The following is a 57671-nucleotide window of genomic DNA, read 5'->3' as shown; positions in this document are numbered from 1 at the left end:
TACACGCAGGACACCGGGTTCTGCCTGATCGGTTCGGCGAAATCGAACATCGGCCACTGCGAGTCCGCGGCGGGCATCGCGGGCTTGACGAAGGTGATCCTGCAGATGCGACACCGGCAGATCGTGCCGTCGCTGCATTCGCAGCGCTTGAACCCGAACATCGATTTCGAGACCACGCCGTTCGAGGTGAACCAGCGCCTGCGCGATTGGGATGCGCCGGTCATCGACGGCAGGCCGCTGCCGCGGATCGCGGGACTGTCGTCGTTCGGCGCCGGCGGCTCGAACGCCCATTTCGTGATCGAGGAGTATGCGGGCGGCGAGTCGATCGCTCATGCGGGCGCGGGCATCGGGCCGGGCGTGCAGGCGATCGTACCGCTGTCGGCGCGCACGCCCGAGCAACTGCTGCACAAGGCGCGCGACCTGCTGGCCTTCCTGCAGGACGCATCGGACGCCGGTCGCCAGATCGATCATGCCGCGCTCGCCTACACCCTGCAGGTCGGTCGCGAAGCGATGGAGGAGCGTCTGGCGTTCGTCGTCGATTCCGCCGCGAGGCTGCAGGCCGTCCTGCGGGGATTCCTCGAGCGTTCCGCCGTCGACGGCGATGCGGACAGCGGCTATCGCGGGCAGGTCAAGGCGCACAAGGAGATGCTGGGCCTGTTCGCCGCCGATCCCGATTACGAGGAAGCGCTGGACAAGTGGATCGCGCAGCGCAAGCTGGCGAAGCTGGCGGAACTGTGGAGCAAAGGCTTCGACCTGGACTGGCGCAAGTTTCACGGCAAGCACCTGCCGAAGCGGCTGCACCTGCCGACCTATCCGTTCGCCAAAGACAGGTACTGGATCGATCCGATCAAGGGCCTGTTTCCCCAGGTCGTCCACCCGGATGTTTCCGGATCGCATGCCGGCGGCGGCGTGGTCGCGAATGCGCCGCATGCGCTGCTGCACGAAAACACCTCCGACCTCGATCAGCTGCGCTTTTCGTCGCTGTTCGGCGGCCATGAATCGTTCGTCGTCGGCGCTGCCGATGGCGCCGGCCCCCGCCTGTCTTCGTCGGTATTGCTGGAAATGGCGCGCGCGGCCGTCGCCTGCGCCAGGCGCACGGCGCCGAGCGGCACCGCGGTCGAACTGCGCGAGTTGCAGTTCGCCGCACCGTTCGTGGTCGACGGCAAGACCGCGCTGCATGTCGCGCTGTCTGCTTCCGCGCTGCACGGCGATGTCGATTTCGACATCTACAGCGGCGAGGCCGACGACGCCTGCGTGCATGCGCAGGGCACCGGCCGGATCGTCTCCGCACAGGCCGCCGGACCGCTCGACACCGATGCGGCCATGCTGCGCCTGCGCGAAGTGCCGTCGTCGGCCGATCACGCGCCTGACGCCTGGCGTGTGTGGCGCGGGGCAGGGGAACTGCTGATCGCTGTCGATGATCAGCATCTTTCGCCATCCGCGGGGACGATGATCTCTCCGACGCTTGCCAACGCAGTGTTCGATCGCCTCAGCGCCGTATTGGCGCTCGGCAGTCCGGAACCGGCGGATATCGCATCGCTCGACGCGCTGTCGCCCTGCGGATCGAAGATGTGGATCTGGGTGCGCTGGAGCGGCGGCGACATGCCGACTGCCGGCACTAGCGCTCTCGACATGGACTGGTGCGATGGCGACGGCCATCCCTGTCTGCGCTGGCGCGGATGGGTGCCCGCCGGGGCGATGAGCGCCGACGCTGCGTCGATGGCTTCGGGAAGCGGAATCGCGCTTGCTGCCATCGTTGCGGCCCCTGTCCTGAGCAAACCCGACGCCATCGCATTGAACGAACCGGCAGCGGTGCCGGCCATCACCGCCGCTCACCTGCCCAAGCCGAACGCAGCGCGTCTGCCGATGCTCGATGCGGCGGCACACGTGTCTTACACGCCGATGCCCGATGCGTCCGCATCGAAGTGGCAACCGGTCGCGGCGGCGCCATCCGCTGCGGCCGTGGAGCGCACGGACGAAGCGCCGCAGCCTCACCGCGATGTCCGCGGCTTCCTGAAGCGTTCGCTGGCGCAGGCGCTGTACCTGGACGAGGCGAACATCGACGACGACCGCCCGTTCGTCGATCTCGGCCTGGATTCGATCGTCGGCGTGGAATGGGTTAAGAACATCAACAAGGGCCTGGGCCTGGAGATCGGTGCCACGCGCGTCTACGACTACGCGAATCTGGCGGCGCTGGGGGCTTACGTCGAAAGCCAGTTGCCCGCGCCTTCGGCGATGCCTGCAAAGCAAGCGCATATGCAGGCCATCGCACGCATCGCGAGCGTGGCCAAAAATCTGCCGGCCGTCGATGCGGTCGCGCACCCCGCACCTGCGTCTTCTTCGGCCCCGGCCGCGCGGGCTGAACGCCCCGGTATCGACGCGCTGCAGTCGGGATTGCGCAAAAGCCTGGCGCAGGCGCTGTATCTCGACGAAGCCGCGATCGACAGTGACAGGTCGTTCGTCGATCTGGGCCTGGATTCGATCGTCGGCGTCGAATGGGTCAAGGCGATCAACAAGGGCTACGGCCTGGAGATCTCCGCGACCCGCGTCTACGACTATTCGAACCTTCACGCGCTCGCGCGGTTCCTCCACGCCGAGCTTGAGAAAATTCCGCTGGATCAAATCCCGCAGACGGCCGCTGCCGCCGAGCCGGTGTCTGTGCTCCCGCCGGAAGCTTCGGTGTTCGCCCCGGCGCCCACCGCGCCGCTGTCCTTCGTGCGGACGATCGCTGGCGAACGCCCCGTCCTGCAGCGGCGTGCGCGCGCCACCCAGCCGATGGCGGAAGAGCGGCGCTTCGCGGACAGGTCTGGAAACGCAGAGAAGATCGCCATCGTCGGCATGTCGGGGCGTTATCCCGGCGCCGAGAATCTCGACCAGCTCTGGCGCAACCTCGCCGACGGCCGCAACGCGATCCGCGAAATTCCGCCGGAGCGCTGGGACGTCGATGCGTACTACGACCCGACCCCGGGCAAACCCGGCAAGGTTTATTGCAAATGGCTCGGCATGCTCGATGGCGCCGAGCACTTCGATCCGATGTTCTTCCAGATCTCGCCGTCCGAGGCAGAAGTGATGGATCCGCAGCATCGGCTGTTCATGCAGGAAAGCTATCGCGCTTTCCAGGATGCCGGCTATTCCAGCGCGGCGCTCAGCGAGCGCAAGTGCGGCGTCTACATGGGCATCATGAGCAGCGAGTATTCGTTCCTGCTCGCCAAAGGCAATCGGCAGACCGTCGAAACGACCGGCAACAGTTTCGCCATCGGCGCGGCCCGCATCGCCTACCACCTCAATCTGAAGGGGCCGGCGATCCCCATCGATACCGCGTGTTCCTCCTCGCTCGTGGCGATCCATCTCGCCTGTCAGGCGCTGATCAACCACGAAATCGACATGGGCCTGGCCGGCGGCGTCAGCCTGTACCTGGTTCCCGAATCCTATCTGGGCATGTGTCGCGCGGGCATGCTGGCGCACGACGGCCAGTGCAAGACCTTCGACAACAGCGCGGACGGTTTCGTCCCGGGCGAAGGCGTGGGCACCGTCGTGCTCAAGCGCCTCAGCGACGCCGAGCGCGATGGCGACAACATCCTCGGCGTGATCATCGGCTCGGGCATCAACCAGGACGGCAAGACCAACGGCATTACCGCGCCCAGCGTCAACAGTCAGATCGACCTGCTGCGCGATACCTATCGCAGATACGGTATCGATGCGTCTTCGATCGACTACGTGGAAACCCACGGCACCGGCACGAAACTCGGTGATCCGATCGAGTTGGAAGCGCTCTCGACGGTGTTCAAGGAACACGGCGTCGGCAGGAACGCCTGCGCGCTGGGCGCGGTCAAGACCAACCTGGGGCATACCTCCGGTGCGGCCGGCGTCGCCGGCGTGCACAAGGTGCTGCTGAGCCTGCGCAACAAGGCCTTGGCCCCGAACGTGAATCTCAGGCACGAGAACGCGCTGTTCGATTTCGCCGCCTCGCCGTTCTACGTCAGCCGGACGCGTCACGACTGGCGTTCGGCGGCGGGCCGCAAGCGGCGCGCGGCGGTCAGCGCGTTCGGCTTCAGCGGCACCAACGCCCATGTGGTCATCGAAGAGTACCAGCCGCTCATCCATGCGCAGCCGGCGCAGCCGCAGCCCTGCATCGTGCCGCTGTCCGCGCGCACCGGCGAGCAACTGGCCGCGATGGCGCAGGATCTGCTCGCATTCCTGGATCGCAATACGCTCGATAGCGATGCGTTCGAGCGCGGCGGCGCGGACATCGCGCTGCGCGACCTCGCGTACACGCTGCAGACCGGGCGCGACCCGATGCGCGAGCGTTGCGCATGGGTCGTCGATTCCGTATCGGCATTGCAAGCGCGGCTGCGCGCGTTCGTGTCCGCGCCCGGCAGCGACGCCGCTTGTCATCGGGGCACGCTGTCGCGCACGCAGGATGCGGTGATACCGACGGAAGAGGCCGAAGCGCTGTTGCGCGAGGGCAGCGACCAGTCCGCCGCGCTCGCGGCGCTGTGGGCGCAGGGCGCCAGGGTCGAATGGCCGTCGCTGTATGCGGACGGCCTGCCGCGGCGCCTGCATCGTCTTCCGGGTTATCCCTTCGCCAAGGAGCGGTATTGGCCGGAGCCGGTCGCGACCGGCGGCGTTGCGACCGCGGCAACGGCACCGGCCGAGCCGGCGCGCGTGGCGGAAGTTTCCGAAGCGAAGTCGCCGCTGTGCTATGCGCCGGTCTGGCGGGCGGCGGCGCTGCCCGCACAGCGGATGGCATTCGGTCCGGACGACGTGCTGTTGATCGTCGATACCGACGATCGTCTGTTCGAACAGATCCAGGCGCGTCTGCACACCGGATCGCCGCTGAAGGCCATCGTCCTGGTCCGCCTGGACGATGCATATCGCCAGGAAGCCGCCGATCGCTTCAGCGTCGATGCCGCCAATCCGCAGCATTTCGAATCGCTGCTGGAGACGTTGAGAAACCAGGGCCGCACGCCGACCCGCGTGATCCATAACGCGAACGCCGCGCGCCTGTTGCCGGACGATGGCGCACCGCCGGTTCAAGCTATCGAGGCCGCGCTGCGGGCCGGCATCGACGCGCTGTTCGGCCTATGCAAGGCGCTGGTCGGCGCTGGCGCGAAGCAGGCGCCGTGCGCGTTCGTGTCGTTCTTCCACGCCACGGTCGGTGCGAATATCGCGCTCTGCGAGGCGCTGGGCGCGTTCTACCGCTCGCTGGCGCTGGAAAACAACCGTTACCACGGCCGCGTGCTGGCGTTCGAGAACGACGCTGTCGATCCGGCGACCAACCTCATCGACACCGTCACCGGCATCATCGACGAACTGCAGGCCGCGCAGCAGCGCGAGACCGAGATCCGCTACCGGACGGACGGCTCGGCCACGGCGCAGCGGTTCGTGCGCGTGCTGGCGCAGCAGTCGCCCGAACGCAGGCTCATCGACGGGATGCCGTTGAAACACGGGGGCGTATATCTCATCACCGGCGGACTCGGCGGACTGGGCTACCTGTTCGCGTGTCATCTCGCCGAGCGCTATCGCGCCCGGCTGGTGCTGAGCGGGCGTTCCGCGCTCGACGCGGACGGCGAGCGCAAGCTCGAACAACTCCATGCGCTCGGCGCCGAAGCGGTTTATCTGCAGGCCGATATCGCCGATGCGGACAGGGCGCGCGAACTGATCGCAGGCGCCAGGGCGCGCTTCGGCGCGCTGAACGGTGTGCTCCACAGCGCCGGCGTCAATGACGATGCCCTGTTGATCCGCAAGGACCGCGAGCAGTTCCGGCGGGTGCTGGCGCCGAAAGTGCAGGGCACCGTGCACCTGGACCGGTTCACCGCCGACGAACCGCTCGACTTGTTCATAGCGTTTTCTTCCGGCGCCGGCAGCTTCGGCAACGTCGGCCAGACCGACTATGCCTACGCCAATGCGTTCATGGACGCGTTCGCCGAACATCGCGAGCGCGCCCGCGCCCGCGGCGAGCGTTTCGGCAAGACGCTGTCGATCGGCTGGCCGTACTGGCAGGACGGCGGCATGCAGGTGTCGGCCGCCGATCTGCAGCGCACCGAGGCGCGGACCGGCCTGTGCGCGCTGCCGACGCAGATCGGTATCGGCTATTGGGACATGCTGCTGCGTTCGGATCTGTCGCGGGCGCTCGCGCTCTACGGCCGTCCCTCGAAGATCGCCTCGCATTGCGATCCGTCCATCGCGACCTCGGTGGCCGCGCCCGCCGGGCAGACGCCGCTCGACCGCGCCGCGCTGCTGAGGCTGGCCCAGGATTATCTGTGCGCACTGGTCCATGCCGAAACCAGAATCCCGGTCGCCAGGATCGACATCGACGAGCGTTTCGAAGCGTTCGGCTTCGACTCGATCATGATCGGTCGCTTCAATGCGGCGCTGGAGCAAGCCTTCGGCGACCTGCCCAAGACCTTGATGTACGAGTACGAAACGGTCGCCGAACTCGCCGCTTATCTCACCGAGCACGCAACGGCGGCGTTGACCGCAAGACTGGCCGCAGACGGTGAGATGCAGGCGGCCAATGACGCGATCGATGCGCTGGCCGATGCGCCGGTGCGGAGCGTCGTCCCGCTGTCGGCGCCGATGCACGAAGCGACCGCGGCACCGTCGCATCCGCACGCCGAGCCCATCGCCATCATCGGCGTGCACGCGTCCTTCCCGCAGGCCGACGACATGGATGCGCTGTGGGAGCACTTGCGCGCCGGCACGGATCTCATCGAGCTGGTGCCCGCAAACCGCTGGGACTACGCCGCCTTCCACGACGCCGATCCGGCGCAGTCAGAACACGGCAAGATCTACTGCAAGCGCGGCGGTTTCGTCGAGGACTTCGACAAGTTCGACGCCGGCTTCTTCAACATCGCCGCTGCCGAAGCGGACATCATCGACCCGCAGGAGCGCCGTTTCCTGCAGTCCGCTTGGTCGGCGATCGAAGATGCCGGATATACGCGCGAACGCCTGAAGCAGCGCTACCCGAAAGGCAAGAGCGCCGATGTCGGCGTGTTCGTGGGCGTGACGACCAACTCCTACCAACTGCTGGCCCCCGAGGCCTGGCAACGCGGACGAATGATAACGCCCAGTGCGATGCCCTGGTCGATCGCCAACCGCGTGTCGTACACGCTGGACCTGCAGGGACCGAGCATTCCCGTCGACACCGCGTGTTCCTCGTCGCTGGTCGCGGTGCATCTGGCTTGCGAGAGCCTGCGTCGCAGCGAGTGCCAGCTCGCGCTCGCCGGCGGCGTCAATCTGTATCTGCACCCGGCCAAATACCAGTCGTTCTGCCATCGCCGGATGCTCGCGGTAGGCGACGCGTGCCGCAGCTACGGGGCCGGCGACGACGGTTTCATCCCGGGCGAGGGTATCGGTACGCTCGTGCTCAAGCCGCTGCGTCTGGCCGAACGCGACGGCGATCGGATCTACGGCGTGATCCGCGGCAGCGCCTACGACCACAGCGGCCGTTCCAGCGGCTACGCCGCGCCGAATCCGAACGCGCAGGCGCAGGTGATCGCGCAGGCGCTGGCCCAGGCCGACGTGCCGGCGCGCTCGATCGGCTTCATCGAAGGCCACGGCACCGGCACGCAGATGGGCGACAGCCTCGAAGTCGCCGCGATCACCCAGGCGTTCGCGCAGCAGACCGCCGACACCGGGTTCTGCGCGTTGGCTTCGCTGAAGGCCAACATCGGCCACGCCGAATCGGCGACCAGCATCGCCGGCATCGCCAAGATCCTGATGCAGTTCAAGCATCGGCAGATCGCGCCGAGCATCCATTCGCAGGTCGTGAACCCGGACATCGATTTCGCGCGCGCACCGTGTTTCCTGCAGACGGGCCTGAGCGCATGGGAATCGCCCGCGGGCGTGCCGCGGCGGGCGCTGATCAACGCCTTCGGCGCCGGTGGCGTCAACGCCTGCGCTGTGCTGGAAGAGTACCTGCCTTCACAAGCGGTCGCGTCCGCTGCCGCTGCCGGCGAACCGCCGGCGCAATCGCTGTTCGTGCTGTCGGCGATGAATGTCGAACGCCTGCGCGAATACGCTTATCGCCATGTCGATTTCCTGACGCTCAATCCCGATTGCGACCTCGCGGCGCTGTGCCGGACCGTACAGATCGGGCGCGAGGCCATGCCTGAGCGGCTGGCGCTGGTCGCAGGCAGCGCGCTGCAACTGCGGCAAGCGCTGCAGTGCTGGCTCGACGCCGATCCCGGCATCGCTTCCGGTGCGCTGCGCGTGTGGCACGGCCGGCTCGATTCGCAGATCGGCGCCGGCTACGCCTCGCGCGAACAGCGCGAAGCGATGCAGGCGCTGTGCGCTTCGCGCGACCTCGCCGGATTGGCGGCGTTGTGGACGCAGGGCGGCAAGGTCGAATGGACGCGCCTGCACGATGCGCTGCCGATGCGACCGCCGGTCGCGGGCGCACCGGTATATCCGTTCGCGCGCGACAGGCACTGGGCGGTCGACTTTCAGGCGATGCAAGCCGCAGCGCCGCCGGCCGCGACGCTGTCGCGTCTGCATCCGCTCATTTCGCACAATGCCTCGACCTTGGAGCGGGTGTGCTTCGATGCCGCGCTCGATGCGAACCAGTACTACGCCCGCGATCACAGGATCCAGGGCCAGGCGGTGTTCCCGGGTGCGGGTTTCATCGAAATGGCCTGCGTCGCGGCGACCGTCGCCGGACAGCGGCGCGTGCGCCGGCTCCGGGACATCTACTGGGTGCAGCCGCTGTCGCTGACCGATCCGCAGCTCGGTCTGAGCATGGGATTGCGGAATGCGAGCGGCGACAGCGTTGAATTCGCGGTGACCAGCGTAGACGCCGAGGGCGAGACCGTCATGCACTGCGAAGGCCGCGCATCGTTCGACGAGCGCCAGGTGTTCGAATCTCCGCCGCGTCCGTCGCTGCCGCAATGGCGGCAGCGCTGCGGGGAGCGCCACGATGGCGATCGTTACTACAAGCTGTTTCAGCGCATGGGCTTCGACTACGGCCCGACGTTCCGGGTCATCAAGGAAGTGGCGATCGGCGATGGCTGCGCCCTGGCCAGACTCGCGCTGGATCCTTCGCTCGCAGGAGATTTCGAGCAGTACCTGCTGCATCCGTGCCTGATCGACGGTGCGCTGCAGACCGTGGTGGCGCTGTTGGCCGCCGATGAAGGCGGCGTGCCGCATCTGCCGTTCGCGATCGACGAGATCGAGATCCTCGGCAGCCTCACCCCGCGCTGTCATGTGCTGGTGGAGCGGTCCGGCGATAGCTTCGGCGCCGACACCGGGATCGCGCAGTTCAACCTCCACATCCTCAGCGAAACCGGCGAAACGCTCGTGAAGATCAGCAATTTCTACTTGCGCGCCCTGGTGCCGCCGGCACCAGTGGCGAGCGATGCGACGAGCGGACGGGCGCAGCGCTCGCTGGCGGTGAATCCATGAAGACCTCGGCAGCGATGGACGCGAACCGCGACTACCCCATCGGCGAATTCCGTTCGGTCTTCGACGGCAGCGAAGCTTTTCTCGCCGACCACATCATCCAGGGGCAGAAGATCCTCCCGGGCATGGCCTATCTCGAGATCGCGCGCGCGGCGGTCGCCGCTTCGGCGCCGCCGGGCGACGACGCCATGCTCGTGCTGAGCGACAGCGTGTTCGTGAATGCGCTGACGGTGAAGGACAAGCGCACGGTCACGGTGCGCGTGTATCCGGGCGGCGCCGGCCAGTTCGGCGTCGAAGTCGCCACCGAGCAGGGCGTGCATTTCCAGACCCGGGTGTCGCTGCACAAGACGTCCGAGACCCTGGCGGCCAAGGGCTATGCGCCGATGCTGGATATCGCCGCGCTGCGCGCCGCGATCACGCGTCCCGGCCCGACGAAATCGGCGTTCTACCAGACCTTCCGGAATCGCGGTGTCGAGCTGGGCCCGTCCCATCGTGGCGTCGAGGAGATTTTCCTCGACGGCAAGGGCGAGGGGCTGGCCACGATCCGCCTGCCGGGTTCGTCCGCGCGCGGCATGGTGATGGACGCCGGCGCGCTCGACAGCATCATCCAGAGCGGTCTGGCGCTGGTCGATGATCCGGAAGCCGACGTCGTGCCGTTCGCGGTGGTCAATACATTGGTCGTCGGTGCGCTGACGGACACCATGATCGTCCATATCCGTCAGCGCCCCGACGGTATGCACTATGTCGCCGCCGATGAGCACGGCAACGTCCGGGTGATCATCGAAGGGTTCCAGACCCGCGAGATCGATCTGAACGCCAAGCAGGACCGATTGAGCTTCCATCGGCCGATCTGGAAAAACGTAACGCCGCCGCACGCGGATGATGTGTCGGTGCACGTGGTGGAAGCGAGCGGCGACTATGTCGCCACGGCCAAAGCGTTGCTGGCGGCGGCGCAGTCGCTCGCAACGGACAAGCACACCCGCTCAGCGCTTGAACTGCACGTGGTGGAGAACAACCACACCGCGCGCGGGCTCTGGGCGGCGTTGAAGACGGTGTCGATCGAACATTCGCAGATCGATGTCCGCCTCAAGTCCGGTGATGCGTATGTGGCGCTGTCGTATCAGGATGCGGACGCCGACATCGGTAGCGAGTTCGCCTGGCGCAACGGCACCACCGCGCTGATCAGCGGCGGACTGGGTGCGCTGGGCCTGCTGGTCGCGCGCGACATCGCCGAACGCACGACGGGCAGCATCCTGATCCTGCTGGGCCGGCGCACGCCGAACGAGGCGGAGACTGCGCGCATCGAAGCGCTGCGGGCATTGGGCGCGAACGTGATTCATCGCCGCTGCGACATTGCGCGGCTCGATGAGGTCGAAAAGATCGTCGCCGAGCATCCCGGAATCGATGTCGTGGTGCACGCCGCGGGGCTCATCGACGACGCCTTGGTGATCCACAAGACCGCCGACGCCATCGACGCAGTGCTCGCGCCGAAGGTGCAGGGTATCGAGAACCTGGATCGCGCCACGGCCGGCTGCCCGCTCGAATTGTTCATCGCCTTCTCGTCCGTCGCCGGCGCGCTCGGCAACGCCGGGCAGTTCGACTACGCGGCCGCGAACGGCTACATGGACGCGTACATCGAAGCGCGCTCGGCGCGCGTGCGCGCACAGCAGGCGCACGGCCTTTGTCTCGGCATCAACTGGCCGCTCTGGGAAGACGGGGCGATGCGGATCGACGAGGCCAGCCGCGAGACGCTCGCCCGGACGTATGCGATCAAACCGTTGCCGAGTGCGGAAGGCCTGAAGGCGCTGCGTCTGGCCATTGCCTCGCCGCACGCCAATCTGCTGCCGCTTTACGGTCAGAAGAATGCTCATGCGGCCCTGTTCGCGCCCCCGAAGGCCGTAGCGGTGGACGCGCGGCCGCAGCAATCGTCGGCCGAACTCGACAAGCTGCAGCGCGAGATCCTGCAGGAGATGCGCCTGCAAGCCGCGCAGCATCTGAAGATGAAGCCGAACCAGATCAACGAGACTGAAGACTGGACCAACTTCGGCTTCGATTCGATCCTCATCTCGAGCTTCGTCTCGCATCTGAACAACGCCTACGACCTGAATCTCATGCCGACGGCGATGTTCGAGGCTTCGAACTTGCTGCGCTTCAGCCAGTTCCTCGCGCAGAACCATGCGGCGGAAATGACCAGGAAGTTCGCCGTGAACGGGGCCAGAGCCGCCGCCCCCGCAGCGAAGACTCCCGCGAATGCCTCGTCACAGCCGGCAGCGCACGCGCCGGCGGTTGCGGGCGGCGCCACTGTGTCGCAGTTCGCACGGCGGTTTCGCGAAGCCTACCGGAACCGGTCCAGCTATCGCGATGAAGACATCGCCGTGGTCGGCATGAGTTGCCGTATCGCCGGTGCGAACAACCCTGCCGAATTCTGGCGGATGCTCGATGAGGGGCGCGACATGATCAGCGAGATCCCGTCGGACCGCTGGGACTGGCGCGATTACCCGGGTGTCAGCCGCTGGGGTTCCTTCATCCCCGGCATCAAGGAATTCGATCCGCTGTTCTTCGGCATTTCGCCGGCGGAAGCGATGTACATGAGCCCGGAACAGAGGCTGATGATGCAAGCGGTCTGGGAATGCATCGAGGATGCGGGCTACGGCGGCGACAGCCTCAAGGGTACCAACACCGGCATCTATGTCGGCGCCGGCCCGAGCAGCTACACCACGATGATGAGCCACCTTCCCATCGAAGCCTATTCGGTCACCGGCACCTTGTCTTCGGTGGGGCCGAACCGGATCAGTTACAACATGGACTGGCACGGCCCCAGCAATCCCATCGACACCGCCTGCAGCAGTTCGCTCGTGGCGGTGCATCGCGCCATCGAAGCCATTCGTGGAGGGCATTGCGAGGTGGCTATCGTCGGTGGCGTGAACGCGTTGCTCTCGCCGGACGTGTACATCAGTTTCACGAAGTCGGGCATGTTGTGCGAAGACGGTCGCTGCAAGACGTTCTCCGACAAGGCGAACGGGTATGTGCGCGGTGAAGGCGTCGGCATGCTGATGCTCAAGTCGCTCAGGGCCGCCCAGCGCGATGGCGACGACATTTACGCGGTAATCAAGGGTGCGGCCGAGAATCACGGCGGGCGAACGACGTCGCTTACCGCGCCGAATCCCAATGCGCAGGCCGCCGTGATCAAGCGCGCCATCGAGGATGCCGGGATCGACTTCCATCGTGTCGGCTACATCGAATGCCACGGCACCGGCACCGAGCTCGGCGATCCGGTCGAGATCAGCGGATTGAAGACCGTCGCCAAGGACCTCCTCGACGCCGATGCCGCCGCCGAGAAACAGATCGCGGCGCCCTGTTACCTCGGCAGCATCAAATCCAACATCGGCCACCTGGAGTACGGCGCGGGCGTGGTCGGCATGATCAAGGTCATCCTGCAGATCCGTCACAGGAAGATCGCCAAGAGCCTGCACTGCGACACGGTCAGTCCGTTGATCGACCTCAAACGCACGCCGTACAAGATCGCGCAGCAAGCGGTCGAGTGGGAGGTTCCGGCCGGGCAGACACGCATTGGCGGGGTCAGCAGCTTCGGGTTCGGCGGCGTGAACGCGCACGTGGTCATCGAGGAATACGTCGGCCTTACGTCCGGTCATGGCCCGGAGCACGACGACAACGAACAGCTGCTGGTGTTCTCGGCGCGCAACGCCGAGGCCCTGCACGCGACCTTGCAGGCCTATCCCGAATTCCTCGCCAGAACCGACCGCAGCGCGGACACGCTGCGGCGCATCGCCCACACCCTGCAGACCGGCAGGTCCGGCATGCAGGAGCGGGTGGCCTTCGTCGCTCGTTCGATCGACGAGTTCGACGAGCTGCTGAAGGGTTTCCTGGAGGAGAAGGACGATTTCTACCATCGCAAGGTCTACCGCGGATCCAGCAAGGCCGGCACGGGCGACAAGCTCGATATCGGCGATACCCAGGCAGGTCAGGAGTTCATGCGCCGGCTGGTCGAGACCGGCGAGATCGGGAAGATCGCCGAACTCTGGGTCACGGGCGCGAAGCTGGACTGGCGGATCCTGCGCCCGTAGCGGCGGCCGGCATCGGACGCGGCGGCAAACGACAACTTTTGGTTTTTGGAGAAGAACCGCATGAAAGCAGTTGGTATTGAAGCAATGAACGTGTTCGCCGGTACCGCATTCCTGGATGTCAGGAAGCTGTCCGAGCATCGCGGGCTCGACACCACCCGGTTCGAGAACCTGCTGATGAAAGAGAAGACGGTCGCACTGCCTTACGAAGACCCGATCACGTTTGCGGTCAATGCCGCCAAGCCCATCGTCGATGCGCTGAGTCCTGAGGAGCGGGACCGCATCGAGATGGTGATCACCTGTACCGAATCGGCCTTCGATTTCGGCAAATCGATGAGCACCTACTGCCACTCGCTGCTGGGGCTGAACCGCAACTGCCGCTTGTTCGAGATCAAGAACGCCTGCTATTCCGGTGCGGCCGGCATCCAGATGGCGGTGAACTTCGTGCTGTCGCAGGCCTCGCCGGGCGCGAAGGCGCTGGTGCTCGCCACCGACATCTCACGCTTCATGGTCGAGGAGGGCGGCGACGCATTGACCGCCGACTGGTCGTTCGCCGAGCCCAGCAACGGCTCCGGCGCGGTCGCGATGCTGATCAGCGACCAGCCGCACATCTTCCAGGTCGACGTCGGCGCGAACGGTTATTACGGCTACGAAGTCATGGACACCTGCCGGCCCACCGTCGATGGCGACGCCGGCGATTCGGACCTGTCGCTGCTCTCCTATCTCGACTGCTGCGAGAACGCCTTCCTGGAATACAAAAAACGCGTGCCGGACGCGGATTTCGCCGCCACCTTCACCTATCTGGCCTATCACTGCCCGTTCGGCGGCATGATCAAGGGCGCGCACCGCAACATGATGCGCAAGATGGTGCGGGCCAAGCCGCAGGAGATCGAAGAGGATTTCCAGCGCCGCGTCACTCCCGGCATGATCCACTGCCAGCGCGTCGCCAACATCATGGGCGCGACCACGGCGCTGGCGATCGCCAGCACCATCGACCACGGCGATTTCGAAACCCCGAAGCGCATCGGCGCCTTCTCCTACGGCTCGGGCTGTTGCTCCGAATTCTTCAGCGGCGTGGTGCGCAAGGAAGGCCAGCAGCGCCTGCGCGCGATGGGCATCCAGGCGCATCTCGACCGCCGCACGGAACTGACGATGGAGGAATACGACCGCCTGCTGGTCGGCAGCAATGCGGTCCGGTTCGGTACGCGCAACGTCGTGCTCGATACAGGCTTCATCGCCCGGGCCCGTAGCGCGATGGACAAGCCGGTGCTGTTCCTCAAGGAGATCAAGGAATTCCACCGCGAATACGAGTGGGTCGGCTGATGGACGGCCGCTCGATTGGCACCGCCGACTTCACCGCGCTGCGCATGCGTTTCGACGATGACATCGCGTATCTGCAGATCCACCGGCCAGAAGCGAACAACGCGATCAACGACCGCCTGATCGCCGAGTTCGCATTGGCCCTGGACGCATGCGAGACGCGCGCGAAGATCGTCGTGGTCGAAGGCCTGCCCGAGGTCTTCTGCTTCGGCGCGGATTTCGCCGATCTGCAGAAGAGCTTCGACGGCGGCGGCGTACCGCAGCAGGATCCCAAGCCGCTGTACGACATCTGGCGGCGCCTGGCGACCGGGCCGTACGTGTCTGTCGCGCATGTCCGCGGCAAGGCCAACGCCGGCGGCATCGGTTTTGTCGCCGCCTGCGACATCGTGCTCGCCGATTCGGCGGCGGTGTTCAGTCTCTCGGAGTTGCTGTTCGGGCTGATGCCGGCCTGCGTGCTGCCGTTCCTGGTGCGTCGGATCGGTTTCGCGAAGGCCAACGCCATGACCTTGTCGACCCAGCCGGTTGCGGTGCAGGTCGCGCGCGAATGGGGGTTGGTCGACGCCTTCGAGGACAACAGCGACAACCTGCTGCGCAAGCATCTGCTGCGGCTGCGCAGACTCAACAAGACCAGCGTCGCGCGCTACAAGCGCTACATGAGCGCGATCGAGACGTCCATCGCCACGGCCGAGCCGATGGCGCTGGCCGCCAATCGCGAAGTGTTTTCGGATGTCGAGAACCTGCAAAGGATCTCGCGCTACGTGAAGACCGGCCAGTTTCCATGGGAGGGCGCGGCGTGAGCGAGAAAGTCGTCGACCTGCAGTTCGTGGCTCCGCAGATCGTTCAGATCGCGATGCAGGACCGCGTGAGCAAGAACACGTTTTCCGAGGCGCTCACCGAGGGGCTGATGAACGCGTTCGCGGAGGTCGAGCGTCTTCCGGACTGCAAGGTCGTGGTGCTGACCGGCTACGACAATTATTTCGCGAGCGGTGGCACCCAGGAACAGCTGATGAATCTGTCCGAGGGCCGTGGCGCATTCACCGACCGCGCGCTCTACGGCCTGCCGCTGCACTGTCCGGTGCCGGTGATCTCCGCGATGCAGGGGCACGGCATCGGCGGCGGATTCGTTCTGGGCATGTTCGCCGATCTGGTGGTGCTGGGGCGAGAAAATATCTACACCGCCAATTTCATGCGCTACGGCTTCACTCCGGGCATGGGCGCGACCTTCATCCTTCCGCAGAAACTGGGCTTGGGCCTGGCCACGGAAATGATGCTATCGGCGAACAATTACCGCGGCGAAGAGCTGCAGCAGCGCGGGATTCCGTTTCCGGTAGTCCCGCGCGAGAGGGTCGTGGCGCACGCGCTGGAACTCGCGCAGACGTTGGCCGAGAAGCCGCGCGTCTCGCTGGTCGCGTTCAAAGACCATCTGAGCGCGCCGCTGCGGCAGGCGCTGCCCGCCACGATCGCGCAGGAGGTCGCAATGCATGCGGTGACCTTCGCCCAGCCCGAGGTGAAGGCGAAGATCGCCACGCTGTTCGGTGCATGAGCGCACTAGATCAATCCACAAACGCCTACTCCACAACCGAGATCGCCATGACTCTTGAAGATGTCTTCGCCACCATCGTCGGCCATACCCGGGAAGTCGTGCCCGGGCTCGACGATCATGCATTCCAGTTCACCGACTCCCTGCGCGAACTCGGCGCGAATTCGATCGACCGCTCCGAAGTCGTGATGCTGGCGCTCGAATCGCTGTCGCTGAAGGCGCCGATGATCGAATTCGCCAAGGCCGAGAACATGGGCGAGCTGGCGACGCTGCTGCACGCCCGGCTCTGAATCTGCGCTCCGTGAATGTGAACCGCTCCCAGGATCGACTGCTCTGAACATGCGCACCGCTGAGCCCACACCCATCGTCGTCTCCGGAATCGGCGTTACCGCGTCGATCGGCCAAGGCCGTCGCGATTTCACCGATGCGCTGCTGGCAGGCGAGCACCGGTTCGCGGCGATGCAGCGTCCCGGCCGGCAGAAGCCGTTCGCGGCCGACGACGTCGCCGCTGCGTTCATCGGTGCGGAGATCGCCGATCTGCGCATGCCTGCGGCCATAGCCGAAGCCAAGCTGCGCAACCTGTCCTGGTCCGCGCAGGTGGCGCTGGCGACTTTGCACGAAGCCTGGGAAGACGCCGGGCTCGATGCCGTCGATCCGCGCCGGATCGGCCTGATCGTCGGCGGGTCCAACATCCAGCAGCGCGAACTGGCGCTGAGCCAGGCCAAGTATCAGAACCAGGTGGAATTCCTGCGTCCGACGCATGCGATGACGTTCATGGATACCGATCTGTGCGGCGTGTGCAGCGAAGTCTTCGGCATCCGCGGCCTCGCCATCACCGTCGGCGGCGCGTCCGCGAGCGGGCAGCTGGCCGCGATACAGGCGATCGAAGCGGTTCGCTCCGGGCAAGTCGATGTCTGCATCGCGCTCGGCGCGCTGATGGATCTTTCGTTCTTCGAGTGCCAGGCGTTCCGTTCGCTGGGCGCGATGGGCTCGGATCGCTACGCGCGTGAGCCCGAGCTTGCCTGCAGGCCGTTCGACCGCGACCGCGACGGTTTCATCTTCGGCGAAGCCTGCGGAGCGATCGTGGTACGCCGGGCGTCCGACGCGACGCGCACGCCGTATGCCGAACTCAAGGGCTGGGCGATGGCCTGGGACGCCAACCGCAATCCCAATCCGTCGCTCGAAGGCGAAACCGCCGTGATCCGCGGCGCGCTGGCGATGGCCGGGCTGCCCGCGGATGCGATCGACTATGTCAATCCGCACGGCACCGCATCGGTGGTCGGCGACGAGACCGAGCTGGCCGCGCTGCGTGCCTGCGGGCTGGATCGCGCCTACCTCAACGCGACCAAATCGCTGGTGGGTCATGCGCTCAGCGCCGCAGGCATGGTCGAACTCATCGCGGTGATGCTGCAGATGCAGGCCGGGCGCCTGCATCCATCGCGCAATCTGGACAACCCCATCGATCCGGAATTGCGCTGGGTGGGCGCGACCGCCATCGATCACCTCGTCGAGCGCGCGCTCAACATGAGCATGGGCTTCGGCGGCATCAATACCGCGATCTGCCTGCAACGCGGCTGATCGAGAACACTTTCGCACGTACGTTTTTTCCAGGAGGATTCGATGAAAACCTACATGTTCCCGGGGCAGGGCTCGCAGGCGCGCGGCATGGGCGGCGACCTGTTCGATGCGTATCCGGAGCTGACCGCGAAGGCCGACGCGGTACTCGGCTACTCCATCAAGGAACTGTGTCTCGAGGATCCGCGGCGCGAACTGGGCAAGACCCAGTTCACCCAGCCGGCGCTGTACGTCGTCAATGCGCTGTCGTACTACAAGAGAATCCAGGACACGGGCGAGACGCCCGATTACCTCGCCGGTCACAGCTTGGGCGAGTTCAATGCGCTGCTGGCGGCCGAATGCTTCGACTTCGAGACCGGCCTGAAGCTGGTCAAGAAGCGCGGCGAGTTGATGAGCCAGGCGACCCAGGGCGCGATGGCCGCCATCGTCAACGCCACCCGCGAACAGATCGAGGCGGTGCTCAAGGAGAAAGGGCTGGGCGAGGTCGATATCGCCAACTGCAACACGCCGCTGCAGATCGTCATCTCCGGGCCTTCCGCCGACATCGCCGCATGCCAGGAGATCTTCCAGTTCGACCGGGTGATGTACGTGCCGCTCAATACCAGCGGCGCGTTCCATTCGCGGCTGATGATCCCGGCGAAGCAGAAATTCGAGACCTTCCTCAAGAAGCGCAAATTCTCGCAGCCGAAGATACCGGTGATCGCGAACCTGACCGCGAAGCCGTATCCGAACGGCGCCGTCGTCGAGTACCTGTCGAAGCAGATCTCCAGCACGGTGCTGTGGAGCGACACGATCCACCATCTCATGTCGCTGTCGGATGCGATGGAATTCGTCGAGATCGGCCACGGAGACGTGCTCGCGAAAATGATCCTCAAGATCAGGCAGATCGCCGCGAAAGCCGCCGCCGAGCAGGCGCCGCCGCCGGCGCAAGCCGAGCAAAAATCGGAGGTTCCGAGCGTCGATGCCGTTGTTGCGGCGTCGGCTGGCGCCGCGGAGGATGCCGGCGGCGCGCGCGAGGATCGTTTCGCGCTCGCGGAGCGGAAGGTCGCTGCCTGGAACAGCCGCCATCGCGTCGGCTCCGGCGTGAAGTCGCTGGTGGCCGAGCACGGCGCGCTGATCACGCGCACTCCGGCCGTGGTGCTGTTCGGCCATCGCGCGGCCGTCTACATGGAGGGATTCAACGGCTACTTCGATCTCGACGAACTCTCGCTCGACGAACATTCGGCGGCCTGACTGTCCATGCGCCTTCCTCTCGTCTTCATGTTTTCCGGCCAAGGCTCGCAATACCATCAGATGGGACGCGAGCTTTACGACCGGCATCCCAGGTTCCGCCTGTGGATGGACCACTGCGACGAAATCGCCGGACCGCTGATCGGCGGTTCGCTCTGCGACGCGCTGTACCGCGACGGCGACAAAAGCCAGCCGTTCGATCGTCTGCTGCATACCAATCCGGCGCTGATCGCGTTCGAATTCAGCTTGGCGCGGGTGCTGATCGAAGCGGGCGCCAGGCCGGACTATCTGCTCGGCTACAGCCTGGGCGAACTTACCGCCGCGATCGTCGGCGAAGCGCTGACGATCGAGCAAGGCATCGGCCTGGCCGTCGATTACGCCCGGCTGATCGAAGCCGAAAGTCCGCCGGCGACGATGCTGGCGGTGGTGAACGTGCCCGACATCGAAACGCGCTATGCCGACCGGATGGCGGGTTGCTGGGTGACCGCGCGTAATTTCGACCAGCATCTGGTCGTGACCGGACCGGCCGACGCGATCGCACCGCTGCGCGAAGCGCTGGCGCGCGACGGTGTGGTGCATCAGACGCTGGCCGTCAAGTACGGGTTCCACACCGAAATGCAGCAGGCGCTCGAAGCGCCGTTCATGGCGCTGGCGGACAAGCTGGACTTCGCACCGCTGCGCACGCCGATGGTGTCGTGTCTGGACGGCCGCGTGTACGACGGCGACAGCGATCCGAGGGACTGGCTGCGACGCATGTGGGCCACCTTCCGCCAGCCGGTCGAATTCGGCGCCACGGTGCGCAGCCTGCTCGCCAAGGGCGACTTCCATTTCCTGGACGTTGGCCCCAGCGGAACCCTTGCCACATTCGTCAAGTATCTGCTTCCGGCCGACAGCGCATCGAGATTCAGCGATGTGATCAATCCCTTCGGCATGGACGAGCGGAAATACCTCGGCGCGCTGGAGCGGATCGGCCTGAACACCGCGTATAGACCGGGCAGCGCCTCATATTCCGCAGTGAGGGCGTCGAGTTGAACGGATTCTTCGAAATGGGCCAGCAGGTGCTGGTGTCGCAGCCCTTCAGCAGGCTGCTGGGCACGGAGCTGTGCGAGCTGTCTGAGGGCTATGCCGAACTGTCGCTGCGGATTCGCGAGGATTTCAAGCAGAGCTACGGGTTCGTGCATGGCGGCGTCGTCAGTTACCTGGCGGACAACTGCCTGACCTTCGCCGGCGCGACCGTACTCGGCAAATGCGTGACCTCGGAATTCAAGATCAATTACGTGATGCCGACCATCGGCGATCTGCTGGTCGCCAAATCCACCGTGCTGTCCTTCGCATTGAGGCAGGCGGTGTGCGAATGCAAGGTCTACGTCATCCGCAATCAGGAATCCATGCTGGTCGCGGTGGCACAGGGCACGATCGTCAAGATCGAGACCGATATCAGGACGGCCCCATGAAGGCCGTCGTCTACCACGAGTACGGGTCACCCGATGTTCTGCAGTTGCGCGACGTGGCGCTGCCGCAGCCGCGCCCGAATGAGCTGCGCATCCGCATGCGCGCCGCTTCGGTCAACCCGGTCGATCTGTATCTGCTGCGCGGAAGCCCTTACATGCTGCGGCTTCAGACCGGCCTGAAACGTCCGAAAAACAACGGTATCGGCCTCGATTTCGCCGGGGTCGTCGACGCCGTCGGCGACGATGCCACCGCTTTCCGTGTCGGCGAGGAAGTCTTCGGCCAGATCGCGCACAATTCCACCGGGCGTACCCGCGCACTCGCCGAATATCTGTGCGTCGACGCAGCGGTCGCGGTGAAAAAGCCGGATGGTATCGGCTTCGCCGAAGCCGCCACGGTTCCGTTGGCGGGATGCACCGCGCTCTACGCAGTGCGCGACTACGGCCAGGTGACTTCCGGACAGCATGTGCTGATCAACGGCGCGGGCGGCGGGGTGGGCGTGCATGCCGTGCAGCTCGCGAAGCATTTCGGCGCCACGGTCACAGCCGTGTGCAGCGAGGCCAAGCGATCGCTGATGCACGACATCGGCGCCGATCATGTCATCGATTACCAAAAGCACGATTTCACCGCCGGTTCCAGCCGTTACGACGTGATCGTCGACACGATCAGCAGCCAGACCATGCGTCGCTGCCGGCGTGTGCTCGCGCCGCGGGGTCGGTTCGTCTGGGTGGGAGGACCCAGCACGAACCGCTGGATCGGCCCGCTGCGCCTTGCGCTGAACGTGTTTGCGATGCCGCTGGTCGCCCGCGGATATCGTTGGATGGTGGTGTCGAAAAATTCCACGGCCGAGGATCTGGCGACGCTCGCCGGATTGCTCGAGCAAAGGGCGCTTCGCCCGGTCATCGATCGGCGCTACCCGCTCGGGAACGCTGTCGATGCCATCCGTCATCTGGAGAAAGGTCATGCGTGCGGAAAGATCGTTATCGAGATCTGATCTGTGTCCAAGAAGCATCGTGGACGGACGCGGCGACGCGGCCGCGCTGCTGCGTGGCGCAGGCTCTGACTCGCAAGAAAACAGCGAAATTCCAGGCTTTTTTTGCCAATTTCAGTTGTTGCCAGATTTTCTAATGACTATGATTCGACGTCGCGCCAGAACGACTCGGCGCTGGGGACGCAACGCAAGGGATGCTGACTTATGATGGACTCCGATACCCTGCATGAGCGCACCGAGAGCTATCTGAAATCGCTGATCTGCGAAGCGGCGGATGCGGCGCTGGTCTTCGATGCAGAAACGCCGTTCGGCGAACTCGGCGTCAACTCGTTTCTGGTCCTGAAGATACTCAAACGCCTGGAACAGGACTTCGGCACCTTGCCGAAGACGCTTCTGTTCGAGAACTTCAACGTTCGCGATCTCGCCCGGTATTTCGTCAAGGCGCATGTGGTCGTTCTGATGTGCAAATTCGCGGACGCCTCGTCGCCCGCACCCGCACCCGCGCCCGCGCAGCTGGCGGAGCCGCGCCCGTCGAACGCCAATGACGCGCATGGCGCTCCGGCGCAAGCCGCATCCGCGCGGGCGGTAACGAGCCCCGCGGGCGAAACGCGGCTGCCGGCGATGGTCGCGCTCAAGCATCTGCATCGCTACCCGCAGCTCCAGCAGCGCCGGCTCGAGATCTTCGATCGATACAAGAACGAATCCTCGGTGTCGCGCGGCACCGCGATGATCGCGCCGCTGCTGTTCTTCGGCGACGCGCAGCGCGGCTACTTCAACTGCGGCAAAGGCAGGGGCATTCTGCTGGCCTACGGCTATACCGGCCCGGAAGAGCACTTCCCGCCGCTCGCCGAGCAGTTGTACCGGTACTGCGAGGCGCACGGTCTGCAGTTCAATCTGTTCGTTGAAGACCGGCTGCCCGAGCTGTGCGGCAAGCGCTTTTCCGCGACGCCGTTCGGCGTGATGCAGCGTGTGACCGATCTGGCGTCGTTCACGCTGGAAGGCCAGAAGATGAAGCGCCTGCGCTATCTGGTGTCCAAGTTCGCGAACGCCGGCGCCTGCCGTACCGAAGAATACGTCTGCGGCAGTGATGCGAAGACCGCCGAGGCGGTCGCCGGCATCATCGATCGGTGGTGTGCGACGCGCACGATGGTCAATCCGCTGATCCACATCGTCAAGGCCGAGATCCTCGCGGGCACGCTGGACCGCGAGCACCGGCTGTTCCTGACCTACCTCGACGATGTCCTGCAGAACGCGATCCTGGTGTCGCCGATGGCGGCCGGCGCCGGCTATCTGATGGACCTGGAATTCTATGGGCCGGACATGCCGCTCGGCGGGCTGGAATTCGCGATCGTCAACATCATCCGGACGCTGCGCGAGGAAGGCTGCAACGTCTTCAGCCTCGGCGGCACCTACGGCTGCAAACTCGCCGATTCCCCCGACGCGGACCCGGCGATCGAGAGCGTCCTCGAGGCGCTGCGCCGCCAGGACATTTTCAACGACGCGGGCAATCTCCAATTCAAGAACAAGTTCCGCCCCGAGAGCAAGGACATCTTCCTGTGCCGGGCCGTGGATGCGGGCAAGGCGGACAACATCCTCGACATCATCCTGATGATCGCCGACCCGTCGATCGCGGACAGCGACGAACCGTCGATCGACGACGCGTCGCTTGCGCCGGTATCCGCCGCACAAGCGGATGCGGCGCCAGCCTCGACCGCCGCCGCGACAGTCGCTGTCGACATCGCATCCAGCCCGCGTTGGAAGGCGCTGGAAGCGGCCGGGTTCAATCCGCAGAACATCCCCGCCGAGCAGGTCGAGTTCGATCTGAAAACCGACTCCTGGGCGCAGCTGCGTCTGCCCGCCATCGATAAACAGATGGCGGCCCTGTTCGCGCAGATCCAGCGGCCGGCCGACGTGAACGCCGTCCTGCGCCGGGTATTTCCGTTCAAGCACTTCACGCTGGCCGAATCCGGACGCGCTGCCGAAGCGCTGTTCTGTCAGGCGTGGGAGAAGAAGGGCAGGGTGCCGCAGAACATCCTGTTCCCCAGCACGATCTTCCATCAGATCGACAACGGCTTCTCTCCGGTAGAAATTCCTGTTGCCGATGTGTTCGATCTGCAGTCCGACGCGGCATTCAAGGGCGGCGTCGATCTATCCGCGCTGCGTGCGCAGATCGACGCTCACGCGGCGGACATCGCCTATGTCTGCATCGAACTGAGCGACAACGCCGCCGGCGGCGGCGCGGTGTCGCTGGCGCATCTGCGGGAGGTGAAGGCGTTGCTGCAGACGCAGCGGATCCCGCTGGTGCTCGATGCAACGCGCGTGCTGGAAAACGCGCTGACGGTGAGCGAACACGATCCCGAATGGCGCGACGCGTCGTTGTGGCAGGTCGCCGAGGCGCTGCTGTCGCAGGCCGACGCGATCGTGGTCAGCCTGGCGAAGGATTTCTGCGTCAACAAGGGCGGGCTGATCGCCACCAACGATCAGGTGCTGCACGACCGGCTGCAGGCCTTGCAACAGCGCGGCGGCAAAGCGCTGGACGTCACCGAGAAGAAATGCATCGCGGCATCGCTGCAGAACCGCGGCTACATCGAGACCCAGGTCCGCCGCCGCGTCGATGCCGTGCGTGCGCTGGCAACGCATCTGGCGCAGCGGCAATTGCCCGTCGTGCGTCCGGCGTCGGCCCACTGCGTGTTGGTCGACGTCAAGCGGATTCCGCAGTTTCGCGATCTTGTCGCACCGGTAGCCTCGTTCGCGGCATGGCTCTATCTGGCGACGGGCATCCGTGCCGGTGCGCACAGCGTGGGCATGCAACAGAACACCTCGCTCAATCAGCTGGTCAGACTGGCCATTCCCGTAGGCCTCAAGGCCGACGAGGTAAAGCGGCTGGGCGACCGGCTGGCGGATGCGTTCGCGGACATCGTCAATATTCCCGATCTCGGCGCCGCCGAAGGCGTGGGCGATATCAACGTCCGGCTCACGCTTCAGCGACTGCTGTCGCCGCGCAGCGTCGCATCGGCGCCCACAAGCGACGCGTTGGGTGCGGCCGCGCAACACCCGCAGACTGCGGTGACGCATGCTTCACAGCCGCATGCGGCGGACAGCGTGCGTGCCGTCGAGGCCGCCGCACCGCGCGCATCCGACATGCCGATGCAGACCGATATGGACATCGCGATCGTAGGCATGGCCGCGCGTTTGCCGAAGGCCCGGAATGCCGACGAGCTCTGGGAGAATCTGACCCAGGGCCGCGACTGCATCAGCGAGATTCCGCAGTCGCGGTTCGACCGCCGGCGCAACCGCGATGCGCTGGGCCGGTACCGCGGCGGTTTTCTCGACGACCTCGACCGCTTCGATTCGCTGTTCTTCAACATCTCGCCGCGCGAAGCCGAGACCTTGGACCCGCAGGAACGCCTGTTCCTGGAAGTCAGCTGGGAAGCTTTGGAGGACGCCGGCTACTATCCCGACGCCTTCCAGAGCGATGAGCTGGGCGCGGGCCGGATCGGCGTGTACGTCGGCGCGGTGTGGGCGATGTACCAGATGGTCGGCGCGGAAGAGCGGCTGGCCGGCAACAAAGTGATCGCCAACTCGTTCCTGTGGAGCGTCGCCAACCGCGTTTCGTATTTCATGAATTTCACCGGCCCCAGCATCGCGGTGGACACCGCGTGCTCGGCCAGCCTGACCGCGATCCACCTCGCCTGCGATGCCATCCGGCAGGGCGAATGCGCCGCCGCGCTGGTCGGCGGCGTCAACCTGGATGTGCACCAGTGCAAGCAGGAAATCACTGTCGCTGGCGGTCTGTTGTCGGAAGAGGGTCTGTGTCGCGCCTTCGGCCGCGATGCCGGCGGCTACGTGCCGGGCGAGGGCGTCGGCGCGTTGCTGCTCAAGCCGCTGTCGCAGGCGCGGCGCGACCGCGACAACATCTATGCGGTGATCAAGGGCTCGGCGATCAGCCATGGCGGACGCAACAGCGGCTATGCGGTGCCGAACTCGAAGGCGCAGTGCGAGGTCATCACCACGGCGCTGAAAAAGGCCAACGTGGACGCGCGCAGCATCGGCTACATCGAAGCCCACGGCACCGGCACCGAACTGGGCGATCCCATCGAGATCGCCGGCCTCAACCAGGCGTTCGAGAAAGACCAGGTCGCGCTGCGCAGCTGCGCGATCGGTTCGATCAAGACCAACATCGGCCATCTGGAAGCGGCCGCGGGCATTGCCGGGGTGTGCAAGACCATCCTGCAGATGCGTCACCGCACCCTGGTGCCGTCGCTACATTCGGCGCAGCTCAACGAGTTCATCGATTTCGCGCATTCGCCGTTCGTGGTCCAGCAGGCGCTGGCACCGTGGCATCCGCAACAGGTCGACGGCGTACTGCAGCCGCTGCGCGCGGGCATCAGCTCCTTTGGCGCGGGCGGTTCCAACGCGCACGTGATTCTCGAAGCGGTCGGCGACACCGCGCTGTCCGCCGACGGCGCGCCGGTGGAGCGCGGACTGCGGATTTTCCCGCTGTCCGCGCGCAACGAAGAGCAGCTGCGGCAGGTCGCGATGCGGCTGAAATCCTTCGTCGGAAAACACCTCAGCGATGCGTCCGCGCCCAGCCTCGACGAGATCGCCTTCACCCTGCAGTTCGGCCGCAAATCCTTCGATCACCGGGTCGCCATCCTTGCGGACAGCCACGAGCGGTTGATCGACAGGCTGCAGTGCTTCCTGGACGGTACGCGCGACGAGCATATTTTCATCGGCCACGTGAGGAATGCGGACGGCATCACCAAGATGCTCAGCCGCAAGGAAAAGGAAGCCTTTGTCGATCTGCTCGCGAAATCGCGCGATCCGATGAAGCTGGCGCAGCTGTGGATCGACGGCCTGGTGTCGGAATGGCAGGGCATGCAGACCGGCGGGCACGGCAGGCGCATTTCGCTGCCGACCTATCCGTTCGCCGACAAGCGCCATTGGCTCGAACCCGTCGAAGGCAATGCGATCGGCCCGATGACCGCCGTACACCTCGCCGGCCTGCATCCGCTGATCGACAGCAACGAATCCACGTTCGAGCGCCAGGTATTCCGCAAGGTCTTCACCGACCGCGAATTCTTCATCTACGACCATCTGGTTTCCGACATCCCGACGCTTCCGGGCGTGGCCTATCTCGACCTGGCGCGCAAGGCCGGCGAGATCGCCGCGGGGCGCAAGGTCCGCAGGATCAGGAACATCCTCTGGGTCAGCCCGCTGACGGTGCAGGGCGCGGTTCCCAACGATGTGCTGATCGAACTCAAGCCCGCTGGCGACTCGGTGGTGTTCGAGGTCTTCAGCGAACGCGAGGATGGAAAGAAGCAACTCTATTGCCAGGGAAAACTCTTTTACGCCACGGCCCAGGACGACGCGGCGGAAGACGAATACGTGGATCTGTCCGCGATCCGCGGCCGCTGCGAAAAGGTCATGGACGGCGAACGCGCCTATCCGCTGTTCAAGAATCTCGGCCTGGGCCTGGGGCCCACCTTCCAGGCGCTGACCGAAGTCCGCCGCAATCCGCAGGTCGCCTTCGAAGTGCTGGGCGCGCTGAAGATGCCGGCGCTGGACGGCACGCGCTTCGACGAGTTCGTGCTGCATCCCTCGCTGGTCGATTCCTCGTTCCAGGCGGCGATGGCCGCGCGGCTCGCGGACGCGGGCGGCGAGATGTTCGTGCCGTATTCGCTGGGCGAAGTGGAGATCCTGCATCCGCTCACGCAGGTCTGCTACAGCTACGTGACCGAGGCGAAGGACGAGAAGAAGTCGTCCAACCTGTCGAAGATGAATGTGCTCATCGTCGACGAGCAAGGCAAGGTGCTGGTCAAGGTGCGCGATTCGGTCGGCGTGCCGCTGCTCGACGTGCACGAGAAGCCGGGCGCCGCGTCCAAGGCGCCGCCACCGGGCGATGCCGACGCTGCGTTCTCGACCCTGTACTTCGGGACCGATTGGCAGCCATCGCCGCTCTCTGCCCCCGCGGGCGATCCCTCGCGACAGACCATCGTGATCTTCGCGCCCGATGAAGCCAGCCACGACGCTTACCGAGCCGCGCTGGTCGCATCCGGAAGCGATCCCGACACGCTGATCGCGGTGTTGCCAGGCGATAGTTTCGCCCGCGTCGACGCCCATCGCTATCGCATCGATGCCGGCAAGCGCGAGGATTACGACACACTGCTTTCGGCGCTGCGCAATCAGTCCGATGCCACGCTGCACGTGTGCTTCGCATGGTCGGCGCTGCCCGGCGCGGACGCCGACGGTCTGTCGGCCGAAGACGCCACGATGCGGGCGCTCGATCGTGGCGTGTACGCCTTCCTGTACCTGGTCCAGGCGGTCATCGCGCAAAAATGCGAGGCCGATGTCCGCCTGCAGTATCTGTACTTCAGCACGCCGCCCGTGGCGCAACCGCATAACGAGGCGATCCAGGGCTTCGCGACGATCCTGCGCGCGGAGAGCCCGAAACTCGCATGCAAGGTCGTCGAAATCGTCGGCGCGGATTCTGGCGTCGAAGCTGGCTTCGACCGGGTGTCGGTGGCCGCGATCGCAGCGGAATTCCGCGACGACACCAAGGCCCTCGCGGTGCGCTACCGCGAAGGCATGCGCTATGTGCGCCGTATCCACGACTGCCCCGAACCCACCGCGCAGACGCAGGACGCGGCCCCGATCCGGCACCGCGGCGTCTACCTCATTACCGGCGGCGCGGGCGGTCTGGGCCTGATCTTCGCCGAACATCTGGCCAAAAATTTCCAGGCGCGGATGGTGCTGAGCGGTCGCGGTGCGCTCAAGCCCGAAACCGAAGCGGCGCTGGAATCCATGCGCGCGGCCGGCGGCGAAGTGGTGTACGTACCGGCCGACGTGTCCAGGCGCGAGGATGTCGAAAGACTCGTGCGTGTGTGCAAGGACAGCTATGGCGGGCTGCACGGCATCATCCACAGCGCTGGCGTGCTGCGCGATGCGTATCTGCGCAACAAGACACGCGAGGAAATGGCGGCCGTGTTCGCGCCCAAGATCCGCGGCTCGGTGCTGCTGGACGATGCCACGCGCGAGGAACCGCTGGATTTCTTCGTGATGTTTTCGTCGCTGGCGGCGCTGGCGGGCAATGCCGGCCAGAGCGATTACTCGTTCGCGAACCATTTCATGGATGCCTTCGCCGCGCAGCGCAATGCGCGCGCGCGCGCCGGACAGCGGCAGGGCAAGGCGCTCAGCCTCAACTGGTCGATCTGGGCCGAGGGCGGCATGCGGCTGGACGAGCAGACCGCGCTGTTCTTCGAGCGCAATCTCGGTATCCGCCCGCTGCAGCGCGAGGTCGGCATCCAGGCTTTGATGCTGGGCCTGCACAGCGATCTGCCGCATCTGGCGGTGCTGCAAGGCGTGAAGGACAAGGTCGAGCGCGCGTGGGGCATCGGCGTGGCCGAGGCGCCCAAGGCCGCCGTGGCGGTGTCCGCGACTGCGCCGGCAGCGGCGACCAGCGAGGACGGCGATCTGGCGATCCTGGTCCAGGACGCGCTGTCGCAGATCGTCATGGATTTCCTCAAGATCGATGCCGACGATGTCGATCTCGACACGATCCTGCTGGACCTGGGCTTCGATTCGATCGGGCTCACCTCGTTCAGCAACATGGTCAACGACAAGTACGGCCTGGACATCACGCCGGTCCTGTTCTTCGAATATCCGAACATCCGCGAAATCGCCAAGCATCTCGCCCAGGATCACCGCGAGAACATGCTTCGCGTGCATGCGCGGGCGGGCACACCGTCGCCGGCCGTCGACGCCGCATCGACCGGCACAGCCCAGGTGGTCCCGACTCAGCCGGTATTCGCGTCCAAGAACACCCTCGCGGTGGCGGACGCGCCGGCGCCCGCAGGCACGGGGCGCTTCTCGCCTGGGCGCCGCTTCATCGAGCGGCCGATCGCTATCGTCGGCATGAGCGGCGTGATGCCGCAGGCCGACACGCTGGACGAATACTGGGACAAGCTGAGCAAGGCCGAGAACAACATGGTCACGCTCATCCCGCCGGACCGCTGGGACTGGGAAGCGTATTACGGCAATCCGATGGCGGAGAAGAACAAGACGCTGTCGAAGTGGGGCGGCTTCATGCGCGAGGTCGACAAGTTCGATCCGCTGTTCTGGGGCATCTCGCCGCGCGAAGCGGAAATGATGGATCCGCAGCAGAGGATTTTCCTGGAGAGCGTCTGGGGCGCGATCGAGGATTCCGGCCACCGCGTATCCGATCTGGCCGGCACCAAGACCGGTCTGTTCGTCGGCGCGGCGACCCGCGACTACATCGACCTGATGGCGATGAACCAGGCCGAACTCGACGGCTATTCCGCCTCGGGCACCTCGCACGCCATTTTGGTCAACCGCGTGTCCTTCCTGCTCAACCTTCACGGGCCCAGCGCGCCGCTGGACACCGCGTGTTCGAGTTCGCTGATCGCCCTGCATCGCGCGATCGAGTCGATCCACACCGGCAGCTGCGACATGGCCATCGTCGGCGGCGTGCAGGTCATGCTCACGCCCGCGGGCCACATCTCCTTCGGCGCGGCGGGCATGCTGGCCGACGACGGCAAGTGCAAGACCTTCGACTCGCGCGCGAACGGCTACGTCCGTGGCGAAGGTTCCGGCGCGATCCTGATCAAGCCGCTGGAAAACGCCATCGCCGACGGCGACCACATCTACGCGGTGGTCAAATCCACGGCCGAGAACCACGGCGGCAAGGTGACGATGCTGACCGCGCCGAACCCGAACGCGCAGGCCGATCTGCTGGTCGAAGCCTACGAAAAGGCCGAGATCGATCCCCGCAGCGTCGGTTATCTCGAATGCCACGGCACCGGCACCAGCCTGGGCGATCCGATCGAGATCCAGGCCATGAAGAAGGCGTTCTCGGAGCTGTACCGCAAGCATCAACTCCCGCCGGCCGTAAAGCCGCACATCGGGCTCACCTCCGCCAAGACCAACATCGGCCATCTGGAAACCGCGGCCGGCATCGCCGGCATCCTGAAGGTATTGCTGTCCATCAAGCACAAGCAGATTCCCGCGTTGCTGCATTTCGAGAAGCTCAATCCCTACATCAATCTCGACAACACGCCTTTCTATCCGGTGGAGAAGACCAGGGAATGGGAGCCGGCAGTCGACGGACAAGGCCGTTCGTATCCGCGCCGCGCCGGTATCAGCTCGTTTGGTTTCGGCGGCGCCAATGTGCACGTCGTGCTGGAGGAATACCTGGCGCACGACACCGCGCCGCGCGCGCGTCCGAACGGCCCCTATGCCATCGTGCTCTCGGCCAAGAACGCCGACCGTCTGCGCGCCAACGCTGCGCGCCTGCTGGCGCATCTGCGCAACCACCCGGAGGAAGACGTCGCCGACGTGGCCTACACGCTGCAGGTCGGCCGCGACCTCATGCCCGAGCGCATGGCCCTGATCGTGGCAAGCGCGCAGGAGCTGATCGAACGGCTGCAGGCCTACCTCGACGGCGACGCCGAGACGGCCGGCGTGCGCCAGTCCAGCGTGCGCCGCAAGGCGGACATCGTCACCACTGACGCGGCGACCCTCCAGCAGTGGCTGCACCAGGGCGATCTGACGGCGCTGCTCGACGTCTGGCTCAAGGGTCCCGAACCCGACTGGAAGGCGCTGTACACCGGTTACTCCATGCGCCGCTGCGCGTTGCCGACCTACGCCTTCGCGCGCGAACGTTATTGGTTCAGCATCGACCCCGAGAAGCAGACGGCGGGCAGCCAGGCTGTCATGCATCCGCTGCTGCATCGCAATGTCTCGGTGTTCGGGCGGCAGTCGTTCGCATCGGACGGCGCTGTACTCGACAAATCGCTGCGCGGAACGGCGCTGCGGCCCGAAGCCGGACTGCCGGAACTATTGCCGGTCGAAATGATACGGCTGGCGGTGCGCGAATCCCTCGGCGACCGTGGACACAAGGCGCGCATCGAATTGCGTTCTCTGGCGTGGGCGAGCTCCGAGCCTGCAACACAGGGTGGTGCCGTCTCCGCGGATCTGTACGCGACCGGCGATAGCGAGTTCGACTTCGAGGTAAGGACCGCGGGCGCGGACGGCGAGTCGATGCTGTGCGAAGGCGCCGGCAATTACGAGACGGGCAAGGATCCGGACCGCATCGATTTGTCCCAACTGCGCACGTTGTTCCGTGGCGAAGTCCAAGACGCCGCCGACTTCTATGGCGCCCTGGTCGATGCAGGCATGATCCGCGACCGCCTGCCGAACGGCGTTGTCGCCTGTCTTCGCGGCGAGCGACAGCAGTTGCTCGAATTTCGCTTGCCGCCGGCGCCGGATGGCGCAGTCGATGCGGCCGATGCGCTGGACACCTTTGCGTTGCTCTCGCTCTCGCATCTGGCCTGTCTCGACCATCTGGCCGGCGGCGGCGTCGCACCGTCGGCAACGACCCTGCTCGCACTGGAAGGCATCGCGTTCGCCTCGGTCGGCGCCCGTGAAGGCGCGATCTGGGTTCGGTCGGCGCGCGGCGGTGGCCGCCACGACGGTCGTGCCGTGATCGACATCGACGTGATCGATACCGAAGGCCGCGTGCTCATCAGGATCAAGGGCCTGACGATCGGCCATCCGGCAACACCGGACGCCGAACGCGCGCACGACGAGGAGTTCGCCTCGATGCTCGAATCGCTCTACGCCCCGGGCCGCACCCCGGCGTCCGACCACACCGCGCAGCGCACGGCGAGCCTCGAATTCGAGGATGCGCTCGACGCGATCTTCGAGGCGGGCGCGACCTGATGGGCATCGCATCTTTGCCACCCAAGCCGGGACGTGCGCGACGCGCAGGCATCGATCCTGTCGTCGGCATTGACCATGCTGGACCGGACCATCGGCTGATCCACCCGCGTTGCGGGTCTTCGTACACGGAGCGTTAAATGCAGAATCTGACGAAACTAATCGAGGGCTGGGCCGATCACACCGGGCGCACAGCGATTGTCTGCGACGGCGCGGCGCTCGACTATGCCCAGTTGCACGCCAGGATTTGTCACTGGCGAAAGCAACTGCATGAGATGGGCATCGCTCCGGGCGCATGTATCGCACTGCGCGGGAAGGTCTCCGGCGACATGATCGGGCTGCTGTTCGCGCTGGTGGAAAACGCGAACGTGGTGGTGCCTTTCCTGTCCGCCAGTAACTTCGAAGTGGAAGACGCGCTCGCGACCGCATGTGTCGACGGCGTTTTCGAGTTTTCGAATGACGGCGGCAGTCGTTACACGCACTGCGACTATGGCCGCGGCCACCCGCTGCTCGATCGCTTGCGCGGCGAGCCCAAGGAGGCCGGGCTGATCCTTTTCACTTCCGGATCGACCGGCAAGAACAAGGCCTCGGTCCACCGTTTCTCGCGGCTTATCGCGCATGTTTTGCAAAAGCCAGGGGCGGCCTATCGCACCCTGATTTTCCTGATGTTCGACCATATCGGCGGCGTCAACACGCTGCTGCATGTGCTGTTCAACGGCGGCACCGCGGTTTTTGTCGCCGATCGCTCGGTCGCCGCGGTGTGTCATGCGATCGAGTCGCAGCGCGTGCAACTGCTGCCGACGACGCCGACCTTCCTCAACATGCTGCTGATTTCGGATCAGCGCCAGGCCTACGATCTGTCGTCGCTGGAGTTGATCACCTACGGCACCGAGCCGATGTCGCTGGCGACGCTCAAGGCATTGAACCAGGCCTTGCCCGGCGTGCGCTGCAAACAAACCTATGGGCTCACCGAAGTCGGAATATTGCCGACTCGATCGGAGGATGCGGGCTCGACCTGGGTGAAAGTCGGTGGGCCGCACCATGAGACCCGCATCATCGACGACATCCTCTGGATCCGGACCGACGCAGCGATGCTCGGCTATCTCAATGCGCCATCTCCTTTTGATCAGGACGGGTGGCTCAACACCGGCGACAAGGTCGAGGAGCGCGATGGCTACCTGCGCATCCTCGGGCGCGAGTCGGAAATCATCAACGTCGGCGGCGAGAAGGTCTACCCGAGCGAGATCGAGAACCTGATCCTGCAATTGGAAAACATCAGCGACGTCGTCGTCAGCGGCAAGGCGAGCGCACTTACCGGGCAACTGGTTTTCGCGACAGTGCAACTGATGGTTCCCGAGCCGGCCGCGCAGGTTGAGCGGCGCGTGCGCACGCATTGCCGGGAGCATCTGCCGCCGTTCAAGGTCCCGGTCGGGGTGGCGGTCAGCGAAGAACCCATGTTTGGCGCGCGTTTCAAGAAGATTCGTCGCCCGGCGCGCGCAGCGCAGGTCGATGCCGTCAATGTCGAAAGGGAGCAAGAAAGTGTCGATTGACAAGCGAGTGGTCATCATCAGCGGCGGCAGTCGCGGACTGGGGCAGGCATTGGTGCAAGACCGGCTCGATGCGGGCGACATCGTCGCCACCTTCAGCCGTTCCAGCAACAGCTTCATCGATCAGTTGCGCAGCGCCGATCCGGACGGCGCGCGCTTCCATTGGGAGGCGATCGACGGCACGGACCTCGACGGAGTCCGGGCTTTCGGCATGAACGTCATGCGCCGCTACAAGCGCATCGATGCCTTGATCAACAATGCCGGCGTCGGCCTCGAAGGCTTGCTGACGATGACGTCGGAGCGCGACATTCACATGGCACTGACCTTGAATCTTGAGTCGGTGATCGTGCTGACACGTGCTTGCCTCAAGGCCATGATCGCCGAGCGGCGCGGAAGCATCATCAATATCTCCTCGGTCAACGCCTTGCGCGGCCATAAGGGCTTGGCGGTCTACAGCGCCACCAAGGCGGCGCTGCTGGGGCTCACACGCAGCCTCGCGAGCGAAGTCGGACCACAGGGGGTCACCGTCAACGCGATCGCGCCCGGTTTTTTTGAAAGCGAGATGGTCGGCCACCTGACCGATGCTCAGCGTGCCCGCATCATTCGCCGGACACCGATGCGCGCCATGTGCACCACCCAGGACATCGTCGACAGTGCTCGTTTCCTGCTGTCCACGCGCGCCATCACCGGTCAGACCCTGGCGGTCGATGGCGGTTTCACATGCTAACGCCCAACCCCGTTGCGGCCCCTTCTTCTGTTCAACCCGATTCCAGGAACGCCATGAGCGAACACCAGCAGATCATCTACGACACCCTCCGTCGCGTCGCCGAGGAGGAGGGCCTGCAAATCGGCGCAATCAGCGATTCCAGCGCGCTCATCGACAGTCTCGGATTCCGCTCGCTGCATATCGCCCGCATTCTGGCGATATTGGAAATCCAATTTTCCTATGACCCGTTCGCGAGCGGCGACGTGCCGATCACCGGCCTGCGCACGGTCGGCGATCTTTGCGCCGCCTACGAGCGCTGATCAGGTAGTTCCTCTAAAGACAATCGATACCCGAGCCGACCACGTGCGTGGCGGATCGAAGGCATTCATTGCGCCAGGATTCGGAATGGAAAAGCAGCACAGCGACATTGCAATCATAGGAATGGCCGGGAGATTTCCCGGCTCGGCCTCGACGCATGAATTCTGGACCCATCTGTGCGCCGGTCGCTCCGGTATCGCGGCGCTTTGCGCTGAAGAACTGTTGGCCCAGGGGGTATCGGCCAAAACGCTGGCCGATCCGAATTATGTGAAAGTAGCGCCGCTGCTCGCCGACCACGACTGCTTTGACGCGGAGTTTTTCTGGATTCCGCCGCGCGATGCGGAAATCATGGATCCACAGCATCGGTTGTTGCTCGAATGCGCGTGGTCGGCCATGGAGGATGCCGGCTATCCGCCCGACACCCAACCGGGCCGGGTCGGCGTATTTGCCGGGTCCGGCGGCGTCGTCTCCAGCCATCTGTTGTCGTGCACCGACCACTATGCCGATGTCGTCGGCAAGACCGGCGGCAGTTGGCATGTCGGCAACGACAAGGACTTCGTTCCGACGCGCTTGTCCTACAAGCTGAATCTGCGCGGCCCGAGCGTCGCGGTGCAGACCGCATGCTCGACCTCGTTGGTGGCGGTGCACATGGCATGCCAGAGCATCCGCTCGGGCGAGTGCGACATGGCCCTGGCCGGTGCGGTCGCCGTGCGCACGCCGCACGTGGCCGGTTATCTGTACGAGAGCGGCAACATCCTTTCCGCCGACGGGCAGGTCCGCGCCTTCGATGCGGGCGCGCGAGGCGTCGTATTCGGCAGCGGCGTCGGCATGGTCTTGCTCAAGTCGCTGGAGCGGGCGCTGGCCGACGGCGATTGCATTCATGCCGTGATCAAGGGCTCGGCGATCAACAACGACGGCGGCCAGAAGATGAGCTTCCTGGCCACCAAGGTCGAAGGCCAGATCGACTGCATGCGTGCCGCGTTGGACAACGCCGGCGTATCCGCCGACAGCCTCGGCTATATCGAGGCGCACGGCACGGGCACGGCGATGGGCGATCCGATCGAGATCCTTGCGCTCAGCCGCTTGTTTCGCAGCCAGACCGAGCGGCGCCAGTTCTGCGCGATCGGATCGGTCAAGAACAACATCGGCCATCTGGATATCGCAGCCGGCATGGCGAGCCTGATAAAAGTCGCGATGTGCCTGAAATCCCAGCGCATTCCGCCCTGCGTCAATTTCACCACGCCGAATCCCAAGATAGATTTCGAGAACAGCCCGTTCCACGTCAACACCGATTCGATCGAGTGGCCGCAAGCCGACACGCCGCGCCGTGCCGCTATCAACTGTCTCGGTATCGGCGGCACCAATGCCTTCATGGTGCTGGAAGAGCCGCCGCAGCGTCCGCAGTCGCCACGCGCGGCGCCGATGCCTCGCATCGTGGTGCTATCGGCGAAGACCGAGGCCGCGCTTTGGCGCAAGGTCGCTGATCTCGCCAGCTGGCTCGAAGCCGGCAAGGGCGAACATCTCGACGATATCGCCTTTACGCTCGCCACGGGCCGCGGCCTGTTCGCGAATCGCTGCGTGCTGGTGGTGAGCGATGTCGGCGACCTGATCGCCAAGCTCGGGCGCTTGACCCGGCATCGGCGCGCGCCGGATTGCTTTGTCGGCATCGATGTCGAGCATTCCGGCAATGCGACGCCGGGCCTGGACGAGTTCGCGCACTTTCTGGTGCAGCAGGTTCTCGGCGGATTGCCAGCTGAAGAAGTGCACAGCAAGCTGCTCGCGCTCGCGGATCTGTACTGCCGTGGAGCGAAGCTGTCGCTTGACGCCTTGTTTGCGGGATCGGGAGCGCAGCGTATCGCCTTGCCCACTTATCCCTTCGAGAAAAAACGCTTTGCGATACCGCAGCGGCCCGAGGGCGCCCGGCCAGAACCGATCGCAGCGGCGGCGCCGTCGATCTTGCACCCCCTGCTGCACACCAACGTGTCCGATGCATCGGGTTTGATCTTCACCTCCAAGTTCGACGGTGAGGAATTCTTCCTGCGCGACCATAGGGTGCTCGAACGCCGCGTCCTGCCCGGCGTGGCCTATATCGAAATGGTGCGCGCCGCCGCGGCGCTGGCGCTGCCGGGCGAGCTGACGCGGGCGCTCGAATTCAAGGATCACGCCTGGATCCAGCCGGTGGTGGTCGACGATGCATTCGCGCTGATGGTGGCGCTGCACGACAACGGCGAAGACGAGGACGGCGGACGCTGGCTCGAATATGAAATCCTCTCCAAAGGCGAGGGCGGCGAAACGCTCCACGCCCGCGGAACGGTGCGCTGCAGTTCGGACGTCATCGACGCCAAGCCGGTGGATCTGGCGGCGGCCGACAAGGCCATCGAGGGCGCGAACCGTGATCGCGATGCGCTGTACGCGCGTTTCGAGGCGCTGGGTTTGCGCTATGGGCCGGCGATGCGGGGCATCGTCGAACTGCGCAGCGACGGCGACGAAGTGATCGCGCGCCTGAAATTGCCGGGCGCCGCGGATCCGCGCTTCGGCCTGCACCCGGCGATGATGGATTCGGCGATGCAGTGCACGGTCTGCCTGCTCGCGGGTTTGGACGCGCAAGGCGGCGCTGCGGTGATGCCGTTCGCCTTCGACGAGATGATCGTCCACGGCGACACCACCGACGCAATGTGGGTCTGGGTTCGCCGCGCACCGGGCGCGCCCATCGCGGGCATGCCGTCGCTGGATATCGATCTGCTCGACGACCAGGGCCTGCCGCGGGTGAGCATCCGCGGTCTGGTCTCGCGCACGGTCGCATCCGCGCCTGTCGTTGCCCCGACGCGCGCCGTCGGGTCCGCGCCGGCGCTCGCGATGCCGGCCGCGACTCCGGCGCCCAGGTCCGCCCTGCGCGCACTGGCCCCGATCTGGAATCCGGTCCGCTTCGGCCGCGACGCGGTGACGCCGGCGCCGGGCGAACGCTGCCTGCTGCTCGGCGGAGACGAGGCCCTGTTCGACTGGCTGCGTGCGGCTCCGATCGAACTGCAACATCAGCCGATCGTGGCCGGCGATTCGGTCGAACGGATCGAGCGCCTGCTGTCCGAGCGCGAATTCGACCATCTGCTGTGGTTCGCCCCCGAGGCGGACGTCGGCGGCGACAACGCGATCATCCCCAGCCAGGAGGCGGGCGTGCTCTCGTTGTTCCGCATCCTCAAGTCCTTGAGCCGGCTCGACGCGTTCGAGCGCGAACTTAAGTTCACGGTCGTCACCCGCCGCGCGCTGCAGGTCTTCGACGGCGAACGGGTGTCGCCGCATCATGCCGGCGTGCACGGAATGGTCGGCAGCGTCGCCAAGGAGTTGCCGCTGTGGCGCTTGCGGCTGCTCGACATCGAATCGACCGATGATCTCGACCCGCGCGAAATCCTCGCCTTGCCGTGGGACGAGCAGGGCAGGGGGCTGGCGTTCCGCTGCGACGAATGGTTCGGCCAGGAATTCGCCGATGTCGGCCGCATGCCGTCCTCGCACACGGCCTATCGCCAGAAGGGCGTTTATGTCGTGATCGGCGGCGCCGGCGGGCTGGGCGAGGTATGGACGCGGCACATGGTCGCGCGCTACGACGCCGAGGTGATCTGGATCGGCCGCCGGCCGCAGGATGCCGACATCGAAGCCAAGCTCGATGCGATCGCGGGCCTGGGCCGGCGACCGCACTATTTCTCCGCGGACGCCACCGACGCGCTGGCGCTGGCGGCAGCGGTCGCCGCCATCGGCGAGCGCTTCCCGCGCATCGATGGCGTGGTCCATTCGGCGCTGGTCCTGAAGGATCAGACCGTGCGCGCGATGGACGAGGCCGTCTTCCGCCAGAGCCTCGCGGCCAAGGTCGATGTCAGCGTGAACATCGAGCGCGCCTTCGCCGGCCAGGATCTCGATTTCGTGCTGTTCTTCTCGTCGGTGGCGTCGTTCCACCGCGACGCCGGCCAGTCGAACTACTGCGCCGGCTGCACCTTCAAGGACAGCTTCGCGCAGGCCATGCGCGCACGTAGTCCGTACCCGATCAAGATCGTCAACTGGGCCTATTGGGGCAGCGTCGGCGTCGTCACCGACGCGTTCTATCGCAAGCGCATGGAAAGCCTGGGGATCGGCTCGATCGAGCCGGGCGAGGCGATGGAAGCGCTGGAAGGCTTCGTGGCCTCGGAAATGAACCAGCTGGTGCTGATCAAGGCGATCTCCCAACGCGCGCTCGACGACCTGCGGGTGTCGGAGGAGGTCCGCTATTACCACGAGCACGACGCATCGAGCGGGTACGGCGGCGAAGCGGTGATCGCATCGTGAATCGAACGCTCATGAACGCATCCCCGCAGGAATCGATCTCCGCGTCGATCGCCACCTCGCCCCAGGGCGGGGCGTCGCGGGCGCCTGTGGGTGTCGAACATCCGCTGCAGGCGCGATCGATGAAGTCGGTGGCGATTTCCCTGCTGGCCCTCGGGGTGGCCTTTGGCGCCTGTGCGCAAACGCCGAAGGCCGAGCCTGCACCCGTCGTGAGCGGCGACAAGGTTCCCGCGGCATCTGTGCCGGAGCAGGGCGCCGACACGGCCATCGACCTCGACAACGTCAAAATCGACATCGATTCGAACATGGACGGCGATAGCGACAACGTCCAGGGCGCGCCGGCAGCGCGTGCCGACGGCGAGCCTTCGCGCGAGGGGCCGGATCTTGTTGGCAAGGAGCCCGATGCACCGGTATCGACGCCCGAGGGCGGCGAGGACCCGGTCGGGCGCACGGTGGACGACGGCGGCAAGCTCGCGGCCTGGCTGGATCCGATGCGCATCAGCCTGAAGCACGAGACCTCGTACAAGTTCGCCTCGCCGAAGCGGGTGGTGAACAACCGCTCGTCCGTGCGGCTGGAATATTCGAAGCCCTTGACCAGCAATCTGTATCTGCGCCTGGATACGAAGCTCAATGTGCACTGGGGCAACGATCACCGCGCCAAGGCAAAGAACGAGGATCCTTTTCGCGAACTGGTTACGCGCGAAGCCTACCTGCAGAGCAGTTTCGGCAACACGAGCTTCCGGCTCGGCTACCAGATCCTGCCGTGGGGCGTTTCGGAGGGCGGCGCGATCACCGACGAAGTGAGTCCCCGCAACAGCGCCGAGTTCTTCTTCATCTCGCTGGAAGAGTCTCGCGTCGGTCAGCCGATGCTCACCATGGACCACTTCAGCGACTCCGGTCAGTGGACCGCGTTCTTCGTGCCGCGGCCGGGTTACAACAAGTATCCGGACCGCGGCTCGGAGTACGACATCCCCGGCGCCTTCGACGCGAAGGCGCCGAACGACGACTGGGACAACTCCGGCACGCACGAATTCGGGGCGCGGTGGAAGCGCACGTTCGGCAAGAGCGACATCAGCCTGATGGCGGCGCGGCTGATCGACAACGATTACCTGGTGCGCCAGCAACGATTCCGCATGTACGGACTGACCGCGAACATCGCGATCGACAACCTGCTGCTGCGCGCGGAAGTGGCGCTGAAACAGCCGCGCGCGTTCTTCGCGCGCACGGCCGGCAGCAGCGGCCCGACGATCGTGGAAAGCGATCAGTTCGATTCGTCCTTCGGCTTCGATTATTCGCCGGGCGGCCGGACGCTTACCTACAGCGCCGAAGTCGTCTGGAGCCGTCTGCTCGACTGGCGCGGCGACATCGTGGGACGCGAGCGGGACGAATACCAGTTGGTGGGCTCGGTGAGCAACCGCTTCTTCAACGAAAACCTGATCCTGAGTTGGCTCACCATTTACAGCAAGCCCTACACCAGCTTCCAGCACAAGTTCCTCAGTTCCTACCTGATCGACGACAACTCCACGGTCTATTTCGAGCTGTTCTATCCCGACGAACGGGACAAGCGCAGCGGGAACTGGCCGTATCGCGACCAGAAGCAGTTCGTCGTCCGATATCAATATCAATTCTAGCGACCGCCAGATGGATCACGCCATGCAGATATCCGTTGAAGACGTATCGAAAAGAATCCTGTCGAAGCAGATCGACAAGCAGGACGCCATGCGCCTGTTCCAGTCGCTGGACAAGGAGTTGCAGCTGCAGGTGTTGGCGATCGTGCGCCGCGCGGACGGCATCGCGCCGGCGCACGACGGCAAGGGCGCGGCGCGGGCCCTGAAGACGATCGACCAGCGCGACCTCACCGACGAGCACCGCGCCTGGATCGCCGCTCTGGTGGAGAAGTACGACCGCTTCGTGCCGAAGTCCAAGGCCAATGTTCTCGAACACCAGGTCCACTTCGTCGACCAGCGTCGCGCCTTCCACCTGATCAAGGATCTGAAGAAGCTCCACTTCCAGATCACCTACACCCAGGCCGAAGGCGCCTACGTCCACGACGCCGACGGCAACAGATACATCGACATCTCCGGCGACATGGGCGTGAACCTGTTCGGGCATCGCGCACCCTTCCTGATCGACGCGGTCAAGCACAGCCTGGACCAGGGCATCCCGCTGGTCGGCTATTCCGACATGATCTTTCGGGCCTGCAAGCTGTTCTGCGAGATCACCGGCCACGAACGCGCGCTGTTCACGCAATCGGGAACCGAGGCGGTGATGTTCGCGGTACGCATCGCGCGCGCGGCCACGGGCCGGAAGAAGATCGTGCTGTTCGACGGCGCCTATCACGGTCTGTCGGACGCGGTGGCGGCGACGAAGGACCTCGCCGGCAACAGCTTCCCGATGGCGCCGGGCATCCTGCAGGAGTTCGCCGACCAGATCATCGTGCTGGACTACGGCGACATGGCGTCGCTCGACACGATCGAACAGCGCGCCGGCGAGATCGCCACCGTGCTGGTCGAGCCGGTGCAATCGCGCCATCCCTACAAGAAGCCGGTGGAATTCCTCAAGGCGCTTCGCCAGCTGACGATCGAGAAGGACATCCCGCTGATCTTCGACGAGATGATCACCGGGTTCCGCGTGTGTCCGCGGGGCGCGCAGGGTCGCTTCGGCATCCAGGCGGACATGGCCACCTACGGCAAGATTCCCGGCGGCGGCCTGCCCACGGGCGTGATCGCAGGTGCGGCCAAATACATGGACCTGATCGATGGCGGCACTTGGCGATTCGACGACGACAGCATGCCGAGCTCCAAGCGCACAGGCATGGCCGGCACCCATTCGCAGAACCCGCTGAAGATCGCCGCGGCTCTGGCCGTGCTGGGAGAGATCAAAAAGCGTTGCGGCGACGGCGTGCAGACCTGCGAGGGCTGCACCTGCTTCCAGCGCAGCCTCAACGAAAAGACCACGCGGCTGGCCGACACGCTGAATGTGTTCTTCGGCGAAGAGCGCCTGCCGGTGGTCATCGACACCTTCGGTTCGTTGTTCCGCTTCCGCTTCATCGACAGCTACTGGGGCGTGACCGAAGCGCTGTTCTTCATCCTGCTGCGGATGGAAGGCGTGGAGACCAACATCCAGGGCAACTGCTTCCTGACCACGGCCCACACCGACCAGGACATCGAGGCGGTGATCGCCGGCGTGAAGACGAGCATGTCGGTCCTCAAGCGCAGCGGATTCTTCCGCGAACCCGACGAGGAACCGATGCAGGACACCGCATCGCTGCCCGAAACCACCGCATTCGCGCCTGCGCGGTCCAGCGATGCGCCGCCCCGCAACGAGATGGAGCGCCTGAGGGCGCTGCTTGCCGCCGACCTCGCGTTGGCAGAAGAATCAGGGAGCTTGAGATGAGCGCTGTCGCGGAACTGCCGTTGTTGGACACGATCGCAAGAACCGTCGCGTCCACGCTGAAAATCCCGGTCGATCGGCTGGACGTCGACGCTGACTTCGATTCCTTCGGCATGGACTCGATCATAGCGATCGAGCTGATGACCAACCTGAGCAAGCAGCTCAAGGTGTCGATCACGCCGGCGCAGCTGACGGCGGTGAAGTCGATCAGCGAGCTGGCCGGCGCCATCGGCGGTTGGATGAACGAGACCCCGGCCACGCCGGTGCCGAAGGCGCAGCCGGCCGCGGCCGCACAGCCTGCGCCTCCCGCCGCGATCACGGCATCGGCTAAACCGGCCGCGGGGAGCGCTGTCCCGCGCCGCCAGGCGCAGGCGCGGCGGCAACCGCAAACCGATGGGGCAGGGGGCCTCGCGCGCATCCTGGCCTTCGTCCGCGACGAATACGGCCTGGACCTGCATGGCGAGCGCTTCACATCCAAGCAAGCGGTGATCGACCATCTGCTGGAGCACCACGCCGACGCGCTTTCGCATTACTTCGGCCTGTCCGCCAACGAGCGCAGCGCCGAACCCGTCGAAGTGCAGGCGGTCGCGCTGCCGACCGGCAACCTCGGGATCGCGGTCGTCGGCATGGCTTGCAAGTTCGCGGATGCCACGACACCGGAAGCGCTGTGGCACAACCTGATCGACCAGCGCTCGTTGATCGCGCCGCTGACGGGAAACCGTTGGGGCGGCGCCGCCACCGCCGACGCCGCGCCGCGCTGGGGCGCGCTGATCGAGGAGGTCGACCGGTTCGATCCCGCCTTCTTCGGCCTCAGCGAAGACGAGGCCCGCTTGTGCGATCCGCAGGAACGCCTGGTGATGCAGGCGCTTTACCACGCGCTGCAGAACGCCGGCCTGCGCGCGGACATGCTGCGCGGTACGCGCACGGGACTTTTCCTCGGCTATGAGTACGCCGAATACGAGCATCACCTGCGCCGCAATCTGCACCGCATCCCGACCGCTCCGGCGCTCAGCTCGTCCAGCCCGATCTACTACCTCGCCAACCGCATCTCGTTCCTGTACGACTTCAAAGGCCCGAGCGAAGTGGTCAACGCCAGTTGCGCCTCGTCCGGGCTTGCGATCCACCGCGCCTGTCAATCGTTGGCGCAGGGCGAGTGCGACGTGGCCATCTGCGGTGGCGTGTCGCTCAATCTGTTCGAAGGCGACTACGCGGCGATCGCGCGCTACGGCCTGCTGTCGCCCGACGGCAGCTGCGGCGTGTTCGACGACGCCGCCAACGGCTTCACCCGCGGGGAAGGCGTCGGCCTGCTGGTGCTCACGCGGCTCGACGATGCCGAGCGCGACAACCGCCGCATCTTCGCCAAGGTGGTCGCGACCCACCAGAACAACCGCGGCCGCGCCAGCTTCATCTCCGAGATCAAGCACGAAGCCATCACCGAGGTGATCGCCGGATGCTACGAGAAGCACGGCATCGCGCCGAACTCGGTGCGCTACATCGAAGTCGACGGCTACGCCACCAAGTGGGGCGATTCCTTCGAATTCGAAGGAATCAAGAACGCATTCAATGCGCCGGCCACCGGCGACAAGCACTGTGCGCTCGGCAGCATCAAGGGCAACATCGGCCATCTCGAGCCGGCCAGCGGAGCGGCCAGCGCGATCAAGGTCGCGCTGTCGCTGCATCACAAGCAGTTCCCCGCCACGATCACCAAGAAGACGCTCAACTCCTTCATCGACATCGAATCGGCCGCGCATCCGCTGTATATCGCCGACCACCCGCTGCCGTTCGACAAGCTGCGCCGCGGCGAGGAACCGATCCGCGCGGGCGTCAACTCCTTCTCCGACAGCGGCGTGAACGTGCACCTGCTGTTCGAGGAATACCGCACCGACCACGGCGTCGCGCGCGCGGAGCAGGGCGGCCGCCATTTGTTCGTCTTCTCGGCGCGTACCCGCGAATCCCTGCAGGAGTCGTTGGCTCTTGCGCGCGAGTCCCTGCAGGAATCGTTGTCCCTCTACGCCAGCCGTCCGTCGCTGGAGGACATGGCCTATACCATGCAACTGGCGACCGTGCCGATGGAACACCGGCTCGCCATTGTCGCCGCCAGCCACAAGGAGCTGACCGAAGCTCTGGCGCGCGCCGCCAAACATCTGGCCGCGGACAAGCCGGTGGAAGGCAACGGCCCGATCTTCATCGGCGGTCCGCAGGAGCGCGACAACACGCGCGTGTTCAGCATGATCAAGTCGCAGATCGGCGAGGACAAGCTGCTCGAAAACCTGCGCGAAGGCATGCTGAAAGATATCGCGATGCTGTGGGTCGCCGGCATCGATATGCCTTGGGAGCGTCACTGGCGCGAGGTGGTGCTGACCCGTCGCCGCAGTGCGCAAGCGCTGCCGCAGTTGGTAGACACTCCGCCGTATCCGTTCGCCAAGAATCGCTACTGGCTGGATTTCGACGACGCCGATGCGCCGTCGCGTGTGGAGATCCCCACCGTAGCGAGGCCGCAGAAAGCCAAGAGCGCGCACGACGGCGGTGACGCGCGCGAGGCCGCGCGCAAGTGGCGTTTCCTCGATGCGCTCGCCGACGGCGAAACGCCGGAAGCGCTCGATGCCGCGGACAAGATCGTGCTCTTCCTCGCACAGGAAACCGCCGAAGTGCAGGGCGTTGCGCGCGCGGACGTCGATGTCGGTCTGGACTTCCTCCAGCTCGGCCTGGATTCGGTCGCAATGGCCACGTTGATCCAGCGGCTCATCGGCTTGCTCGGCGAGAACCTCTCTCCGAGCGTCGTGTTCAATTACCCCAGCATCGAGCGTCTCGCCGGTCATCTGGCCGAGAACTATCGGGCCAAGATCGATCGTATCCACGTCGTCGGCTCGGCCGGCGTCCCTGCAGCGGTCTCGCGCTCCGGCGCAGCGGCCTCGCCCTCGAAGTTCCTGCGGACGGCCGCGGCCAAAACCGATCTGGAAACCTGGTTCGTGAGCCGGGACTCGATGGCCGACGATCTTGTGCCGATGCAGACCAATGCAACGGGAACGCCGGTCTTCGCCGTCCCGGGCGCCGACGGCAGCGTCCTGTCGCTGCGGACGTTGAGCCGCGCGATGAACGGCAAGCGCCCGATGTTCGGGCTCCAGTCGGTCGGCGTGGACGGCAAGCGCGAACCGCTCGATTCCATACGCGCGATGGCCGAAGCCAACATCGCCACGCTTGCGGCGTTGCGGGACTGCGGCAAGCTGAGCCTGCTCGGCTATTCCAATGGCGCGGTCGTCGCATTCGAGATGGCGCATCAGCTGATGAAGCAGAACATCGTGGTCGAGCGTCTGGTGCTGGTGGATTGCCGCTGCCCGGGGCCGTCCATGCGAAGTCTGTCGGATGAGATTCTCGAGGCCTTCGCCAACCTGATCAGTTCGCTCGGCGGCAAGCAGCCGCTGGACGCCGACGAATTCCGCGAACTTCCCGAGGAACGGTGGGCCGACTATCTGTTCGATCTCGTCCAGCGCAACGGCTTCTGGATGCCCAGAGAGAATTTCATGCTCGCGTATCGGATTTCGCTCGCCAACGAGAAGGCATGCCGCAGCTATCGTCCGAAAAAGCTGCCGGAAGCCTGCGAGACCGCGATCGTCCGCGGAACGCGAAGCAACGGCGACCAGCCGCCGGCATTGGGGTGGAGCAAATTCCTGGCCAAGCCTGCCGTCTGCATCGATGTCGAGGCGGATCATCTGTCCGTCGTCGGTACCGATGGCAGTGCGGTGATCGCGAGGCTCTTTCAATGAACCGCCGGCCTGGCGCGACCGACGGCAAGGGCAGGACCCGGAACGCATCGCCGCATCGAACCTTCAACCAGCCTGTATCCGCGGGGGCGTCGAGCCTTCGCGGGGCAATCAACATGACCAACAGGAAGTGCATTCATGTCCGTTAGAGATCGAATCGTAAACCGATTGTCTGAGCACTTCGAAAACGTTCCGGATGCGTTGCGCAAAAGACGCCTGCTGGTCGGCATTGTTTTCCTCGCATTGCTTGCCGCGAGCATCTTCGGCATCGGCAAGCTGCGCATGGACATGACCATCGAAGGTTGGTTCGCCAAGAACGACCCGACGCTGATCGCGTTCAACCGCTACCACGCGCAGTTCGGCAGCGAGGACGGCGTCTACATCGTCTACAAGTCGAAGGACGGGGACGTGTTTTCGCCGGCGTCGCTGGAAGCCGCGCGCGGCATCCAGAACGATCTGATCAACTTCCGCGCCAAGCTCAAGCAGGGCGAGCAATCCGCGCTCGAACACATCGTCAAGGTAGACACCCTGGTCAACGCTTCGGTGCTGACGGTCGATGGGGACGTGCTGGCTTCCAGGCAGCTTGTCGGCGACACGGTGCCCACTTCGCCCGAAGCGATCGCCAAGATCAAAGCGATCGCGGAATCCGAGAAGCAGCTTCCGCTCCAGTTCTTCTCCCGCGATCACAAGTACGGCGGAATTTATATCGAAACCGATTTCGGCAGCGTCCCGGTCGGCGCGGAGGCGGTCACCGAGGAAACGGTGCTGTCGCTCGACCAGGCAGCGACGCCAGGCGAGGAAAAGCCGGTCGAGTTCAAGCCCACCGACCAGGCCGACTACCTGAAGCTGTTCGAGGAGATCAAGAAGATCCTCGACAAGCCCCAGTACGCCAAGCAGTTCGACTTTTACGCGGTCGGCAATACCGCGGCCGCCGAACACGACGTGAAGATGTCCGAAGAGATGGGCATTCTCTACCTGGCCGCGTTCGCGATCATCGTGGTGCTGCTGTGGTTCTTGTTTCGTTCCGCGTCGGCCGTGGTGTGGTCGATGCTTACCGTCATCCTGAGCACGGTTTTCACCCTTGGCGCCGCCGGCTGGCTCGGACTCACCGTCACCGGTTTCCTGATCCTCACCATCTTGCTGATCCTGACCGTCGGTGTCGCCGATACGGTGCACACGCTGACCGGTTACACCCGCATGCGTACATCCGGCATCGATCATCGCGAAGCGCTGCGCCACACTTACAAGTTCGCCGGCGTGGCGCTGCTCCTGACCGGTTTGACCAACATGACCGGCACCATGGCGCTGAACATCACGCCGGTCGTTCCGATCCAGAGCTTCGCGATCATGTCGACCCTCGGCATCCTGTTCGCTTTGCTGCTGACCTTCTACCTGCTGCCGGTACTGATCGACCTGTGGCCGACGGTGTCGAAAAAGAAGGTGATCGTCGCCACGCCGGAGAAAAAACGCTTCCTGGATGTGCTGCCGCACCTCAAGTCGGCCTTGGACAAAGTCTTCCCGATCGTGGAGAAGCGTCCGGTCGCGTTCATCATTCCCTTCATGCTGATGCTCGTGGTCTCCATCTACGGCGCGACCCAGGTGAAGATCGACTCGCAGATTCTGGACCAGTATCCGGAGAACTCGACCTTCACCCAGAGCGTGAAGGTCGCCGACGAGCACATGATGGGCGCCTACGCCATGGTGCTGTACCTCGATTTCAAGGAGGACTTCGCCCTGCAGGATCCGGACGTGCTGAAGGCGATGGACGAGCTGCAGAAGAAGTTCGAGACCAAGTACAAGAAGTACGTGGTGACGACCAACTCCATCGCTTATGTGGCGAAGGACGCCAACCGGAAACTCAACGGCAACGCGCCACAGTACGAGCGGATTCCCGACACGCGTGAAATGCTGTCGCAGGTGTTGTTCATGTTCAACAGCGCGAATCCGAGCGAGCGCCAGCGCCTGGTCGACGACAGCTACCGCAAGGCCAATATCAAGATCTCACTGCACAGCTACGGATCGTACGAGTACCACGAGGTCTTTAAGCAGATGCGCGCCGACATCGATCAGACGATGGCGCAGCTGAAGACGAAGTACCCCAAGGCTGAGGTGTCCATCACCGGCGTCTTCGCGCTGGCGATGCAGGCGGCTCAGTACATCACCGAAAACGAGGCCATCACCTTCGGCATCGCTCTGATAGTGGTGAGCGTGATCCTGCTGCTGGTGTTCGGCTCGGTCAAGGTCGGATTGATCGCGTTGATTCCCAACCTGATCCCCGCGCTGCTCGCCCTGGGGCTGCTCGGGATCTCCGGGATTCCCCTCGATTTCTTCACGATGATGCTCGCGCCGATCATCATCGGCATCTCGATCGACGACACCGTGCACTTCATTTCGCATTACCAGCAGAAACTGGCCAAGGACGGCGACGTCAACGCCGCGCTGCGCGAGACCATGAGCGAAGCCGGCCCGGGCGTGGTGTTCACCGCGCTGATCCTGGGCCTGGGCTTCGGGATCATGGCGATCGCCTCCGCGGCGGGCACGTCCAACATGGGCAAGTTCGGCGCGCTGGCGATCTTCGTGGGCCTGCTCAACGATTTGTTCCTGCTGCCCGCCCTGTTGTTGGCATTCAAACCGAAGTTCAATAAGGAGACCGTTGGATGAAAACCGCCTGCCGTATTTTCCTCGCGGCGCTGTTCCTGGCCGCCCCGACGGCATCCCTCGCGCAGGATGCCCGTGAAATCATGATCAAGGTGGACGATGCGACGAATCACAGCTTTTCGTCTTCTGCGCGCCAGTTGAAGTACTCGACCTGTCGCTACCAGGTCGGCGACGGAAAGCTGTCCTGCGCCGAGAAGCCGCGCATCGTGATCGTCGAATCGTTCAGCAAGACCCGTACCACCCCGGGGGCTCCGGGACAGCGCGACCTGGAATTCAAGGCGCTCGACGTCATCATCCAGCCGATCAGCGACAAGAACACGGCCATGCTTTCGTGGGGATACCCGCAAGACAAGGCTTCCGACTTCTGGGTCTATCTGCCGGTGTTGAGCAAGGTCAAGCGCATCGTGTCCGTCGCCGACAGCGGAGAGAGCGGCGCGGTGTTCGGTTCGGAGCTGTCGGCCGAAGACGCCGACGTCAGGAAGGTGAGGGACTACACGTACAAGCTGCTTGGCGAAGACAGCTATCGCGGCCGCCCGGTCTGGAAGGTCGAGTTGACCCCGACCGACAGCCGCCGCAAGCGTTCCTACTACGGCCGCATCGTCTCCTACGTCGACAAGGAGCGCTTCATCGCATTGAAGGAGGATCTCTACGACCGTACCGGCAGGCATTACAAGCAGTACTCGGTGCTGGAGGTGAAGCAGTTCGACAAGGTCTGGCTGGCGACGAAGGCCGTGATGAACAACCTCACCAAGCGCCGGATCACCAATTGGGAACACACCGAAGTCGCGCTCAACGTCGATATCGACGAAGAGTTCCTGGGCCAGCGCTCGCTGACCGACTTCGCCTATCGCGAGCGTCATATACAGCTCTACCGCAAGTACCTGACCCAGGGGAATGGCGGAACTCAGCAGGAGACGACCAAGTCATGACCATGTCCACAGACAGTGAAATCTACGATTGCATCGTGGTCGGCTCCGGCACCGCCGGATCGGTGATCGCGCGCGAACTCAGCCGTAGCGGGAAGAAAGTGCTGGTCCTGGAGCGGGGGCCCTATATCCAGCTCAAGGAGACGGTCTGGACGCTCGGATCGATGTTCAACGAGGTCCCGGTGGCCGACAAGCTCAAAGACGCCAGGGTGTACGCCGCGGGCGGCTCGAGCGCGATGTTCATGGCGGTCATGGACGAACCGCCGATCGCGGCCTATCGCGCGCTCGGTATCGATCTGCAGCCCGCCTACGATGCGATGCGTCTGCAGGTTCCGCTCGCCGAGATGGCCGACGCGCTCATGAGCCCGCAGGCGCACAAGGTGCGCGAAGCCGCCCTCGCGCTCGGTTACGACTGGAAGAAGAAGCTGATGCTGATCGACCAGTCGAAGTGCAACGGCGTCTACTCCTACGAGGCCAAGTGGAAGGCGCTGACCTTGCTCGACGAAGCCGTGCGCCTGGGCGCGGTGCTGAAGTGCAAGACTCTCACCGAACGGGTACTGATCGAGAACGGGCGCGCGGTCGGTGTGGAATGCAAGACCAAGGAAGGATCGGTCCAGTTCCGGGCGGAGCGGGTCGTTGTCTGCGCGGGCTCGCTGGCGACGCCGGTGCTGCTGCGCGGCAGCGGGCTGCAGCATGTCGCCGCCGGCGGCTACTTCATCGATCCGGCCTTTACGCTGTTCGGCCGCGTCCCGGGCCTTCGCGGCGTCGACAGTTTCTGCGGCACCATGGAAACCACGATCGAAGACGGCATCGTCCTGAAGGACGCGAACGTACACAAGCTGCCGTTCCGCATGTTCATGCTGCAGTACATGCAGATTTCGCGGATGTTCGCGTATCCGGAGAGCATTGGAGTCACGGTGATGGCCCACGACGAAGTCGGCGGCGGGCTTTCCGCCGATGGTAAGTACAACAAGACGCTTGATGCCGCGGTTTTCGACAAGCTCGCGCACGGCGAGAAGGCGGCGCGCGCGATCCTCGAACGCGCCGGTGCCGTCGATATATTCAAGGCGCCGATGTTTTCCGGCGGCGCCCTCGGCACGTTGCGCGTAGGCAGCGATGTCGACGCGAGGCTCGAAACCAGCGTGCGCGATCTCTACGTCTGCGACGGTTCGCTCATCCCGGAGAACGGACGGGTCGCGCCGACACTGACCCTGCTTTGCCTGGCGAAGTATCTCGCCGACATCCTGACCCAAACCCATCACGCGCCCGTCGAAGCCGAGGCCGTGCCGGCCTGACCGCCGCACCCCGGCAGCGGCGCTTGTGTTCCATCACCCAACCCATCGCACCAACAGGGAGACAGCATGAACGAAGTATCGAACACCACGGCCACGGACAAGGCCGGCGTACCCAAGAAGATCAAGGACCCGCTCTGGAAGAGAATCTACTTCGTCTTCAGCTTGTTTGTGATGGCGGTGATCATCGCGCATTTCGCCTGGCTGGCCTGCGGTTCGGCCCAGTGGAAGCTCGCCAAGGACGAGGACGGCATCAAGGTCTACGTGATGAAGGCGCCGGGCGACGCGATGCTGAAGATGCGGACGGTGATGGAGGGCGATTACACGCTGAACCAGTTGGTCTCGCAGCATATCGGCGTCGGCGACAACCTGCAGGTTTGCAAGGAATGGATTCCCGGATGCAAGGATTTCAAGCGCATCATGCCCTTCAGCCCGGAACGGGGCTACGACAGGGATCTGTGGCGCGTGGAAGTGCCCGGGCCGTTCGACGATCGAGAGCTGTTGATCTCGACCATATTCCATCAGGACAAAGCGACCAAGACGGTAACTCTGGATGTGGTGGGCATGCCCAACAGCTTGCCGCATACGCCCGGCGTCGTGCGGTTGGAACGGATTCACAACCAATGGACCTACAAGCCGTTGGCCAGCGGCAAGATCGAAGTGGCGCTGATCCAGGACGTCGGTTTCTCTGACGTCGGCTTCTTGCCGTACCCCCTCCTGAACCTGACCCTCGTCGATGACAGCCACAAGTTCTTCGCGACCACGTTGCGGTCGAGCTTGCTGGAAGACAAGTACGTCAACGCCAAGGTGGACCTCGTTAACCTCGAGGACATCCGCTGACCGGATTGTCGCGGGCAACCCGGCACACGGCCCGCCGCTGAGTTTCAACAGTGGGGTAGGGCGCCTGTTGGACACTCGAACATCCGGCGCCCTATTGGCTTGCATCTGCTATCCGCCCGCGCGAATGCCCGAAACGTTGCAGCCAGTCTTCTTGTGAACAGGTTCAACACGAACCGAACCAAATCATGACCGAGAACCAGACCATGACCGAGACGACGCAAGAAATCGAGGCGCCCCAGGAAACCGGGACGACCCTGGAACTGTTCAACCCGTTCCTGCCCGGGTTTGAAGAGAACCCGTACGAGCACTACCGGACGCTGCGCGACACTAACCCGGTGCAGGAGCACCCGATGGGGTTCTGGTTCGTGTCCCGGCACGCCGACGTCGCCACGCTGCTGCGCGACGCCCGATTGTCCGTGGCGGACAGCAACCTCGGCGCCGGCCCGATGCGCGACCAGTACGAGAAACTGATCGCCAACGCGCCCGTCAAACTGGTGACCTTGTTGGACAGCGACCCGCCGGACCACACCCGGTTGCGGTCGTTGGTGGGCAAGGTGTTCACGCCGCGCTCGATCGCCGCGCTGGAGCCGATGGTGACCGAATTGGTCGACGAGTCGCTGGACCGCATCGCCGATGCCGGCTCGGTCAACCTGATCGACGCACTCGCGTTCCCGTTGCCGTTCGCGGTGATCTCCACGATGCTCGGCATGCCCGATACCGATCCCAAGCGGCTGCTCGAGTTGACCGAGACGCTGGTCATCGCGCTGGAACCGGTCGCCGATGCCAACGTGATGACGGCGATCGTCGATGCCGAAGTCGAGCTGTCCGGCATGATGCGAGAGGTCATCGCGTGGAAGCGGAACAACCCGGCCGACGATCTGCTGACCGCGCTCATCCAGGCGGACCATAACGGCGACTTTCTCTCCAACGACGAGCTGGTGGCCCAGATCCTGCTGCTCTTCATCGCCGGTCACCATACGACCGTCAACCTGATCGGCAACGGCGTCACCGCGCTGCTGCGCCACCCCGATCAACTTACGCTGCTGCGTTCGAATCCGGACCTCATCGGCAACGCCGTCGAGGAATTCCTCCGCTACGACAGCCCGACCCACCAGACCCGTCGGATCACCCTGACCCCGTACCAGGTCGGTGGCCGCGAGATCCCGGCCGGCGCGATGATGATCGCTTGCCTCGGCTCGGCCAATCGGGACGAGCGGATGTTCGGCCCGGACGCCGACGTGCTGCGGCTCGACCGCGAACAGGCCCGCCACCATGTGTCCTTCAGCGTCGGCACGCACCACTGTCTCGGCTCCGCGCTCGCCCGGCTGGAGGGGAGGGTGGCGATCAGCCGGCTGGTGAGCAGGTTCCCCAAACTGGCGTTGTCCGGCCGGGTGCGCTGGAACGGCCGGATCAACCTGCGCGGCGCGACGGATATCCCGATCACCGTGTAGCCACGTGCCCGACGGGTCGCAAGGGGCGCAGACCTCGTCGACGTCGGGCAACTTCCGCGCGCCGGACAGAACCCGTTGGTTCGGCGTCCTGCATGTTGCTTGCCGGCGTCCAGCTTCTGCAGGGGCTCTTGAATCGCCCTTGCTCTGAACTTCCTCTCAACATCGTCCCTTCGGTGCCGCATGGAAATTCGCAAGGTAAAAGGACTTATCCGACTACTCAAAGCATCCAATCTGGCGGAGGTCGAGGTCACGCTGGGAGGATGTGCCATCCGAGTTACTCGCGAAAACTCGAGTTCGCTACAGGCCAGGCACAAATCGACATGGGAATCGCGACCGGGCGAAAGTCCGCCGCAAATAAAAGCTGGGGTAGGGGTATCGGCAGTCGTCGCTGCAGCTTCGAATTCATCAGCGGACCTGAAAAGTGGACACGTCGTTCGTTCTTCAATGGTCGGGACAACCTATCTCTCGCAGAACCCGCAGGCGCCTGCGTTCGTAGCGGTGGGTACGACCGTGAAGCGCGGGGACACTTTGGGTGTCGTCACGACACTAAGCACGTCCAATCGTATCGAAGCCGGCGTATCGGGCACCGTCACGGATGTTCTGGTCACGAACGGACAACCCGTTGAGTTTGATCAGCCGATGTTTGTCATTGGCTGACCGATGGATCGTGTGCGCAGCTGTCAGATCGATTTCATCTTCGTGACCTAGTCTTCGTTTACGGCCGAGTGGCAGAGTGGTTATGCAGCGGACTGCAAATCCGCGTACGTCGGTTCAATTCCGGCCTCGGCCTCATGCGAAACAGTCCGGCAAGGTCTGGCCGGTCACGAATGGCAGAAGAACACGGCCCACGCGCAGTCGAGTTGCGGCTACAGGCCTGCGCACGAAAAGCTACATATCGCCGGTTCGGCATGTCCTATACTCGCCGTTTCAAGGCCAGGCTGGGGAGCCGCCATGTCGGATCGGCAACGTACCTGCATCGTTGCGGCCACGCTGCTGTGGTGTTGCCTCGGCATCGGCGAAGCGGCCGCCACGATCCCGGTGCTCGACACGACGCCGGCCTGTGCCTACGGCAAGCTCGGACCGGTCACGGCCGAAGCCGGGACCCGCATTACCGAAGCCAGCATGGACAAGGCGCCGCCGCAGGCGAGTTATGCCCGCGCATTCGATCGCCTGGCCGCTGCGGCGCAAGCAGCGGGCGCCAACGCGGTGGTGCTGCGCGGCCATCGCGCGACCTATTTCACCCGCTTCGGCAAGCGCAGCCGCGAAGCGGTACATATCTCTCTGTCTGGGGCGGCGATCCGTATCGAGGGCGATACGGCGCAGTGCAAGCTGTCCTTGGCGGATCCGCGCGACTATCGGCGCACCGACGCCAATCTCAAGCTCGTCGAAACCACCTCGGACCAAGCCTACGGCTCGGACTGAGTCGCTGCCTCGGCGCGAACGGACAACGCGCCTAATAACGCCCGCTTGATCCCCACCTGCACATTGCCCTGCGGCTTGCCGCGTTATTGGCCACGCCATGGCCGCGGGCCTGTCGTTGCCGCGCGATGCGTTCGAAACCTTCCGCGCCGCGTTCGAGCAGTGCGCGCGCTATTGAGCGCAAGACGTTGGAGCGTGCTGGTGCCATCGACATTAATGGTCCAGGGAAAGGCTGTTTGTGCTGCCTATGCGCGTCCCGTCCGAAGGCCCGCGGCGGCGTTTGGATGCGTGAGAGTCTTGGCTGGCCGGCCTTTGTACTGTGTTGCAGAATTAAAATTGGCGGCGTTGCGTTCTCGAGCGTGTTTCCGCAAGAATTATCTTCCAGCCCAAGGACAGGATAATGCTATGAGCCGTTTGGAAGACCGGGTGATTGCCTTTTTGACCCAATACGCCCCCAAGCGGTTCACGGTAGCGCAGATCGCACAGGCCCTGGTCCAACTTTATCCGGAGCAGGCGCGCGAGAAGCAGGCACGCCGAGAGCAAAGACCGGGGTCTTCCGATAAGTCCAAGCCGCTCGCACAGCAGATCGGCGCGGAAATATCGCGAGGTCTGCCGATCTATCGCAGTCGCTACCCGTTGTTGCAAGTGATTGGCGAGCGGCCCCGTCAACTCTATATCGCGAGTATCGATAGCGATGAGGCTGAGACGGACGGGCCGAAGAAGGTTCAGCCCTGCGTCAATGAAGAGGGGCCTGCCTATACCGCTGCCGTTTCAGCGAAAATTCCCGCGGAACGCGAGCTCTATCCGTTGGTGCACCAATTTCTGGCCGACCGGCTGGAGCTCTACACAAAATATGTTGACGAGAAGCGCAGCAAGAACACCTATGGGAAAAACGGCAATAAATGGCTGCATCCCGACATCATCAGTGTCGAAGACCTTACCGCGCACTGGCATACGCTGGTCAAGGGCTGCGTAAAGGAAGAAGGGGGAAGGCGGGCACGCGTGTGGGCGTTCGAGGTCAAGCGGGAACTCGACATCAAGAACGTCCGCGAGCATTTTTACCAGGCGGTATCCAATTCTTCCTGGGCCAACTTCGGCTATCTGATCGCGGTCGAGATCGAGGAGCGGGCGATGGCCGAGTTACGGATTCTGAGCGCTACGCACGGTATCGGCGTTATCGTTCTGGACGTGAACGATCCGGTCGAAGGAAGCGAAATCCGCCTGCCTGCGCGCGAGCGCCAAACCATCGACTGGGGCGCGTGGAACCGGATCGCGACCGAGAACGAAGATGCGCAATACATCGTCCATCGGCTGCAGCGATTCCTGCAAAGCGGAGAGTTCAATCTTGCGCAGTGGGACAGCGGTCCCGTCGCGCCTTCGGAACCTGGCGCTCCGAAACGCCGCCCGATGAAGCGAAATCGATCGGGCCCCTCGCCAGAACCTGCGAATGCCGGGCGGCGGTGAGCGCAAGGATGCGACGAATCATCCATGCCGTGTACGGATCGCGTGGTTCGTAACCTGCGGTGCGGAACGCATTGCCCGATATTGCGTCGAATTTCGCCGGTCTGTCGGACCATGCGGGATCGGACTGCCGATTGCGTCAGGCATTGGAGCGATCGAGACGGAACACCTCTTGCCTGGAGCCGGATGGCTATCGGAGCCGGCTATGCCGAACGACGGGGGAGCGTGCATCGCGAAGGCCAGTGGACTCGGACGCGGGTTTCGCCGAACTGCGCATGGCGTCGTGAATGCCGCGTCCGAACTCGCGGCCACGGCGTTTCGACGGATTTATCCAATGGCAAACCCGCATAAGCAGCCGCGTCAACTTGCGCCGGCCCGCGGCGGCGGCTAGCGTGTCGGCGGTCCGCGCTGCGTGCGCACCGCCTTCGAGCCGACCGCCATGACCTCTCGCCGCCGTTTCCTGCAAAGCTCGCTATTGGCCGCGGGCGCCGCCGCCTTGCCCGCGTTGGGCGCGAAAAAAAATACCGCCGCTTCGACCGCCCGGCCCGCCGCCGCGAGCGGCGCGCGCGTGGTGTCGACCTGGGATTTCGGCGTGGGCGCCAATCAGGCGGCGTGGCCGGTATTGGCCGACGGCGGTTCGGCGCTCGATGCGGTGGAAGCCGGCGCGCGCTGGGCCGAGGCCGATCTGTGCAACAACACGGTCGGGCATTGCGGCAATCCCGATCGCGACGGCGTGCTGACTCTGGACGCCAGCATCATGGACGGCGACGGCCGCTGCGGCGCGGTCGCCGCGCTGGAAGACATCGCCCATCCGGTCACGGTCGCGCGCCGGGTCATGGAACGCACGCCGCATGTGCTGCTGGTCGGCGCGGGCGCGCAGCAGTTTGCGATCGAGCAAGGCTTTCCCAAGCAGCCGCTGCTGACCGACAAGGCGCGCGCGGCCTGGAACGAATGGCGCAAGACCTCCAAATACCAGCCGCAGATCAACGCCGAGCGGCTCGATCAGGCCAAGCCCGGGGATAAATCCAATCACGACACCCTGGGCATCCTCGCCATCGACCGCAGCGGCAAGCTCGCCGGCGCCTGCACCACCAGCGGCATGGCCTGGAAGCTGCACGGCCGCGTCGGCGACAGCCCGATCGTCGGCGCCGGCCTGTACGTGGACAACGAAGTCGGCGCCGCCACCGCCTCGGGCGTGGGCGAGGAAATGCTGCGCAACGCGGCCAGTTTCCTGGTGGTCGAGCTGATGCGTCAGGGCCGCAGCCCGG

At 64.7% G+C, this 57671-nt stretch carries 28 protein-coding genes and 1 tRNA gene (2 of these 29 running past the window's edge); all 29 read left to right on the top strand.

Annotated elements, in window-relative coordinates:
* On the top strand, positions 1-9402 hold the 3' portion of the coding sequence (locus AB4Y92_RS01020) for an SDR family NAD(P)-dependent oxidoreductase (RefSeq protein WP_441817952.1). It extends 3756 nt beyond the left edge of the window; the window shows 9402 of its 13158 coding nt (coding positions 3757-13158); its start codon lies off the left edge, out of view; the stop codon is at positions 9400-9402.
* On the top strand, positions 9399-13484 hold the full coding sequence (locus AB4Y92_RS01015) for an SDR family NAD(P)-dependent oxidoreductase (protein WP_441817951.1): 4086 nt from the start codon (positions 9399-9401) through the stop codon (positions 13482-13484). Before AB4Y92_RS01020 ends, AB4Y92_RS01015 begins: the two co-directional genes overlap by 4 nt.
* 60 nt (positions 13485-13544) lie before the next feature.
* A complete protein-coding gene (locus AB4Y92_RS01010) occupies positions 13545-14804 on the top strand; it encodes a hydroxymethylglutaryl-CoA synthase family protein (RefSeq protein WP_441817950.1) in 1260 nt (419 codons plus the stop codon).
* Positions 14804-15598, top strand: coding sequence for an enoyl-CoA hydratase/isomerase (locus tag AB4Y92_RS01005; protein WP_441817949.1), 795 nt, complete (start codon positions 14804-14806; stop codon positions 15596-15598). The genes AB4Y92_RS01010 and AB4Y92_RS01005 overlap by 1 nt, the downstream gene beginning before the upstream one ends.
* Positions 15580-16344, top strand: coding sequence for a polyketide synthase (locus AB4Y92_RS01000; RefSeq protein WP_441817948.1), 765 nt, complete (start codon positions 15580-15582; stop codon positions 16342-16344). Before AB4Y92_RS01005 ends, AB4Y92_RS01000 begins: the two co-directional genes overlap by 19 nt.
* 47 nt (positions 16345-16391) lie before the next feature.
* Positions 16392-16631: an acyl carrier protein gene (locus AB4Y92_RS00995; RefSeq protein ID WP_441817947.1), complete on the top strand. Its 240-nt coding sequence runs from the start codon at positions 16392-16394 to the stop codon at positions 16629-16631.
* A gap of 49 nt (positions 16632-16680) precedes the next feature.
* The gene (locus AB4Y92_RS00990; protein WP_441817946.1) at positions 16681-17919 is read left to right on the top strand and encodes a beta-ketoacyl synthase N-terminal-like domain-containing protein; all 1239 of its coding nucleotides are present in this window, start codon (positions 16681-16683) and stop codon (positions 17917-17919) included.
* A gap of 42 nt (positions 17920-17961) precedes the next feature.
* Positions 17962-19149, top strand: a complete 1188-nt coding sequence (fabD, locus tag AB4Y92_RS00985) for an ACP S-malonyltransferase (RefSeq protein WP_441817945.1) — start codon at positions 17962-17964, stop codon at positions 19147-19149.
* A 6-nt stretch (positions 19150-19155) separates the two neighbouring features.
* Positions 19156-20178 (top strand): acyltransferase domain-containing protein, encoded by a 1023-nt coding sequence (locus AB4Y92_RS00980; RefSeq protein ID WP_441817944.1) that lies wholly within the window; start codon positions 19156-19158, stop codon positions 20176-20178.
* Positions 20175-20600, top strand: coding sequence for a PaaI family thioesterase (locus tag AB4Y92_RS00975; RefSeq protein ID WP_441817943.1), 426 nt, complete (start codon positions 20175-20177; stop codon positions 20598-20600). Before AB4Y92_RS00980 ends, AB4Y92_RS00975 begins: the two co-directional genes overlap by 4 nt.
* Positions 20597-21589, top strand: coding sequence for an NAD(P)-dependent alcohol dehydrogenase (locus AB4Y92_RS00970; RefSeq protein WP_441817942.1), 993 nt, complete (start codon positions 20597-20599; stop codon positions 21587-21589). The genes AB4Y92_RS00975 and AB4Y92_RS00970 overlap by 4 nt, the downstream gene beginning before the upstream one ends.
* A gap of 201 nt (positions 21590-21790) precedes the next feature.
* The gene (locus tag AB4Y92_RS00965) at positions 21791-32326 is read left to right on the top strand and encodes an SDR family NAD(P)-dependent oxidoreductase (protein ID WP_441817941.1); all 10536 of its coding nucleotides are present in this window, start codon (positions 21791-21793) and stop codon (positions 32324-32326) included.
* Positions 32327-32463: 137 nt separating this feature from the next.
* Positions 32464-33873 (top strand): class I adenylate-forming enzyme family protein, encoded by a 1410-nt coding sequence (locus AB4Y92_RS00960; protein ID WP_441817940.1) that lies wholly within the window; start codon positions 32464-32466, stop codon positions 33871-33873.
* Positions 33863-34597 (top strand): SDR family NAD(P)-dependent oxidoreductase, encoded by a 735-nt coding sequence (locus AB4Y92_RS00955; RefSeq protein WP_441817939.1) that lies wholly within the window; start codon positions 33863-33865, stop codon positions 34595-34597. Before AB4Y92_RS00960 ends, AB4Y92_RS00955 begins: the two co-directional genes overlap by 11 nt.
* Before the next feature lie 53 nt (positions 34598-34650).
* On the top strand, positions 34651-34896 hold the full coding sequence (locus tag AB4Y92_RS00950; protein ID WP_441817938.1) for a hypothetical protein: 246 nt from the start codon (positions 34651-34653) through the stop codon (positions 34894-34896).
* Positions 34817-39205 (top strand): SDR family NAD(P)-dependent oxidoreductase, encoded by a 4389-nt coding sequence (locus AB4Y92_RS00945; protein ID WP_441817937.1) that lies wholly within the window; start codon positions 34817-34819, stop codon positions 39203-39205. Before AB4Y92_RS00950 ends, AB4Y92_RS00945 begins: the two co-directional genes overlap by 80 nt.
* An 11-nt stretch (positions 39206-39216) precedes the next feature.
* Positions 39217-40833 (top strand): hypothetical protein, encoded by a 1617-nt coding sequence (locus AB4Y92_RS00940; protein WP_441817936.1) that lies wholly within the window; start codon positions 39217-39219, stop codon positions 40831-40833.
* Between the two features lie 22 nt (positions 40834-40855).
* Entirely contained in the window at positions 40856-42598 is a 1743-nt protein-coding gene (locus tag AB4Y92_RS00935) for an aminotransferase class III-fold pyridoxal phosphate-dependent enzyme (protein ID WP_441817935.1), read from the top strand.
* The gene (locus AB4Y92_RS00930) at positions 42595-46359 is read left to right on the top strand and encodes a beta-ketoacyl synthase N-terminal-like domain-containing protein (protein WP_441818264.1); all 3765 of its coding nucleotides are present in this window, start codon (positions 42595-42597) and stop codon (positions 46357-46359) included. Before AB4Y92_RS00935 ends, AB4Y92_RS00930 begins: the two co-directional genes overlap by 4 nt.
* A 198-nt stretch (positions 46360-46557) precedes the next feature.
* Positions 46558-49017: an efflux RND transporter permease subunit gene (locus AB4Y92_RS00925; protein WP_441817934.1), complete on the top strand. Its 2460-nt coding sequence runs from the start codon at positions 46558-46560 to the stop codon at positions 49015-49017.
* On the top strand, positions 49014-49943 hold the full coding sequence (locus tag AB4Y92_RS00920; RefSeq protein WP_441817933.1) for an outer membrane lipoprotein-sorting protein: 930 nt from the start codon (positions 49014-49016) through the stop codon (positions 49941-49943). Before AB4Y92_RS00925 ends, AB4Y92_RS00920 begins: the two co-directional genes overlap by 4 nt.
* Before the next feature lie 35 nt (positions 49944-49978).
* Positions 49979-51235 (top strand): FAD-dependent oxidoreductase, encoded by a 1257-nt coding sequence (locus tag AB4Y92_RS00915; RefSeq protein ID WP_441817932.1) that lies wholly within the window; start codon positions 49979-49981, stop codon positions 51233-51235.
* A 66-nt stretch (positions 51236-51301) separates the two neighbouring features.
* Positions 51302-52072 (top strand): hypothetical protein, encoded by a 771-nt coding sequence (locus tag AB4Y92_RS00910; RefSeq protein WP_441817931.1) that lies wholly within the window; start codon positions 51302-51304, stop codon positions 52070-52072.
* 185 nt (positions 52073-52257) lie between these two features.
* On the top strand, positions 52258-53523 hold the full coding sequence (locus AB4Y92_RS00905; protein ID WP_441817930.1) for a cytochrome P450: 1266 nt from the start codon (positions 52258-52260) through the stop codon (positions 53521-53523).
* A gap of 180 nt (positions 53524-53703) precedes the next feature.
* The gene (accB, locus tag AB4Y92_RS00900; RefSeq protein WP_441817929.1) at positions 53704-54180 is read left to right on the top strand and encodes an acetyl-CoA carboxylase biotin carboxyl carrier protein; all 477 of its coding nucleotides are present in this window, start codon (positions 53704-53706) and stop codon (positions 54178-54180) included.
* Positions 54181-54242: 62 nt separating this feature from the next.
* Positions 54243-54313: transfer RNA gene (locus AB4Y92_RS00895), tRNA-Cys, on the top strand.
* A 161-nt stretch (positions 54314-54474) separates the two neighbouring features.
* A complete protein-coding gene (locus AB4Y92_RS00890; protein WP_441817928.1) occupies positions 54475-54945 on the top strand; it encodes a hypothetical protein in 471 nt (156 codons plus the stop codon).
* A 402-nt stretch (positions 54946-55347) separates the two neighbouring features.
* Positions 55348-56406, top strand: coding sequence for an HrgA protein (locus AB4Y92_RS00885; RefSeq protein ID WP_441817927.1), 1059 nt, complete (start codon positions 55348-55350; stop codon positions 56404-56406).
* A gap of 436 nt (positions 56407-56842) precedes the next feature.
* Positions 56843-57671: the 5' portion of a N(4)-(beta-N-acetylglucosaminyl)-L-asparaginase gene (locus tag AB4Y92_RS00880; protein WP_441817926.1), read on the top strand. Its footprint extends 209 nt past the window's final position; 829 of the gene's 1038 nt are visible here — the first part of the coding sequence; it begins with the start codon at positions 56843-56845; its stop codon lies off the right edge, out of view.

Origin of the sequence: Lysobacter sp. TAB13 (genome assembly GCF_052113885.1) — a bacterium.
Taxonomy (GTDB): Bacteria; Pseudomonadota; Gammaproteobacteria; order Xanthomonadales; family Xanthomonadaceae; genus Lysobacter; species Lysobacter gummosus.
This window is presented reverse-complemented; position numbering and strand designations above follow the sequence as displayed.

Excerpts from the sequence above, each read along its gene's own strand:
- accB (WP_441817929.1), top strand. The coding sequence starts at position 53,704 with ATGGAAATTCGCAAGGTAAAAGGACTTATCCGACTACTCAAAGCATCC.
- AB4Y92_RS00890 (WP_441817928.1), top strand. The coding sequence starts at position 54,475 with ATGTCGGATCGGCAACGTACCTGCATCGTTGCGGCCACGCTGCTGTGG.
- AB4Y92_RS01010 (WP_441817950.1), top strand. The coding sequence starts at position 13,545 with ATGAAAGCAGTTGGTATTGAAGCAATGAACGTGTTCGCCGGTACCGCA.
- AB4Y92_RS00920 (WP_441817933.1), top strand. The coding sequence starts at position 49,014 with ATGAAAACCGCCTGCCGTATTTTCCTCGCGGCGCTGTTCCTGGCCGCC.
- AB4Y92_RS00970 (WP_441817942.1), top strand. The coding sequence starts at position 20,597 with ATGAAGGCCGTCGTCTACCACGAGTACGGGTCACCCGATGTTCTGCAG.
- AB4Y92_RS01015 (WP_441817951.1), top strand. The coding sequence starts at position 9,399 with ATGAAGACCTCGGCAGCGATGGACGCGAACCGCGACTACCCCATCGGC.
- AB4Y92_RS00940 (WP_441817936.1), top strand. The coding sequence starts at position 39,217 with ATGAACGCATCCCCGCAGGAATCGATCTCCGCGTCGATCGCCACCTCG.
- AB4Y92_RS00945 (WP_441817937.1), top strand. The coding sequence starts at position 34,817 with ATGACCCGTTCGCGAGCGGCGACGTGCCGATCACCGGCCTGCGCACGG.
- AB4Y92_RS00990 (WP_441817946.1), top strand. The coding sequence starts at position 16,681 with ATGCGCACCGCTGAGCCCACACCCATCGTCGTCTCCGGAATCGGCGTT.
- AB4Y92_RS00950 (WP_441817938.1), top strand. The coding sequence starts at position 34,651 with ATGAGCGAACACCAGCAGATCATCTACGACACCCTCCGTCGCGTCGCC.
- AB4Y92_RS00930 (WP_441818264.1), top strand. The coding sequence starts at position 42,595 with ATGAGCGCTGTCGCGGAACTGCCGTTGTTGGACACGATCGCAAGAACC.
- AB4Y92_RS01005 (WP_441817949.1), top strand. The coding sequence starts at position 14,804 with ATGGACGGCCGCTCGATTGGCACCGCCGACTTCACCGCGCTGCGCATG.
- AB4Y92_RS00960 (WP_441817940.1), top strand. The coding sequence starts at position 32,464 with ATGCAGAATCTGACGAAACTAATCGAGGGCTGGGCCGATCACACCGGG.
- AB4Y92_RS00935 (WP_441817935.1), top strand. The coding sequence starts at position 40,856 with ATGCAGATATCCGTTGAAGACGTATCGAAAAGAATCCTGTCGAAGCAG.
- AB4Y92_RS00995 (WP_441817947.1), top strand. The coding sequence starts at position 16,392 with ATGACTCTTGAAGATGTCTTCGCCACCATCGTCGGCCATACCCGGGAA.
- AB4Y92_RS00980 (WP_441817944.1), top strand. The coding sequence starts at position 19,156 with ATGCGCCTTCCTCTCGTCTTCATGTTTTCCGGCCAAGGCTCGCAATAC.
- AB4Y92_RS00965 (WP_441817941.1), top strand. The coding sequence starts at position 21,791 with ATGATGGACTCCGATACCCTGCATGAGCGCACCGAGAGCTATCTGAAA.
- AB4Y92_RS00885 (WP_441817927.1), top strand. The coding sequence starts at position 55,348 with ATGAGCCGTTTGGAAGACCGGGTGATTGCCTTTTTGACCCAATACGCC.
- AB4Y92_RS01000 (WP_441817948.1), top strand. The coding sequence starts at position 15,580 with ATGGGAGGGCGCGGCGTGAGCGAGAAAGTCGTCGACCTGCAGTTCGTG.
- fabD (WP_441817945.1), top strand. The coding sequence starts at position 17,962 with ATGAAAACCTACATGTTCCCGGGGCAGGGCTCGCAGGCGCGCGGCATG.
- AB4Y92_RS00905 (WP_441817930.1), top strand. The coding sequence starts at position 52,258 with ATGACCGAGAACCAGACCATGACCGAGACGACGCAAGAAATCGAGGCG.
- AB4Y92_RS00910 (WP_441817931.1), top strand. The coding sequence starts at position 51,302 with ATGAACGAAGTATCGAACACCACGGCCACGGACAAGGCCGGCGTACCC.